The following is a 44,646-nucleotide window of genomic DNA, read 5'->3' as shown; positions in this document are numbered from 1 at the left end:
GATACAGCCACACTTAACCGCATTCAAGATATAAACAAACTTTCACCTAAAGACAAGGAACTCGTATATGAGTTCCTCGATTCTTTCATCGCTAATAGAAAAATTAAAAACGTATTGCAATAAAATTATTTCAATGTTTACCAGTCATCATATTATTTACTGACAGGAATAAAAGGATTGAAGCTGCCTCCATTCTTCGGCCTCCATCGATTCCTGTCTTATTATCGCAAACAACTTTTCTCCTATTAATAATTTTATCACTTTCGCTTCCTGTACACATCGGATTTCCTTCTTGGGCAGAGTAATGTCCTTTCGTCTAAAAAAACTATTATTCACAAAACTGAATTTCACTTCCGTTCCCTCTGTTTTCATAAGGCTTAACTCATTCCTGTTAAGATAGAACATGTACAGCATCCCCCCAAAAATCGCTACCATACTTAGGAAGTATTTATAACTCATATGAAGGTCAGATAGCAAAAAAAATAAGCAAACAAGTATCCCTGATACCACAAACAATCTTGTCATCATTCTGGTTAAAAAAACTGCTTTAAATTGAATCACCATCGTTATCATTTTTTATCTTCTCAAACATTTTATATATAGCTAACATCTCTTCTGATGTCCATCCCAGATTACGCTTTTCCCTGATCTCTGCAAGCATCTTTTTATGCTCCTTTATTCTTAACGTTAAGGGTGAAACTCCTCTGCCATATCTTATTCGGGCATACATCACCGACATATCGCTGTAATAGACCTGTTTAACAAATTTGAAAATAAGGAACTGATAAAAATGAACAAAACATTGTTTTTTATCATTGTCAAAAATGATCTTATAGACATACCTTTCTTTTTTATCGCCCATCCTTAAGCACAATAATGCTAAAACACCGGATTCACTGACTAAAACATTCTTCAGGAACCAGCCTCCAAATACGAAGATCAGTATCGCATGCAAGAAAAAGGAAAGCACCAGAACCTGGTTTAATGTAATCCAGTTAATCAATTTTTTTCTTTTCTTAATTACGTAAACAATCACTTTTCTAATAGTATTATGATAATTTTAGTAATCCACCTTCATCACGCTAACCACCATTTCACTTATCGTAAAAATCCTTTGAAAGTGGGATCAAGGAAGTTAGGTGTTTCAGGTTTCTTAGCACCAGCACTGTTTTGATCCGTTCTACCGGTATTACTACCGGTATTTACATTGGGTGCTGCTCCAGATCCTGTTCCGTTCTGAGGAATAACACTTTTTACTGTATTGCCAACTTTTGTACTAACGGATGTATTCGACCCGGTTGCCATATTATATATATCGTTAGCTGTATAAACAGCCTGCGTGGTTGTTACTACCGCATCTCTCGCGTTTGTTGGCACACCTCCTAAAGCTACTGAAACACCCAGATCGGTAACAGAACCAACATTACGTGCTACTGGCTGGTTATTTCCCATTGCAGCATCAACAGCCATACCAGAGGCTTCGAACACCCCCCCGGGTATATTACCTGCAGAATTGTTATCTTTTATCCCTGCTATTACCATACCTATTCCCAATCCTGTTGCAGGAATGCTTGTTGAAACCAGCGCGGCCCCGCCTACCTGGCCTACACCAAAAGTAGGTGATATGATTGCTGCGCCTCCTACTACTGTGCCAACTACTCCACCGACGGTAGTCGCCACTCCTTTTAATATTGCATCCCAATCTGTATATCCTTTAATATCAATTCTCCGGATTGGATTGTTTAAAACATATACATATGGGGAGGATTCATAGTAACGTTCACTCATAGAATCTATCACATGCCATCTCCCTATCTGCTGATCGTACATTCTTTTCCCATAATCATACCATTCCAACCCACTCCCATCACCGAACTCCTTACTCTGCAACTCTTTCCCATTATATTTCAACCTATTCTCCGCATAATTCGAGCCTTTGAGCGCATTGGAACTTATCCCCGTCATGGTGAGTCCAAACGGATAATAATGTGTCTCCTCTAGCAAGGGACCAGTTGTCTGTGTTACAATTATATCATCAAAGAACACATCCTGCTCACTCTCATTACTGGTGTAAACGTACAGGAAACCACTCTTTGCAATTGCCATCTTCTCCTGTGTCAGGTGCTGCAGCTGGTCAGGTACTGCTTTCACCTGCTTTACTCCGCTATTCTCATCTACTAAAATAAACTGATCGTCGAACAATACAAAATTAAGATAAGCTTTCGGCCTACCTGGCTGTTGTTGATCCAATTCCTTCTCTTTCAACCGCTGGTAATCATTGTTATAAAAATTGCTATTGAAAGGCATTGCCTGGCTTGCTGGAGCCATGCCATGGGAAGCATCAGGGGAAGCATTGCCTGAAAATGCATGTACCAGGTCTGCCAACATATTTTCCACCGATGCAGCCCCCTCATTTTTATCCTTATAATCTATGGACTTATAAAACGCTTTGGCGCCTATCTGTATCGTATCTCCTGCCATTACACGCAATACCAAGGAGGGGCCAATTTTCTTCCCCCCGTTTAGTGCAGTCAGTTTGGCTACCGATTCATTTTTACCCATGTTTTCAGCTATAGGATATCCAGCCGGTCTGGCAGCACGCGTATCATCCACGTTACTGAATAAAGCATCCTCCTTAGCTGCATTAGCTGTTTCCATGGTAGCCGCATACATCGAAAAGTCTGATTGCTCTGTTAATACCACTCGTATATTACCGAGGTGGTCCTTCTCAAAATAGTCATATACATAGTCCACCGGCTGTCCTGTTCTAAACACTGTACGGATACGCCCTTCTTCATGACTCACAAGCTGGAGGGTATCATTCTGATAAACAAAACCGCCTATATAATCTGTAATAGTGATCCTGGCCGGAGTTACAGTAAGATCTGTTACTGTTTTCTTCAACTTATTCCCTGCTGCATCGTATTGGTATTCAATATTCCCTTTACCCTGGATGATAATGACCTCCGGCTGATTCAGGTGATTATAGCTGATGGAGGTGATATGTTTATTTTGATCTTTTGTCAGGTTACCATTACCATCATAGGCATAGTCGTCGTCAGTATTGGTACCGTCGATGAAATCCCCCAATTTGGCGTCGGCAGTAACCGCCGGATCTGCTACCGTCATTAATTTGTTGCTATTGACAGCGTAACTGTAAGTAAGCTGATCTATCGTTGTAGAAAGGGCAGCGCCTATTCCCCCTTTCTGCGTCATGGTACTGATATTCCCATTTGCATCATAAGTAAGTCCGCTAACGGAAAAATCCTTTGTATTGTTTGTCCAGGCAGCATCGGGGGTGTCCTGCTGGGTAAAATCTGCCTTCGTTAACCTACTGGTCTTATCATAACTATAGCCATAAGCACGGGTAATCTCGTCCGACCGGCTTTTCCATTTAGCACCTGCAATATTGCCGTTGAATTGACTGGTGGCAAAACCATAGTCGTAACTCAGCTCCTGCCCGAACCAATTAGTGGTAGCCATAGTGGCATTCCCATTTACAAAGGCCTTATTAATCCCCCTTAGCCAACCCCGGAGATTATATTCGTAGCTTAGGGAATCCAACTGCGTAGTGGCACCAGTTACATTCAACCGTTTATGTTTCAGTTGCCCCAGTTCATCATAACTATTCTCTGCTATCGTTCTCTCAAGACTTGTATTATCATTCAACTGCTTCCCGATGGCAATCACCCTGCCTGCATGATCATATTGCATAGTTGTAAGCACTGTGGTTTGAGGGGTAACGCCACTACGGGGATCCTTATGGCGAAGATAACTACTGAGTAATTTCCCTCGAAAATTATACAGGGAGGTGGTTACATCCTTGCCACCAGTGTGGTTGTCTGCTACAGTCTGAATCACCCTTCCCTTATCATCATAATAAGTACTGGCAACCAGCCACTGTTCTGTTCCCAATATCCTGACCCTCATACCCGTTACCAATCCTCTTGTCCTAGTACTTGCAGAGGCCGGCAATGCCTCTGCATAAGGGTTAGTGCCTGCCCGAGGTTTAGCTATATCACCGGTTTCGTAGTTTAGCTTACCAGAATAATTATAATTATCATAATAGGTATAGGTCAATGGTAACAGAGCACTAACTGGTATACCCGGCAAAGGATTGGTGGCAATAACAGTATCTGTGCTGCTGGTAATGCCAGGGTTAATTTCCGCCGTGAACTGTCCTGTCTCCGAGTCAAAACTATCCTGGAAGATAATGCTATTAGATGCCTGATAAAGGGTGTTCCCCTCGTAGGTACCGAGCACCAGATCTGCCACACCTTTAAAAGTATAAAAAATAGACGCTGTATTGGAAACAGCACTGTTCATACTTGTCTGTAACACCTCCCTGGTCGTAACCGCATTATACAGTGCCGTCATGGTGGGTCGATTTAAGCCATCATAAAAAGTCGCCAACCATTGATTGGCTTCCTTCATATTGCCATCACGGCTAAATACCATCCGGTCGCGGACATCATAGACTATCTCTGTGGAGTCTGCCCCCGGGATCTTTTTAATAATCATCCGGTTATGATCATCATACCGGTAAATGAAACAAAGTTCTGCCGCAATGTCAGGGGTAACTATCCAATTATTAGTAATGGCTGCCACCGCCTTTGGCGTAATTACAAAACGCAAGCTGCCCAGATTATCATACACGTAATACGTGCACAACCAGCCCATATGCCCAGTACCGGGGGAGGCTTCCAGCTGTATTTTCCTCAGAACTACATGCTGCTCTCTGTCTTTATATTCCACTACCTGATTTCCGGTTTCATCGATAGTTACATTCTTATATAGCTCACCGGCAGCATATATGCGGCTACTGGTGGGAATAACGGAGATAGATTCCCAAACCCGCACCGAATCTGCAATAGAATTTACCAAGTACTGATATTGCACAGGGCGGTTGCCGCCACGTTCTGTCGTAACCGGATCATTTTTAGCCCAGCTGTTACCAGTTGTATACATGCGGAGAACACGGTTCAAAGGGGAGACTTCATAATCAATCCGGTTATAAAATATATTTTCCCCTGAAGCGCCGGGCATTAAAGTAGCGTTTTGGTAAAAAGCCTTCTGCTCACTAAAAGGATCATTTTTAAATTTCCCGTCACTCGTATCTCTAGTCTGCTGCACATATGGAAGATATTTAAACTGTTCCATACCAAACTGGTCATATATCACGGGGGCCACCAGATCTTTGCCGCCGGTAGCATTTATATCTGCAGTACCGCTAAGCCCTTTGGCTATCGTTTGTAATAGACGGCCCAATCCATCAAAGTATTGTGTAGTTTGCTTTACCTCCTTTACGGTACGGCCGGCAGCAGTCACAACACTGGGATTCGAAGTAGGCATATCCGGTTCCCACGTCCGGATATAATTAAGAGAGGTGTTTGTATAGGTAGCAGGCAGTGCTACGGGAGCTGCTACTACAGGTCCCGCCCCTGCTGGAACATTTTGCGCCCGGGCAAAGTTAATGCCCATTGCTAGAACAATCAGCAGACATCTGTATAAGTAGGGGGAATTAAACATATTAATTATTTCAGAGGTATAAATCATTTGAATATTTAGTCATCGTAAACCCAACCTTGCATCAGTTTGCAGGACACCCTTCTGGCTGGCCGGCATAGTTATAGCAAAAACGCTTGAGAATATAATTATATTCATCCCTGATACATTTCAACCTGTTGGATTCATCATATTCATAAAAGAATGCCTTTCCATTGGGATCGGTTTCTGTGATCATTCCCACCAAAGGCTGATAGGTATAGGTAGATATTTGTACCAGCGGATTGGTAGAAAAGTACGAACGCATAGATGTGAGCTGTGCTACTATCTGTGCTGCTGTCCCATTATTCAAAAGCGCCGTGTCCACATGCGCCAGCACAGTACTATAATCACTGCCAACAATCCGTGCAACTGGATATTGGCCTTTATATCCCCACAGATAAACAGTTTTAACTTCATTTGCCAATTGCTGTTCCAGTATATTGCCCTTGGTATCATATTGATTGTTGGAAGCCCTTAATACTAATGGGGTGTTAATGCCAGCTTGGGTAGAGATAGATTCCGGCAAGAACATACCCTGATTAAAGGAGGCGTATTGTACACGCTCCCGACTAAACTGTGTACCACTACGGATATTAAATATTTCAATCGAAGGAGAGATATAATTAGCATTCACCATATTCTGGTACACCCCTGTAAAATCAAGACCTTCAGATACCATTTTTCGCGGATGGAAATATCTGCTGGTCAGCACGTAACCCTTACTGTCATAAGTTGACTCTTCCTCCATATTCTTATCATCACTATTATACTTATAGAAAGTTGTGGTAATTAGATTCCCTGCCTGGCTATAATCAATGTTAATAGCAGTATCCAGCTTCTCCCAACTACTATAGTTCTCATAATAATTAATCATATAGTTGCCAATCTGATCCCCCCGATCCTTTGCCGGCATCGCTATTAAACATACTGAGTAATTGTGGTAGGGAGATTGTACAACAGAATGTCTCCATCGATGCTCTTTCAACACATTATAAATACCTGCAGATTTGGTTCCTATATACCTCTCTCGTTCCAGGCCGTTGTTCCAGGCGAAATCTTCCATCTCTGGATTAACTGCTGTTGCAGTAGGATATCTCTCACACCACCATGCAGCAAAGCCATTAGCATTTACTTCATAATTACTGGCAGTAAATGAAGTGGAAGCACTATCCAAGAATTCAGTTATTTGTGAATAGGCATACGGTAATCCTTTATAAACATTTATATCCGTATTACTATTGGGTAAAAGCCGGTATGTTTCATAAGCGTAAATATTGCTGATGATATGTATGGGACCAGCAGGAGAGGTCGGCAAATTAATATAATCATAACAGATATCCATCCCCGTAGCACGATATTTACCTGGAGTAGCAACAACCAAAGAACTGGAATCAGGATAAATAGTCAGCTGGCCCTTATCTACCTTAAAATGATTATAATCATATAATCTCACCAAGTCATTATTATTAGAGCGGGTGATTACCTTTTTAACGCGGTATCCCACAAATATTGAATCCACTAGCTCCTGTACCATCCCATTAGAATAATACATGGTGGCTCTTAAGGCCGTATGTTTTCCCTGCAGGTTAATGAGAAGGTTATACTCTTCGTTAGGATAAAATGTAAGATAACCATCAGGAGCGGGCACCCCATTTACATAAAAGGTAGTACTCCTGGTTGCCCCCAATCTCAAATCAATCTGATCACCCATCCTGGGAAAATCCATAGGGCCATTAGGACCAATCAGCTGTACTTGTGCATATGCTTCTGCTCCATCCGGATCGGTAGGTGAAGCGGCGCCATTATCCAGGAAACATTCAAATACCAGTGTTACTTTACTTTCCACATCCACCCCCATTGTAAAAAAATTACCGTTATAGTTCACATCCTCATCGGTGCTGTACCAATCTGATATAGACCTGATATCATCATGGGATACTATTGTTTTGAACCGGTTCTGTTCATATAAAATGGTATCGCTACCGCCAGTAGGATATTCAATTCTATTGAGTAAACCAGCACCGCCTACTATAGATGTAGACCTGTCTGCATAAGGATAGTTGATACCCAGGCCATCCAGTCCGTCTATAGCCACCTGAGGTACTGTACTTACATTCGACTTACCATTATAACAACCCAGATAATCCTTTGAGAAGGAAAAGCGGTGTGGCAATACAGTAGGCGAATTATAATTGAATTTATACGCCAGATCTTCTTCTGCATTCTTTACATGTAAAGCCTTTAAAAAATAACGTGTATTCAGTGACGTTTGCTCTGTCACTAGATCTGATTGATCCAGATTTTGCTGCAATACGGGTTCAAATGGAGCAGTAGCACTTGCTTTTTCATATTCCAACCCTATATGCTTGATAATTTTCGAACCATTAGAAAGTGTAATACCGTTCAATAAACCTTCATTTACTATATCATTACGCCCCAGGTAATCAAAAACCATTGTAAAGTTATCACCAGTCACCATACTCAGTAATTTTGTACTGGTCACTTTATGCCTTACACAGGTAGCTCTATTGTTATTATAACCATTATACATGTCACCCTCCTCATCCTGTCGGGAACATGGTAACGTTTTATTATTGTACGAAGTAAAAATATAGAATTCAGTAAAATCATAGATATAAGAGAATGATGCAGACTGATAGGCAAACGAAATAGTACTACCGGCAGGAGAAATCATGCTGCAAACAAACCATGCTGTAGCTACCTGAGAGTACATATTGGGATTATCAACATCACAGCTATTCTCGCTGCTAAATTTTGTCGTTTCTATCTCTTTGCTGAAATCATACTTAACTCCATCAGGAGTGGTAATAGTAAAAGTATATGTAGGAGAAACAGATAAGATGTCAATTTTTACATTATTCTTTTGATTGAGGATAACAGCCTTATTCTCTCTGATAATAAACTGACCGGAGGATCCTAACAGGTTATAACTAAATATATCATACTGTCCGTCGATACTGGTATTATGGGTAGCAAGCGCCTGGGCTTTAGCCAACGTAGCAGCTGAATAATCACCTCCATTGCGCTCTCCAAAAACATTTGTCTCATCAGCAGTTCTTGATAAGGCTCTTTCATCAGGAATACCTTTTACCACTCTCGTAATAATTGGCATCAGGTTTTCCTTCCATCCTATCCCTACCCTGCTGCCCCAATCATCCACCTTGATACCAGTAGAATTATAATTAATTGAAGGACTGTATATCAAATCACGCTGCCTAATTTCTAACAAAGAGATACTTTTGCTGATTCCGCCGGTATTTTTCTGAACATCCACACCTCCATAAGTTCCCAATGCGGCAACCATAGGCGAAGGCGTTAGATGCTGATTAAACTGGCCGATAGATCTTGTCTGAGCCTGTAGTAACAAGCCACATAAAAAACAACATGTAATAGAGAAATAAACTTTTAACATAATACAGTATTAAAAAGTATCGCAGTAACAGCATACATCTGCTACTACAAGGGTTAATAAAAGCCGGTGAATGTCCTTGCAGGTTATACAATTTACACTGTACAACCGGACATCTCGGATCACTGCGATGCAGTTTGCGATTGCATATCAATGTCATATTCTAGCTGGTCATGGAAAGATTCCACCTAACGGGTTACGATCAAATTTTTAATCAGTGGATTGTATTTTCATCTTGTATGCGGAACGTTTTTTCTTTACTAAATATAGACTGGAATGAACTTTCCAAGCATCTACTTTCGTAACAAAAAGCAAAAGGTTAATAAGGCATGTACTGGTACAGACTATAAAAAAAATTATAAAGGGTAAGGGCTAATAATGAACAATAATTGGGCAACTATGGTGAATGCCGATACCACAAAATACATCCCTGATTGCATAAATGTATAGGGCATATCACTAAATTAACAGTCTGATAATATTCAGCTCTTATACCAGTTAGGGAAACAGCGTAATTACATATTGCTGTTTTACTATCTCCTACGGTTAGGATGAAATTATCTCATAACTACATTATGAATAAAATTAAAGCAGGAAAGAAATAAAATTTTCATGAAAGGTTAACTGCAAGAATCACTGTATTTGTTACTATAAAAAAAGAGAGAATTATAAAACCCGCACTTAGCGCGGGTTTTATTTTGTGTCCCGGATTGGATTCGAACCAATGACCTACTGCTTAGAAGGCAGTTGCTCTATCCAGCTGAGCTACCGAGACTTACATCTTTATTTCCCTTGTGATGTGAAATAAATTCCTATATTTATCTCTCATTTTGGGAGTGCAAATTTATGTAAATTTATCTCAATAAATCAAATTTAATTTATTTTTCTTTAAATATTGATGTGAATACAATGGATGTACAAATTGAATCAAGCTGGAAGGAAGCGCTGAAAGACGAATTTAATAAACCTTATTTTGGCCAGATTGTGATGTTCCTTAAGCACGAAAAAGCCCTGGGAAAAGTAATCTATCCTCCTGGTAACCTGATTTTTAACGCCTTTGATAAAACACCTATCAACGAGGTAAAAGTAGTGATCCTCGGGCAAGACCCCTACCACGGCGCAGGTCAGGCACACGGTTTGAGCTTTTCTGTACCAGATGGCGTAAAACCTCCCCCATCCCTGGTAAATATTTATAAAGAAATGAAAACCGATCTGGGCCTCGAAATCCCTGAAAGCGGTAACCTTACCAAATGGGCGGAAAACGGCGTACTGCTGCTGAACGCATTTCTCACCGTAAGAGCCGGAGAACCTGCTTCACACAGCAAAATAGGCTGGGGAGATTTTACCGACGCCGTTATACGCAAAATCTCCGACCAGCGGAAAGATGTGGTATTCTTATTATGGGGCCGGTTTGCACAGGATAAACAATATCTGATTGATACTACTAAACATCATATCCTGCAAGCTGCCCACCCTTCTCCATTTAGCGCTGATAAAGGATTTTTTGGATGCAGGCATTTTTCAAAAACCAATGAAATACTAACAAAGGCAGGCATTGCACCTGTAGACTGGAGACTATAAAAATCACAACGATGTTTAAAAATATCTTCGGCAGACTATTCGCCCTGTACGCTTTATTGCTATTTGCAGGCACAATGCTGATTGTATTTATTCCTATCTGGATACTTTCTTTCTTTCCCGATCCTAAGAAATCAAAAGGCTTTCTGATCATTGGCCGTGTATGGATGAAAGTATATTTTCCATTGATCGGATGTCCTGTCAGCAAAAAAGGACTGGAATATTTTGCTCCCGGACAAACCTATGTAGTGGTATGCAATCATAACTCACTCATGGACGTACCCGTTACTACAGCAGGTATTCCCGGTATCAATAAAACCCTGGCTAAAGCATCAATGGGCAAAATACCACTGTTCGGGGTGATGTACAGGATAGGCGGCATCATGGTAAACCGTAGCAGTGAAGCCAGCAGGAAACAAAGTGTAGCAGAAATGAAACAGGCACTCAAAATGGGCATTCATATACTGCTATACCCCGAAGGCACCCGCAACCGTACACCAGATCCATTAAAATCATTTTACGACGGCGCCTTCACCCTCGCTATTGATACGCAATTACCATTAATACCTTCTTTACTTTTTCATACCAGGAAGATATTGCCGCCAGAAAGAAAATTCTTCGCCTGGCCACACCATATAGCATACCATTTCCTTCCCCCTGTACCTACTACAGGGCTCACACGGGATGATATCCCTGCTTTCAAAGAACAAATATTTAAGCTGATGTGGGATTATTACGTTGCCAATAACCACAAATAAAAATCCTGCACAGGGCAAACCCTGTGCAGGAAATATCCAAAACAGCCAATGCTGCGCTAAAGATCGTAAAACTGCCTCGATCGGTTGATACGTAAGTCCCGAAGGATACCGGCTTTCGGGTTAATTGTAATACTGAACTGCCGGAAGGTACCAAATGGTATCAGGTTAATAGACATCTGCCAACAATGGAGATCCCTCGAAATAAACATATTCGTATAAGCGATCTGCATATGGGTAAAATCAAAGCCACTGCTCACTCCTATCTTCCATTTAGGCGTAAGACTAAAATCACCATTAACGCTAACATATTGGGTGATGCGCCTTACCACTCCACCAGAATCAGGGATAATGAGATTGGTATAAGATAAACTATAAGACAGATCTAAACGCCAGGGAATATCAAAGTCTACATACTCTCCCGGATTATTACGCACCATTTGCAATTGCCGCTGCTGTGCCGCATAAGCAGCATCCGCATTAGGTACGTTTTCAATAGAATCTATTTTCTGTTCTTTGGCCTCCGCTTTCTTATCTTTCGACTGGAAAGAAGTACTCATAGACACACTGGCATTTGTAAGCCTGCCCAAGCTTACCTTACCCTGCTGCCATACATATTTATCAATACGACGGCCACGGGCATCCACCTGGTAAGGGTCCAGGTTACCACTGGCAGAGATATTCAGTTTGTCGAACAAATTAGTACGGGCATACAAGCTGAAAGTAGATAACTTAAAGGAATCTGCTACCAGGTTGTAACTACCATTAATACCAAAACCATCCAATAACTTCACCTTCTTTTCATGGTTGGCGGTGGTGTCTTTTTTAGAGAACACCTTCATCTCCAGATTATTATCCAGGCCAAAGTTGATACCACCAAAAGCGCCGGGAGCAGGCACCCCTATAATGGCGCCATCAAACTGGGATACTCGCTCTATATCTCCTTCCCTATTGTACTGCAGGTTATAATAATATTGACTGGAGAGATCCGGCCTGTAACTAACACTTACCGTAGGGCGCATTACGTGGCGGATAGCCTTAACCTTGGAATTTTTACCGAAAGCATACATACCATATAAAGCGGTAGACAACGACATACTGGCGCTGATATCGCGGGCAGTATAAAAGCCTGGTTGATAAGTAGTATCTATGGCACCCAAAGTATCCAAACCCGGATTGAATTTATTAGGGTCCCATTTACGGATAAATTTCTTGGCATACCAATATTCCGTGTAGTTGATCCCTGGCGACAAAGTAAAAGTTTTAAACACCGGGATAGAGAACGAAATAGGAACATTATGTTGCATACCGGTTTGCATCGCATCAAACATTTGCCTTGTACCAAACAGGGAATCCTTAAAATTCGCCTGGTTACGCAGGATATTGTTATATGATATCCCTATTTTCTCATACCACTTGGGATTTCCATTTATTTCTTTCGGCTGGAAAGGATAAATCGTGTTTACCGTAAATGTCGCGTCCGGAAAAGAAAGCGATACATCGCGGGTACTGAGGTTCTGGGAATGGTTGAGGCCCACGCTCAGGTTATAAGGTTTGCCCTGCCAGCTTTTGGAGTAGGTAATGGAAGATCCGATATTATTATTTACACGCGTATTATAATCATACACATTGTATCTGTTGTAAGAAGAAGTACCGAAATTCACAGCAGCACCAAAATTCACCCCCGGGCGGGCTTTACTGTCCATACTATGGTTCCAGGTTACCCGGAAGTCTCTGGAAGTGCTGAACTCCGATTTTACGGCCGGATCACCGAAACGCGTATTGGCGAAACTGAGGTTAAGGCCTCCGCTATATTTATACCGCTTGCGGTAGGTAGGACTGGCAGTAAGACCCCAGCTGCCATAAGAGTACACGTCGCCTCTCATAGTAAGGTCAAAATGTTCCCCCAAGCCCAGGTAGTATCCCCCGTTTTCCAGCCCGATCCCCTTTTGCTGGTTCACCACATATTGAGGAGGTAAAATACCGGAGCTCTGCCCTTGTGTAATGGGGAAAATCGCAAAAGGAATAAATAAGGGGGTCGGAATCCCCATAATTTCCAGGTTAGCAGGCCCTGAGATCACCAACTTATCAGGAATAACCTTTATTTTACGTGCACGGAATGCAAAGTGTGGGGTATCCAGATTACAGGTGGTATACCCATTTTTGAACCCAAAAATGGTATTATCTGCTTCTTTTTTCGTGAATTCACTCTGAATATAACCTTCTCCATACTGGGAACGGGTATTATAAATCTTCGCTTTCTGGGAAGTAAAATTATAGCGGAGCGTATCAGATTCAAAACTTTGTCCGCCATCGTTCATTACCGGGCGACCAAAAATTTTACCGGCAGTATCTAAAGCATTGGTTGCTTCCAGGATGCCGGTAGATTGGTCGAAATTCATTTTTTCAGACGACAGGTCAACCGTTTTGTACTTGGTACTGGCGGTACCATATAAATAAAACCGCTTGTCCGGCACCATTAAAATAATGGAATCCTTGGCTTTATAGGTAACCGGCGCATCTAATGTATCTTTCGATATCTTTGGCACAAAGAGCGTATCTACAGTTACAGGACCACTGGTATCTGCATGCTGGGCTAATATATCGCTATCGTTCTTCGAAGGGGCAACGGCCGCAGGCGCTTTAACCACTTTTACCTTACTGGTATCCTTCACAGGCCGGATTAGCGGTGCGGTATCTGCCAAACTTTTGTTAAAAAAAGAAATAGATTGTGGCTTTGAGCCTGCCACCGCATCTATAATAAAGGAAATGACCACCAACATACCAGCAAAAACCAGGTATGTCTGTCGGAAAAACTTTTTATAATTATTTTTGTAGCTAGCGTTCATGTGTTATGGCGGGCACAAACCTACAAGATTTTATACAATTTATTACAAAAGTTGAGTTGTATTATTTGGAATATGATAAGTGTGAAGGCAGTGGAAAGCCGCATGGAGTAAGCCAATTATTAATTTAACAGATAAAGTTATTTTTTTATTTTTTGTGAAAAATAGCACCCATTAAAATGAGAATCATGCGCTGGAACCGATTTTGGATTTTAGGACTGGGAACATTATTTACCTGTACCTTTTTTATTAAGGCCAAAAATAATCCCGTTACCCCTCAACAGGATAAGCCTATAAGAACTATTGTAATTGATGCCGGCCACGGCGGTGAAGACGCCGGCGCCAAAGGCAGTTACTCTTACGAAAAACAAATAACCCTGGATGTTGCACTGAAGCTGGGAAAACTCCTTGAGGAAAATATGCCCGATGTAAAGGTAGTGTATACACGAAAAACAGACCGCTTTGACGATCCACGTAAAAAAGCGCAGATCGCCAACGATAATAAAGGAGAGTTATTTGTGTCTATCCACTGTAACTCAACTGCTAAAGTGCGTAAAGTAACCGGTTATAAAACCGTTTATCATAAGAAAGGAAAAAAGAAAGTAGCGGTAAAAGAACCTATATATACCTACTCCCCCAGTACAGCAAAAGGTACCGAAACCTATATATGGGCTACAAGCAAAAACAACGCGAAAATGGAGTCCCTGAAACAGAACTCCGTAATTGTACTAGACGATAACTCAGAAGAAAACAAGCAACTCATGGGTGACGATCCGGAAACATTCATTCTGCTCAACACCCTGAGAAACGCCTATTTCGATCAAAGCCTCCGTCTTTCTACCCTCATTGAAGACGAATTTACCCGGGTAGGACGTATCAGCCGCGGCGCCAGACAAAGGAATGAGAAAGGTATCTGGGTACTCTCTGCTACTGCGATGCCCAGTGTATTGGTGGAACTGGGTTTCATCAGTAACCCGGAAGAAGAAGATTACCTGAACTCCGAAACTGGGCAACAGGAACTCGCCAACTGCATCTACCGGGCCATTAAACGTTACCGTGAAGAACTCGACAGGTTTACTAATACCCACAATGCAGCTCCTTCCACTACCAAAAATCATTCGAAAAATACATCTGCCATCGCTGTCCTCAAACCGCGTGGCGCCTCCAAAAGCGCTGCTCCGGTAGACAATAACGACAGCTATTGCGTACAATTACTGATTTCAGATAAAATCTATCAACCAGGAGCTTCCATCTTTAGGAAGCTCCATGGTGATATTAACCGGGAACAGGTTACGATGAACAAAAAAAAAATGAACCGATACACCTGGGGGCGGTTTAAAACAGACCAGCAAGCCTCCGGTGCCCTGCGCAAAGCACGCAAATTAGGCTTCAAAGACGCATTTGTAACCTCCTGTTAATGTGATAAATCTGATGCAATAACTCCACACCACACTACCCCAAAGCCTTTTTATATCTTAATTATATAATACCCCCACCTTCGCACCTTACGCCCTATTCTCTGTTCCAATTGCATTTTTTATTATAATCTCCTGATAATCTGCTTACTGAGCATTTTCGACTTCATTGATATCCTTTTCCCCCGCTTACCTTTACTTCTGCTGTAATGCCCTGCAGATCAACCTCTTTGCAGTTGCATGCTATCCTGATACGCCTTTTTATTCCTAACATTTTTACATGATCACTTCCCGTGCACGCTTTTTGTTTATTTTTGCGTGAACGTATACGAATCACATGCTCAAATTATCTAATGAAACCAAGGTAGGTATATTAACGGCGTTGGGTATAACCTTACTTGTGCTTGGCTTTAATTTATTGAAAGGAAAAAACCTGTTTTCACATAATAGAACCATTTATGCCGTATATAAGCAGGTAAACGGTTTACAAGCCGCTAATGCTGTGCAGATTAATGGATTGATAGTAGGTAGCGTAACAAACCTGGAAGTTAAGGATAACGACGCCTCCAGAATTCTGGTGACCCTTACCCTTACCAAAAAGATCAATATTCCACGCAATTCTGTGGCCCGTATCACCGGCGACCTGCTGGGTACTAAAACAGTACAACTGGATCTTGGTAACGCTACCGAATACCTGCAAAATGGCGATACCATCTACGCCTCTGTAGATGGCAGTATGGCAGATGCCCTGAAAGAGCAACTTACCCCACTGGTAAATAAATTGCAAGGCACCTTGTCTAATATTGATTCTGTACTGCTTGCTGTAAATGCGATACTGGATACCACCGCAAAAGGCAACCTACAGAACGCCATCCGCAACCTCAATGCCACCATGCATAATTTTACACAAACGTCCGCATCCCTCAACGGAATGCTAGACCCCAACAAGGGTAATATCCAACGTACTTTCAATAACCTGGCAGAAGTAACCGGTAACCTGAAAGATAATAATGCAAAAATTACCGGCATCCTCGATAATGCAGAAAAAGCTACCGGCGCCCTGGCAAACGGCAATATTGACAAAACCCTGCAGCAACTGCAGCTAACTGCCAATAACCTTAACCAAACCATCGCCAAACTCAATACCACCGATGGCACCGCAGGCATGCTGCTGAATGATAAAAAAGCGTACAATAACCTGCAGTACTCTCTGGGCAACCTGAATAAACTGCTGGAAGATCTTCGCGTAAATCCAAAACGGTACGTGCACTTCTCCCTATTCGGCAAAAAAGATAAAACCAAACCGCTTCCTTCCGATACAGCGGTGGCACAATAATAAGCATCAATGCATCGATACCTAAAACCAGCGATCTTGCTGGCTGTTATATGTTTACTGACAATAACAGCCAGCGCCCAGTTTCCTGCCAGGGCACCCCAGAAACCGGGCTCCGTTATTGAAATCATCCAGGCGGACACATTAATCATGAATGAACATGATTCTATTAATGTAACCCGCTTTGTAGGCAATGCCATCTTTAAACAGGGCACCACCCTGTTTTACTGCGATAGTGCGGTTAAAAACAATAAAACCAACATTGTAGATGCCTACGGGCATATTCATATCAATCAGGCCGACAGTATCCACATCTATGGCAACTTCCTCAACTACGACGGCAATACCCGCATTGCCATCTTACGGGAAAATGCCAAACTGACCGATGGAAAAGTAACAATTACCGGCCCGGAACTGGAATATGATATGAATGCCAAAATCGGTTCCTACCAACACGGTGGCAAACTGGTAAATGGTAAAAGTGTGCTCACCAGCGAAGAAGGATATTACTATACAGAAACCAAGGAAATGCACTTCCTACGGAATGTGTTGCTGGTAGATCCGGAATACACGTTGACAACCAACGAACTGTTGTATAATACTGCCACCAAAATAGCCACCATTGTAGCGCCTACTACTATCAACAACAACGACAAAACCGTGATGTATGCCACCAGTGGCTATTACGACACAGAAAAAGGCTATGGTAATTTTGGCAACCGGCCCACTATTGAAGATAGTACCGCCACTATTACGGCAGACAATATAGAAATGGATAAGCAAACCAATATGGCTTATGCAACCGGCAACATGGTATACCGCGATACTGCCCGGAAAATGTCGCTACTGGCCAATAGAGGCGTGGTAAATCAAACGGCTAAAACAGTGCTGGCTACTCAAAAACCACTGCTGATCATGGAACGTAACAAAGATACGATCTACATGGCGGCAGATACCCTGTTCTCTGGCGTGGTAAAACCAAACGACAGCCTCGCTATCCCTTCTGTGGCAGGGTTAAGGCGTGTTCCGGAACCACCCACTAAAAATCTCAAATCAATTAAAACCAAACGACCGCAAGAAGTATTCTCTGCTACCATTTCACCTGTTAATAAAGGCGATGTTATTGCCCAACAACAACGAGACAGTATACCTGCCAGCATCATGATGTTTGTAGCCGACAGTGCATTGAACAGAACCAGGCAACGCCTGGATACCTCCCTGGTAAAAATGGTGAAAATAGCGCCGGTACCGGATGCTAAAATACAAGACTCTTTGCCCGGCGTGAAACATTACGCCGACAGCATGGCACTGAATAAACCTAAAGACACTGCCGAACAACGCTATGTATTGGCTTATCACCATGTAAGAATGTTTTCAGATTCCCTGCAAGGCGTAGCAGACAGCGTTTACTATAGTTCCCAAGACTCTGTTTTCAGATTCTATGGCGATCCGGTGCTCTGGTCTAATAACACTACCCAGCTCAGTGGCGATACCATCCTGATGTTTACCAAAAACCAAACCGTAGATAAAATGCTGTTGAAAAACAACGGCTTCATCATCAACGAAGCAGGGCCCGGGATGTTTAACCAGATTAAAGGCGCCACCATTACTGGCTATGTAGTAGATGAAAAACTCAATTGGCTGCACGTAGAAGGAAATGCGGAAACGATCAATTACATTAAAGATAACTCCGGCGCATATATGAGTGTGAACAAAGCCCAATGTGCGATCATTAATATCTATATGCTGAACAACGAAGTCAATAAAGTAGTATTGATCAAAGATCCGGAAGGTACTGTATATCCGTTTACCCAACGCCCGGTAGACCAGCTGCAACTGGAAAACTTTAAATGGGATATTAAACGGCAACCCAAAACTAAGTATGAGTTAATGCAATAATATCCATTACCGAACTTATATGCCGATCCCTGGTTACCTGCGCTGGAAATAAGCTTTCCTCCGGTATCAGGGATCGGATTTTATATAGATACCCTTTTAAAAAATGTTTATGATCCGTAATACCGTCAACACCGTCCGGAAAACACTGCTTTCTCCCATCCATGAGTTACTGCAGGATAGCCGCGCAGTTGGTATTGTATTAATAATATGTACTATTATATCTATGGTATTGGCTAATACCGGAATACAGGAAACGTATGTTGGCTTTTGGAATAACCTGTTTGATCCTGCCGGCGGCCACCATTATCAATACCGGTCTTTATACCTGCCTAATTCATACTTACTCTGGATAAACGATGGGCTCATGGCCTGCTTCTTCTTTCTGGTAGGCATGGAAATAAAACGGGAACTAACCATTGGGGAACTTTCATCTGTACGCAAAGCAATATTACCGGTATTGGCCGCTATTGGAGGGATGTTATTTCCGGCGCTCATTTTTACCCTCTTTAATAAGGATACGCCTTACGCTGCCGGGTGGGGTATTCCTATGGCCACCGATATTGCCTTTTCCCTGGGCATTTTATCCCTGTTAGGCAAACGGGTACCGGTGGGCTTAAAAATATTTCTGATGGCGCTTGCCATTATCGACGACTTAGGCGCCATACTCACCATTGCCCTGTTTTATACCCCGCACCTGGAAATAAAATACCTGCTGGCGGGAGGAATTATTTTTCTCATTCCCCTCTTACTCAATTTCCTGAAGGTACAACGGCTCATATTATATTATATACCAGGCATCATATTATGGTACTGCTTTTTTAATTCCGGCATACACGCTACTATCGCAGGAGTGCTGCTGGCATTCTGCATTCCCCAGCGGCGGATACCAGACCTGGTGCATAGCCTGCATCATCCTGTAAATTTCGTCATTATGCCAGTATTTGCCCTCGCCAATACTGCCATACAATTACCATCGGATATAACCGGCGCCCTGCATAATAATATTAGCTATGGAATTATTGCCGGCCTGGTGCTAGGTAAGCCCCTGGGTATTTTTACCTTTTCTTTTATCGCTGCTAAATTAAAGCTGGCTGCCCTGCCTTCTAGGTCTAATTGGCTGCAATTACTTGGCATCGGGCTAATAGCCGGCATTGGCTTTACCATGTCTATCTTTATTTCCTCGCTTGCCTATGAAGAACGGGAATTGCAGATCATCGCCATTATCTCTGTGATAGCGGCTTCCATGATCGCGGGGATCACAGGATTCATTTTTCTTCGTATAATCAAGCCAGTTGGCATTGTTATTGCTAAGCAACCATAATTTTTACATTCGTTGGTGCATATACTTTAGAGAAAAGCCAATTTAAGTTTCATTCAAACTAACATCTATGAAAAAAGTCGTGTTACTTTTCAGCCTGATGGCTATCGTAGCCCTGCAGGCCAACGCGCAGAAAAAAAATCATAACCATAGCGGCGACCCTGCCAATTATAACACAGCGTTGGGTATCCGTTTAAACCCCTGGATAGTAGGATTTACTATCAAGCACTTCTTTGAAGGCCCGCATGCAATTGAAGGATTGGTAACTACCAACCATTCTCAGAACAACAACGTTACCATCACAGGTTTATATGAATACCACTGGAATATTGGTATACCGGAACTGAACCTGTATGCCGGCGGTGGCGCTCACCTGGGCTTCTACGACCGTTACGATTATGACTGGGACCGTTATATCCACAAAGGCAGAGGCACTTATGTATCTCCCGGCCTGGATGGTATTATCGGTGTAGAATATACCTTCAAAAAGATTCCTTTAAATATCAGTGCTGATCTGAAACCTTACGTACAATTTGTTGGACCTACCAACTATATCGGTGAGGAGATCGGCGGTGTGTCTGCCAGATTTACATTTTAATTGGCAACCACTTCTTTATAAACGGATCATGAGGCAAGCATGGTCCGTTTTTTTATGTTCCTGATTTTGAAGTATTTTTATTGTTCAACTATCGGATATGAAAATCTTCTCAGCTGCACAAATCAGGGAGGCAGATGCCTACACCATCGCTCATGAACCCATCAGCAGTGCAGATCTGATGGAAAGAGCCGCCAGCAAATGCGTAGCGTGGCTGGAAGACCATTATCCTCCTCTTCAACCTGTTTACATTTTTTGCGGCAAAGGCAATAATGGCGGCGATGGCTTGGTAATAGCCCGCTTACTCCTGGAACATGGCTATGCGGTAAAAACTTATATTATACAACACAGCCCGCAGGCCAGCGCCGACCAACAGCTCAAACTACAGGCCCTGCAGGCAGTAAACTCTCCTACAGCGATATATAATATTGGTGATGTCTCTGATTTTCCGGTATTACCCCCGCAGGCGATTATCATAGATGCTATTTTCGGAACAGGTATGAGCCGGCCAATAGAAGGCTGGGTAGCCGGGATTGTTCACCACATCAATGACCAACGGCAACAACATACTATTATCGCTATAGATATGCCTTCCGGATTAATGGCAGATGAAAGCTGCCTGCATACGCCCGTTATACAGGCCCATTACACCCTCAGCTTTGAATGTTATAAACTGGCTTTTCTCCTGCCGGAAAATGCCCCATTCACCGGGGACGTACATATACTCCCTATTGGGCTACATCCCGGATATATAACGCAAACGTCTACACGTTACCACCTGTCCAACCAGGAAATTATGCGTACCATCTATCAGCCCCGGGATGCTTTTGCCAACAAAGGCACCTATGGCCATGCCTTGATCATTGCCGGGAGCTATGGTAAAATGGGGGCGGCCATACTTAGCACCAAGGCCTGCTTACATGCAGGCGTTGGCTTACTCACCTGCCATGTGCCCCAATGCGGTTATCAGATCATGCAAATCAGTGAGCCCTGCGCCATGTGTATTACCGATGAAGGTGCTCATTACAGCACACATTTCCATAGCGGTATCAGCGATGCCAATTATAAAGCCATCGGCATAGGCCCCGGGCTCGATAAACAAGCCGGTACAGCCAAATCCCTGGAACTATTGCTGGACCAATGGCGCCACCCTATGGTAATAGACGCCGATGCACTCAACCTACTTTCCGTATATCCGTCACTGTTAAATAAAGTACCCTCCGGCTCTATCCTTACCCCGCACCCCAAAGAATTTGAACGGCTATTTGGGCCAACTGCCAACGATATAGCCCGCCTGGAACTGCTATCACAAAAAGCAGTGGAAAAACAGTTGTATATTTTACTGAAGGGCAGATATACTGCTATGGCCTGTCCCGATGGCGCCATCTACTTCAATAATACTGGTAATCCTGGTATGGCTACCGGCGGTAGCGGTGATGTGCTTACGGGTATATTAACCGGCTTGCTGGCCCAAGGTTATACCTCCAAAGCCGCCTTATTACTCGGCGTTTGGCTTCATGGCTATGCCGGCGACCTCGCTGCTGCACACCTGTCGCAGGAAGCGATGACCGCGGCGGATATTATCACCTGGTTAGGTAAAGCTTTTCAGGAAGGTATTTGAAATAACCCGGATTTTTTTTGTTTGAAGTACCCGCTCATGGCGCATATACACAATAATTTTGTTCCCCTGGTAGACAATTCCTAATTTATGTTTTATATTCATTTGAAATATTTTTTGGGAATCCTATAAATTTTATCTCTAAAAAACTCTTTTGTCAACCACGTATTTATAAATTTCGCTTACATGAATATAGTTTACCTCGTTCCATGTTTTGGACTATTGGCTTTGCTGTTCACAGCTGTTAAAAGCTCTTGGGTTAACCGCCAGGATGCCGGCAACGAAAAGATGAAAGAAATAGCTCAGCATATTGCTGAAGGAGCTATGGCATTTCTTAAAGCTGAATATAAGATCCTGATCTACTTCGTTATTATTGCAGTACTCTTACTGAGTTATATGGGAGTTACCCATGAAAACTCCCATTGGTCTATAGCCTTGGCCTTTGTGGTAGGCGCCATATTTTCCGCCACTGCTGGTTTCATAGGCATGAAGGTGGCTACCAAAGCAAATGTGCGTACTGCTAATGCAGCACGTACCAGCCTGGCCAAAGCATTGCAGATATCTTTCACCGGAGGTTCCGTAATGGGCATGGGAGTGGCCGGCCTGGCCGTACTCGGTCTTGGCTCCTTATTTATTATATTGAAATCTTACTTCATGGCCTCCGCTAATACTGGCGAAATGATCAAAACCATTGAAGTACTCACCGGCTTTTCCCTGGGAGCAGAAAGCATTGCCTTATTTGCCCGTGTAGGCGGCGGTATCTATACCAAAGCAGCCGACGTAGGCGCCGACCTGGTAGGGAAAGTAGAAGCAGGCATCCCGGAAGACGATCCCCGTAATCCTGCCACTATCGCAGATAATGTAGGAGATAATGTGGGTGATGTAGCCGGTATGGGCGCCGACCTGTTTGGATCTTACGTAGCCACCGTATTGGCCACGATGGTGCTGGGTTCTGAAACCTTCTCCCAAGATGCTTTTGGTGGTATTGCTCCTATCCTGTTGCCTATGATCATCGCCAGTGCGGGCATTATCTTCTCTATGATCGGAACCTTTTTTGTGAAGATCGGCGACAACGCCGGGTTAAACACCGGTGCGGTACAAAAAGCCCTCAATATGGGCAACTGGGGATCTATCATATTAACAGCCATTGCTTCCTGGTTCCTGGTTAACTGGATATTACCAGATACCCCGATGACCTTACGCGGTCATGCGTTCACCCGCGGCCAGGTCTTCGGTGCCATCATGGTAGGATTAGCAGTGGGTACGCTGATCAGCATTATCACGGAATATTATACCGCTATGGGCAAACGCCCGGTGAAATCCATTATCCGCCAATCGGCTACCGGGGCCGCCACTAATATCATTGGCGGTTTATCCGTAGGTATGGAATCTACTACCCTGCCTATCCTGGTATTGGCAGCCGGTATTGCCGGCTCCTTCTCTCTTGCAGGCCTCTACGGCGTAGCCATTGCAGCTGCCGGCATGATGGCAACCACCGCTATGCAATTGGCCATCGACGCTTTTGGACCTATTGCCGATAATGCAGGCGGTATCGCTGAAATGAGCGAGCTGCCAAAAGAAGTGAGAGAAAAAACAGATATACTGGATGCCGTAGGTAATACCACCGCCGCTACGGGTAAAGGTTTTGCCATTGCATCGGCGGCCTTAACCGCGCTGGCCCTGTTTGCCGCCTTTGTAGGAGTTGCCGGCATCCATGGTATTGATATCTATAAAGCCAATGTGCTCGCCGGATTATTTGTGGGAGGTATGATCCCTTTCCTCTTTTCCTCTCTCGCCATAGCCGCCGTGGGACGCGCCGCCATGGCCATGGTGGAAGAAGTACGCCGGCAATTCCGTGAAATACCCGGTATCATGGATGGTACCGGAAAACCGGAATATGATAAATGCGTAGCCATTTCCACGCAGGCCTCTATCCGTGAAATGATGCTGCCCGGCGCTATTGCCCTAATCTCTCCGCTACTAGTAGGCTTCCTGGCTGGCCCAGAAGTACTGGGCGGTTTCCTGGCCGGTGCTACTGTAAGCGGCGTATTAATGGGCCTCTTCCAGAACAATGCCGGCGGCGCTTGGGATAACGCCAAGAAATCGTTCGAAAAAGGCGTGGAAATTAACGGCGAAATCTATTATAAAAAATCTGAACCTCATAAAGCCTCTGTAACAGGCGATACTGTGGGCGATCCGTTTAAGGATACTTCCGGACCCTCAATGAACATTCTCATTAAATTGATGTCAATCGTATCATTGGTGATTGCTCCTACCCTTGCCCAATTATATCATACCAAAGATGCTATACCCGTAACTACCACTAAAACGGAAATAGTAAAACCTGCTGTTAAGCACGCTAACAAGAATGTGGCAGCTGTACTTAAGGAAGCACCAAAAAGATCTTAACCTACTTAATACATATACCCTTCAGGTATGGGTATTACAGCGAAAGATAAACACACTAAAAGCGCATGCCTTACATTTAAAATGTAGCGCATGCGCTTTCCAATTTCCCGAAAATTTGGCAATTAAAATATCCTGTTTATCTTTATACTGAAATATACAATATTACAGTATATCTTAACAAGAACTGTAATAATATTTATATTAATTAAAACAATCAGTCTTGGCAGGCTGTATTTATATCACCTAAAAAACAAAACCATGAAAGTAGCAATTATTGGTGCATCCGGATTTATTGGAGCAGCCATTTTAAAAGAAGCCCTCGACAGAGGCCATGAAGTAACGGCTATTGTCCGGCATCCGGAAAAGATAACTGTCACCCACTCCCACCTTATTGTGGAAAAAGGGGATGCCACCAATGAAGCCGAACTAACGTCCCTGCTGGCGGGTAGCGAAGCGGTGATCTTCTCCTATAAAGCAGATGATTCGGCTACCTTCCTGAAAGCTACACATGCCGTTATCAATGCTACCAAGAAAGCAGGGAATAAAAGGCTCCTGGTTGTAAGTGGCGCGGGCAGCCTGGAAATAGTTCCTGGTATACAACTGCTGGATACCCCCGAATTCCCGGAAGAATGGAAAGCCCTCGCTTCTGCTACCCGCGATTCATTTAATGTAATTAAAGAGGATAACGAGCTGAATTGGACCGTACTCAGCCCCGCTATGATGATCTTTCCTGGCGAACGTACTGGTAAATTCCGCCTGGGGAAAGACCAAATTGTATTTGACCATAACAAGGAAAGCAAAATTTCCAACGCCGACTACGCCGTGGCTTTAATCGATGAACTGGAACAACCTAAACATATCAAACAACGCTTCACATTGGCATATTAATAAAGTTCCAAAGCTTTCCTACCCTCTTATTTTCACCGGGCTAACTCCAAATTTCTTACGGAAAGCTGTGCTGAAATGCTGCGGGGAAGAATAACCCGCCTCATCGGCAATGATAGCCATCGGCAGCTTGCCTGCCAGGATAAGTTCCCGGGCCAGCTCCAGCCGGCAGTTGTTCAAATAGCCGAAAACAGTATTATCAAAAACAGCTTTAAAGCCAGATTTTAATTTAAATTCATTCAATCCCGCTTTCCGCGCTAACTGCCCCAGGCTCATCGGCTGCCGCAGATGTTGTACTAACAGGTCCCGCGCGAAATAAAGCTTTTCCACATCGCCAGCCGATAACTTGCCTCCCAACGTTATGGCAGCAAATTGCTCGCTTTCCATCTGTTCGCATTGCAGTGCCAGTAATTCTATCGCCTTCGACTGCAGAAATAATTTCTTTAAGCCTCCCTGGAAACGGCATTGCTTCACTTCTTCCATTACTATCCGCATACGGGGCGTGATCCGAGGATTGAATTTCGCCGCCAGGGCAGTTGTACGGTTACAGGCCACATTATTAGCCAACCCGTCTAATACCCGGCCATTATTATCGGCTAGCTCCAGGAAACGGGCCGTTGTAAAAGACATGCTAAAGAAATGTATGTCCCGCTGCTTTTTAACTGCAGCAGATTCTGAATCATTAGGACTAAATACCAGGTTGTGCTCCAGCGTAGTGAGCTTAAATTCATTGGAAATACCTTCCAAAGACGCGCTGATATCTCCCTGTTCCATGAACAACATAGACACACGCGGCTCTATATGATCCGCTTTAATATGTATATTTTCATATACGTTGGCCGTACAGCAGGCAATGCTCATCCCATCAAAATGATATTCCTGAACGCTGGCAGATCCGAAATCCTGATCTAATTGCTGGGTTTCTTCTATAATAGCCCTGGAATGAATCTTTGTATTATCGAATGGCCCCTCTTCAGCGAACAACACATGCCTGGCATCATTCGTTATTACTACACCCATAAAAAAATCCTTTTCATATAAGTGATAATCCCTTTCGTGTAACAGTTATATGGGATTACAGCAGCAAATTTGCACAAAAATATTCCGAATAATTAAAAAATTAAGCGCCCATGTTGGGAATATTCCGTACCAATATTACAACAGTTAAAGATAAAAACAACGTTATTGATGCCATTTCCACCCAATTTACCGTGAACGCCTGTAGTATAGATCTGGAAGACTGCGACAGAGTATTACGTATTGTAAGCCCACAGTCGCTCACAGAACAAACCATTATAGATTTCGTCACTAAACTGGGATTCACCTGCGTGGTATTAGAGTAGCTTTATGCTTTAGGATGGCTGTATCCCAACCCGGTACAGCGGCCCTTTTAATTTCATCATCAAAAAAAGCATACTTCTTTTGTTCGCAAAAAAAATAATTTATTCCAGTGGGGGTATGATATTTTTGCAGCGTCTTATATACATGCTATAAAATACAATAGCAATTACACTAAATTGGACCTACATGAAAACTAAGGCAACCATGTTGTTGTTGCTCCTGCTATGTATACTGGCCGGACAAACAACAACCGCACAGCAGCAACATTATACCGTTAGCGGCTATGTAAAAGATAAACAGAACGGAGAAAGCCTGGTGGGCATTTCCATCGGAAAAAGCGGCACCAGCCTGGGAACAGTAAGTAACCAATATGGCTTCTATTCCCTGACCTTACCAGCAGGAGAACATGAGTTGCAATTTTCCTATATGGGTTATGCAACCTATAAGACTACCATCAGCCTGAAAAAAAATATTACCCTAGACGTGAATATGGAAGCTACCAGCAGTCAGCTGAATGTAGTGACTATTAGCGGTCAAAAACAAGAGAAAAGCGTAAATACCCTGAATACCAGTATTAATAAACTGGATATTCAGCAAATGAAAAAGATGCCCACCTTTATGGGGGAAGTAGACGTGCTGCGGGCTATCCAAACCTTGCCGGGCGTTAATACAGTAGGTGAAGGTGCATCCGGCTTCAATGTACGTGGCGGCAACAGCGACGAAAACCTGATCCTGCTCGATGAAGCGCCAGTGTATAACTCTACCCACATGCTTGGTTTCTTCTCTGTATTCAATCCAGATGCCGTAAAAAGCCTCGACCTTATCAAAGGCGGCTTCCCGGCCGAATATGGCGGCCGTACTTCTTCTGTACTCGATATCCGTATGAAAGACGGCAATAACCAGAACTTTAATGTAAACGGCGGTATCAGTAATATTTTCAGCCGTTTGTCGGTAGAAGGGCCACTGGTAAAAGATAAATCTTCTTTTATCGTGGCTGCCAGAAGATCTTATATAGATGTGCTGATGAAACCCTTTGTAAAAGGTGATATGAAAGATACCAAACTTAATTTCTACGATATCACTGCGAAGGCTAACTATAAATTTGATAAGAATAACTCCCTGTTTGTAAGTGGTTACTTCGGTAGAGACGTATTCGGATTTGGAAAAGATGTGGACATGAACTGGGGCAACAGTACCGCTACCATCAGGTGGAACCACGTATTTACCAACCGCCTCTTCCTGAACCTCACCACCTACTACAGCAAATACGATTACCGCCTTAGCTTTAACAACGATTCTAAAAAACAGCCTGACGAAGCCAATCAAGGTTACGACTGGACCAGTAACATTATCAACTACGGGCTGAAACCTTCCTTCACTTACTATATTAATTCCGCCAATAGCCTGCACTTCGGCGTTCAAGGAATATATTATACTTTTAAACCAGGTACAGGTATAGGCACGGAAGGAGACGACCAACACGTTAAACAACTGAACGATCAACATGCACTGGAATCTGCTGTATATCTGGATCACGAATATAAACCCAGCAAAAAATTCGGCATACAATACGGAGGCCGCCTTTCTTCCTATCAATTAATCGGAAAAGGCACTGCCTATTTCTTCAATGATACCACACCTGGCATCCGTAAAACGCTGACTGGCACTAAAGAGTATGGCGCCAATGAACTGATAAAAGGCTACTACTATTTTGAACCCAGGATCAGCGCCCGTTACGCGTTCTCAGACGAACACGCAGTAAAATTGGCTTACAGCCGTACTACCCAGTTCATGCACCAACTGTCTAATACCGCTTCTCCTACACCACTGGATATCTGGACGCCCAGTACCAATAATATCAAACCAATGGTAGCAGATCAATACACAGCTGGCTATTTCTATAATTCACCCAACGACGCTTATGAATTGTCTGCCGAAGTGTTTTATAAGAAAACTGATAACCAGCTCGATTATATTGATAACGCTAACCTGCAGCTGAATCCGTTGATTGAAGCAGATCTGCTACCTTCACAAGGACGGGCTTATGGCCTGGAACTGTATGCTAAAAAAGATGTAGGCAGCACCACCGGCTGGATTAGCTATACTTTATCGCGCACCGAAAGGAAAACATCTGGCATTAGCCTGAACGAATGGTTCCTGAACCGCTACGACCGTACCCATAATCTGAACCTGGTGGTCACACACACCTTTACCAAACGCACTTCCTTATCGGCCAACTGGGTATTTGCCTCCGGCACACCAGGCACCTTTGCAGATAACCGCCTGGAATTCCAGGATTGGGACATTCCTTACAACAGTACCGATAAACGCAATAACTACCGTTTACCTGCCTATCATCGTCTCGACCTGTCCATGACACTGAAAGGCAAACAGCTCAAACGCTGGAAAGGAGAATGGGTATTTTCATTGTACAACGTATATGCGCGCAGAAATGCCTATACCATCTACTTCAAACAGGATGACGATAATCCTAACCAACGTGAAGCCATACGCCTCTCTATCATAGGCTCTATCATCCCGGGTATCACGTACAACTTTAAGTTTTAACCGTCCTAAACTCAAGATCAGATGAAAAAAATATTATTTTTCCTGTTAACCGCTGCCGTAGCCAGCTTAACAGCATGTGAAGACAAGATCAACCTGGACATTGCAAAGGGCATCTCCTATCCGGTATTGGACGCGTGGATCACTACGGAAACAGGAGTACAAAAAATAAGGTTCACCATGTCGGTGCCATATACCGACAATAGCCCGGCGCCTATTATCAACGATGCCCAGATCACATTAACAGACCTCAACACCGGCGATAATTACCCATTCTTGTTTAAAGACAATATGTATACTTACGATGCTACCAACAAGGCCATCGGTATAGTAGGACATAACTATAAACTGCATATTGAGTTTAGGGGTGAAACATTCGATGCATACGACAGCATCAAAAGAGTACCTGAAATAGACTCTATTACATATGAATATAAAACCAAAGAACAAGCTATTAGTGGTAAAGCGGGCTACTATGCCACTTTTCATGCAAAAGACCTGAAAGACGCTACCGACTACTACTGGATACGTTCTTACCGGAATGATACCCTCAAAAGACTGAAAGACAACTTCTCTATTGATGGCTCCTACGACGAAGGCGTATCTGACGGCGGTACTTTCATTTTGCCAATTGCCCAAAACATTACTGATTACAACAAGCCCTTCCAGGCCAATGAAAAAGTAATTGTCCGGCTTTCCTCCCTTTCCCACCCTAGCTACGATTTTCTTACCCAGGTAGACAACCAGGTAAATGCCGGCGGTTTGTTTGCCAAAGTATTGGAAAACGTGAAGAGCAACGTCAATAATTCTACCCCTAGCGGTAAAATAAAAATATTAGGATGGTTCGGTACCTCTGCAGTAAGCAGGGCAGAACAAAGCTTTAAGTAGTTATAATAAATACGGCCCTTCGGCCACCCAGGAAAAAGAGGTTGTCTTCGTTTAGTAGAAGACAACCTTTTTTTATCTCAGCCTGTCCCTTTGTTTCCCATGTTCTTTGCCCCATCTATACCCTCCAGTTTCACCGGAAATTCGTTAACTTCCATAATAGAAAGCTACAACGATATGCATCCCAACCTCATTCTATATGCCATTCCCGAATTTGTGTTGCTGATACTGCTGGAAATCGTTTTTACGACCCTCAACAAGCAATCCTCCTACGAGCCTAAAGATGCACTTAGCAGCATTGCTATGGGACTTGGCAATGTGATCATAGGTATCTTTACCAAAGTGGTGGTTTTCGGTTGTTATATATTCCTGTATCAGCACCAGCTTTTTACTTTTGAGGTTAGCTGGTGGGCATGGTTATTATGTTTTTTTGCAGATGATTTCAGTTATTACTGGTTCCACCGGGCAAGTCATACGGTACGCTTTTTCTGGGCCTCCCATGTAGTGCACCATTCTTCCGAAAAATATAACCTCGCTACTGCTTTACGCCAAAACTGGACCGGTAATTTAACCGGCACTTTTTTATTCTGGGGATGGATGCCTTTACTGGGATTCCACCCCGAAATGGTGATGAGCATGCAGGCCATTAGCCTGATATACCAATTCTGGATACATACAGAAGTAATCAGGCACTTGCCTGCACCGGTAGAATATATTTTCAATACGCCTTCCCACCACCGGGTGCACCACGGATCAGACATCGATTATCTGGATCGCAACCATGCAGGAGTACTGATCATCTGGGACCGGCTGTTTGGTACATTTACAGCAGAAAAACAACGGCCTGTATATGGCCTTACTAAAAATATCCATACTTATCATCCTTTTCGTATAGCCACACATGAATGGTTGGCAATATGGCAAGACATACGGCATGCCCGCTCCCTGCGGGAAGCCCTCCATTACATTTTTGATGCGCCGGGATGGAGCCCAGATGGAAGCAGGAAAACAACACAGCAGTTGAGACAGCAACAGGCAGAGCAGTTACGCAATCACTAAGTCTCTATGTATCAGCTGTAGGATATAGCATACTCAGTGTACAATAGAAAAAAAACGTTTTTTATTTTGCATTTACGAAAACTATCGTACATTTGTTTACGAAGGTATTCGTACAATAATCACCCTTTTAAATAATTGCTTTGAAACCACTCCGTCCAACCGAAAGTGAATTAGAAATTTTAAGCGTACTATGGGAAAAAGGGCCCAGCACCGTTCGTGAGGTACATGATATCTTATCCCAAACGAAAGATGCCGGCTATACTACTACACTTAAACTAATGCAGATTATGCATGAAAAAGAGCTGTTGCAGCGCGATACCAGCAGCAAAACACATGTATATACTGCAGCTATTTCACAACAGAAGACCCAGCAGCAACTGGTTAATAAGATGATAGATACCGTATTTGGCGGTTCTGCGTCTCAACTGGTGATGCAGGCCTTGGGCCATCATCAATCATCGGCAGAAGAATTGGATCAGATCAGGCAATACTTATCAGCCATAGAAAAACAACAAAAGGAAACAAGGTAAACTCAAATACCCATGTATTTATTACTTATTACAAGCGATATAGTACGCGCATTGGGATGGACTATTCTCCATTCAATGTGGCAGGCATTTCTAATTTTCGCCTGCTTACGGATAGTATTAAAATTATGGCCAGATGCGAGCGCCCGGATCAAATATAACCTGGCCCTTCTTTCCCTCTCCGGCATTTTTACGTGGTTCCTTATTACCCTGTGCGTGCACCTGCAAAGGCTTCAGGAGATAAGCGCCGCAGCCTTACAGTTAAAAGGCGCTGCAGCTCTTACCCAGCCGGTTCCCTTTATGGCGGTATATCATAACCAGGAGCCACTAGTATGGATGTTTCCTGGCCTGGAAAACTATTTCCCTATACTGGTTACCTGTTACGTGGCCGGTATGGCGGGAATGACCCTCAAATTATTATCAGATCTTTTCCAGTTACACCAGATACGTACTACGCAAACAATGGCTATGGGCTCCGAATGGGATAAGCATCTAAATAAGCTGATTGCGCAACTGCGCATTCCCCGCAAAGTGAAGTTGCTGATCTCCCGACAGGTGCAGGTACCTGTGATGCTGGGTTTTTTAAAACCAATCATCCTCTTGCCAGTAGCTATGGTAAACAACCTTACAGAAGATCAGCTGGAAGCTGTTTTACTGCACGAACTGGCACACATCAAACGCAATGATTATCTGTTGAATATCTTCCAATCCATTGTTGAAACCATACTATTCTTCAATCCCTTTGTATGGTGGATCTCCAAAACCCTTCGCATAGAAAGGGAACATTGCTGCGACGACCTGGTAATAGCCAATACAGCACAACCGCTGCAATACGCGCATGCGCTGGTGGCGCTGGAAGAATACCGGCTCACGGCTAACAGACTTACCATGGCTGCCGCAAACAGCAAACAACATCTGTTTCACCGCATTAAACGAATCATGGAAATGAAAACAAAACATCTTAACTATAGTCAGAAATTTTTAGCTGTATTAATCATTATTACTGGTTTAGCCTCCATTGCCTGGTTTAATCCGGTTAAAGGAAATGGCAATGATGCAGCGCAAATAAAATTCCAGGAGAAAAATCCTGTTACCAATGCGGCTCCTGTAAAAAACCATTCCATCAACCAGGTATTCCGGGAGCGTTTAAACGCCATCAGCGGAGATACTATTCTCCCCGTGCCAGCCGGCACACCTGCTGAACCATCCATTCCAGCTCCTCCTCCGGCACCACCTATTCCGGTTGATCCACTACCAAGTCCTCCAACACCACCTGCCCCTCCTTCTGCGCCATTAATGGATGTAAATGTGCACACACACCAGTTGATCAATCAGCCTTACAAACAAGTAACCTTAACCACTAAAAACCGGGAGCGTCAGATAGTAGCCAATGATATTGTCAACAAAGAAGAGATCAGGAAGCAGATCCGTGAAGCCCAGAAAGGTGTACAGGAAGCAATGAAGCAATTAAAAGACCTGAACATGAAAAAAATGCAGGTCGAAATCGATGAAGCTATTCAAAACATTAACTGGGAAGACGTAAAAGCAGATGCTCAAAAAAACTATGTATCTAGCGCAGAAGCCGTAAAAAATATCAATTGGGATAAGATCATCTACCAAGCCCAGGAAAATGCAGCAAATACATTAAAAAACATCAATTTTGCCGCTATCAATAATAACCTGAACATGGCACTGCAGAAAACCTACAGCAACATGGATGAGGTAAATACACTGACAGTAGAAAACATTCAAAAAAGTAAAGAAGCGGCACGTAAAGCCCGGGAAACTATTCTCGCTGTAGCCGCTCAAACCAGGGAAGCCGCTGCTAAAGCCAGAGAACCATTTAACCGGGAAGCTTTTAACGCCGACAATGCTCAAAGGGAAGCAGATAGAGCAAATAGAGAAGCAGATAGAGAGGCCAATAGAACAAGCAGAGAAGTAGAAAGAGCGAAAAGAGAGGTCATGAGAAATGATGAAAGAGCGCGTATAAAAGCGGAAAGAGAAGAGGAAAAGGCGAAAAGAGAAGAGGAAAAAGCCCATGGCGTTGCCTCCAACTACCGTGAAATGATCAACAAAATGGCTGCCGACCACTTGTTAGATCCTGACAAAGGGTACCAGATAGAAAAAAACGATAATGGGCTATACATCAATGGTGTAAAACAAAGTAATGAGGTAACTGATAAATACGGTAAATACCTACCAGCCAAACAAATGAAGCTACAAGGCTCACCCAACCGTTTCCTTATAAATACTACGAATTAAGCATCACTGCCATCCGTTTACATCATATTTACCTACCATTACCGTTCATACGGTAATGGTATTTTTATTATAAGGTTCTCTTATCTTTAGATTAATATTATAAACATATGAAAGTATTTTGTTTTACACTTGCCATGCTTACTACCTGTTGCGTATATGCACAAGAAAAAAACATGGTGATCAACAACCTGGTACAGGGAAAGATTAACGCCGCTACACCAGTAAAAAACCAGGGCTTCACTGGCACCTGCTGGTCTTTTTCATCTACCTCCATGGTAGAATCCGAATGTTTACGTAAAGGGTTGCCAGAACTAGACTTGTCTGAGATGTTCACCGTTCGTAACACGTATATTGAGAAAGCCAAAAATTACGTGCATCGCCAGGGGTTTACCCGTTTTGATGAGGGAGGCCTCGGACACGATGTAATCCGCGCCATTGCTAATTATGGTATAGAACCAGAAAGCGTGTACAGTGGTTTAAAAGACAATACTACCGTGTATAACCATAGCGCTATGGTAAGCACCATGAAAAAATACCTGGATAGCATTATTAAAGTTTCGCCTGTACCTGATAACTGGCTGACCGAATTTACCGGCATCCTGGATGAATACATGGGCAAGCCCCCTGCTACTTTTGAATATAACGGAAAAACATATACTCCGCAATCCTTCGCAAAAGAAGTGGTGAAATTCAATGCCAGCGATTATGTGTTCCTGACATCCTTTACCCATCACCCTTTTTACGAACCCTTTATTGTAGAAGTACCCGACAACTTCTCAAACGGTGCTTACTATAATGTACCCCTGAAGGAATTGACTGGCATCGCAGCAACGGCACTACAAAAAGGCTATACCGTATTATGGGATGCCGATGTTTCCAACAAAGGCTTTGCCGCAGACAAAGGATATGCTTTGCTGACTAGCGAAAACCTTCCTTTCAACCGGGATAGCATTAATCCTGAAATGGCAGAACCCACTTATACCCAGGATTCACGGCAACAACTATACGAAGAGCTGGTTACCCAGGACGATCACCTTATGCACATTACCGGTATCGAGAAAACACCTAACGGAAAAACATTCTTTCTGGTAAAAAATTCCTGGGGTAAAAAATCCGGTCCTTTTGGTGGCTATATAAACGTATCTGAATCTTACTTCGCAGTAAATACTATTACTATTGTAGTCCCTAAAGCCGCTTTAGATAAGGCCTTGCTTAAAAAATACGCCATCAACTAATTGAGATCAAGAAAACTGCCCGCTAATCACAACGCAGTGTAAAGCAAGCCAGTACTCATAGAAGGCATCTTCCCTTTACGACAACAGCGCAAAGAAATTACTATGGTTGTATTCAGTTGCAACGCACCGTAAATTTCTTTGCGCCGGTTGTCTTACCAGTCACGGATAACTTTGTCTGCGATTGATTGGCATAGGTAACCGAACACCTGCTATTACCGGACCTGTAAGGGATTTATAAATAAAGGATAGTAAACCCTTGTATGTTTTGTACTTCTCCGGAAGTTATTTCCACTTCTTTTACTGCCGCCAGTGCAGGGCCTGATTTACACCAGGCAATAAAATCTTCTATCACTTTCTCTGGCGCTTCTGCCAGAATCCATACACTGCCATCCAGCAAATTTTTTACTTGTCCTTGCACCTGCATAGAATCAGCTACCCGCTTGGCGCTAGCCCTGAATCCTATTCCCTGCACACGGCCTTTCACAATAATTTCCTTATGTACAATAGTACTGGTTGCCATAAATTAAAGACAATTAATGCGTTTATTATTCCTTTCACGGATGGCACTAATAAAGTACCGCCTCAAAAACAATTCAATTTCCCTAAAGATACAAACAACCCCAAACTTATGGCAATCAGGTAGGATATAGTTATCCTACGCACAACTACAGCAACAGCTTGTAAAGCCACTACTATACAGCTGAGATATGAAATCAAGGGATATTCACAAACACATTATATCGTCATTCGATTTAAGCATATACAACCACATGCTGTCATGATCAGTAGCACATGCCATCAATATTTATCTGAGCCAGGAATTACCGGATGGTAGATTCGCAGCACCATATGAAGCTGGTTCAACAACGAATCTAATAACTACTGCATCTACAGCTACCATCAAAAATGACGGCGGAAAACTGCAGTAGCAACAGTTGAAAGGATGGTTAACAAGGGAAACAAACACTGATGAATAGGCGAATAGGGGGATAAACAATAAGGGGATAACAAATTATTATATCCGTTCCATCTTCATCAATCCTGCGAATCTACCATCCGGTAATTCCTGCATCAGATAGTTATGTAAGTTGAAATTATGCAGCGTAATTAAATAAGGAACCTACCAGGTGTTCAATATCTCCAAACACAAAGTCTTTTACCCGTTGATATTTACCACCAATAGCAGGACGCTTTAATAAACTAAAACAATGGCAATTAAAGCTGCGTACAAAAAACTGTTGCGCCAGCAATGGCATCAGCATATTTACTTCCGCATCCTGTACCGCCCTCGCCAGTATAATATGCGGCTTAAATGCCTGCGGCTTCAATTCGAAGGCTTTCATGATACTGGTGTGCAGATCCATTAACGGCTTAGGGTTCGCTACATTAATAAAAATACTGTTATGGCCGCCCGCATGCCTGTAAGCATCCATTTTAGCAGTGTACACCGTAAAACCAGCCTGCTTAAGCGCTACCTCTTCCAGCATAGCGATAAAATCTTCCTGATAACGCTCAGGAAAGGCCGACCGGAATAACGCCACATGCACTGGGGCAGCAGACAATGTATGATCTGCTAATTCAGCTGCTACGAACTGCCGGATACGGGTTACATCCTTCGCTACAGCAGCATCTGGATTTACCACCAGCAAATAATCAAATACCTCTTCTGAAATTTCATAATTCGTATTCATAACCTGATATTTTAAACTTTCCTGTTAGAATGACAATACGAATATACAACCTTTTTTCGGAAATACTAATTTTTTTAGCATTTTATACTAAAAAAATACGCAGTTTTACTAACTACGTATTTTTCAACGGCTTATGATAATTTCTGAATAATAGATACGAAATCTGCCGCTACCAGGGAAGCACCGCCAATCAGGCCGCCATCTACGTCTGGGCAGGCAAACAATTCTGCTGCATTACCTGGTTTAGCGCTACCGCCATATAAAATAGGGGTACGCAAAGCCGCTTCTTTACCAAATTTATTAGCAATCTGGGATCTGATAAACGCATGCATATCCTGCGCTTGTGCAGAACTGGCAGTAAGTCCGGTGCCAATAGCCCAGATAGGTTCATAGGCAATTACCACATTTTTCAGTTGCTCTTCAGTAAGATGATACAAACTTTCTTCCAATTGTTTGGCTACAAATTCGTTCTGCGTTTCTGCCTGCCTTATACTCAGCGGCTCTCCGCAACAGAAAATAGGTTTCAATCCAAATGCCAGTGCCTCGTCAATTTTCTTTGCCAGCATTTCGTTGCTTTCCTGGAAATATTCCCTTCTTTCAGAGTGACCCAGAATAACGTAATCCACACCTATTGATTGCAGCATTTCTGCAGATACCTCGCCAGTGTAAGCACCTGATTTCTCACTGTAGCAATTCTGCGCAGCTACATAAAAGCCGGGATAATTTTTCAGCAACGCCTTTGCTTTTTGCAGATAAGGAAAAGGGGTGGCCACCACCACTTCCTGTCCTTCCTCCAATTTCAATCCTGCTTGCAAAATGTCGTTGATCAACTGCTCACCCTGTGCCAGCGTAAGATTCATTTTCCAGTTTCCTGCAACAATTTTCTTTCTCATACTGTGATATTAAGTTTTAAGGTCTTGCTGATTAATTAATTCATATACCGAGGTCAACATCCTCCTATCGGCTTCCGATAACTCCACTCCTTTCAGGCCCATCCAATTGCCGGCATCCCGCAAGGCTTCCAACAAACGGTAGGCACCATCTGTACCCCAACTGAAAGAGGGTACAAATTTGGGCGGGAAATGCCCTCCCAGCACATTACAGGATACCCCAATGACAGTACCGGTATTGATCATCGTATTAATACCACAACGGCTGTAATCCCCCATCAGCACCCCACATTTAAATCCTGCCGAAACGGCCTCTCCACGGGATTCCAGCCATACTTTTACGGTAGATACATTGTTTTTGAGGTTGGAACAGGAAGTATTAGCCCCCAGGTTACACCATTCTCCGATCACAGCATCCCCCAGGTAACCATCGTGTCCTTTATTGGAATAACCGAACATCACACTGTTCTTGATCTCTCCGCCACCAGTGCAATAAGGCCCCAGTGTGGTAGCCCCATATATCCGGGTACCCATCTTTAATACCGCCCCTTCCCCCATCGCAAAAGGCCCTCTTATCAGCGAACCTTCCATCACCTGCGCGTTTCTCCCAATATAAATAGGGCCTGTGGCTGCGTTCAGCACGCTGAATTCCACTGTAGCACCCGGCTCCAGGAAAATGTCCGCAGCATTGATGAATTGATTGGTAGATGATAAAGGAGCAGATGTTCTACCCTCTGTTAACAACTTAAAATCCGCCCGCAAGGCTTTGTCGTTGAGCGCAAAGATATCCCAAGGCTTATAAATTCCTAGTACTTCCCCAGGATAATTTTTACGGTCGCCCGGCTTTAATAAAGGTACTTCCTGTGCAAATACTGCTTTGGCAAGCAACTGATGATTGTAGTATAGCTCCTGATCTGGCTCTAATGCAACAACCGCCGCTACTAACCCGGCATCTGGCAATATATTGCCATTAATTAATATGTTAACAGTATGGCTGTTTACTTCACGGAAGGGATATTTTTCCTGAAGATGCGGTACGGTGAAATGACTAACGCCTGTTCCTAACCAATGCTCCCATTTCTCCTGTATGGTAAGTATACCTACCCTACAAGCTGCAATAGGTCTTGTATGTGTAAAGGGGTACAACAATTCACGTACGGGCGTGTCAATAAGTATGTAATTACGCTCCATAAGGGGCTAAAATAAAAAATCCCATCGATAAGCCGATGGGATTTCTCCAAAATATTTTAAAAAGCAATTATGCTTTCTTAGCGTAACGTTTGTTAAATTTATCAATACGTCCTGCAGTATCCACCAATACATTCTTACCAGTATAGAATGGATGAGAAGTATTGGAAATTTCCAACTTAATCAACGGATACTCATTACCATCTTCCCACTTTGCAGTTTCTTTGGAAGGAGCAGTAGAGCGGCTTAAAAAGCTCACACCGTTTGACATATCTTTAAATATCACAAATCTGTAACTTTCTGGATGGATTCCCTGTTTCATATCAAAATTTTGTAAATACAGGGTGCAAAGTTAACTAAATTTCTTTAACACCCAAAGATAATTCTTAAAAAATCAAGATTTCATATTAATATACTGTAAAGGTATACCTAAATTGGCTTCCTTGCACTTTTGTATTACTTCCTGCAAGTCATCTATTTTTTTACCGGTTACCCTTACAATATCGTCCATAATAGCTACTTGCACCTTTAAACCAGCATCCTTGATCAATTTCACTATTTTCTTAGCATCTTCCTGCTTAATACCATTTCTAACCGGTATATCTTTTTTAAACACCTTTCCGCTCTGATAAGGCTCTTTGCTCAGGTCATAAATAGTGGCGTCCAGCCCCTGACGCATACTGCGACTTACCAATACGTCCAATACCTGGCCTAGTTTCATGTCGCTCTCTACGGCTACGTTCAGTTCCAACTCCTTTTTATTGAGTTCAATTTCTACCGGCGACCCCTTGAAATCAAACCTGTTGGTAATCTCTTTCTTTACCGTATTAACGGCGTTATCCAATGTCTGTAAATCTACTTTGCTAACAATATCAAAGGACGGCATAACAATTAAATTTATATTAGAGGGACAAATATAAAAAAGAAAAAGCAGGTAGAGAACTACCTGCGCTCGCATACTCTAAATCTAACTTGTTATTTATTGCTTATATCTTCATTAACTTTCCCATACCCGCTACCGCTTTGGTAATGGCCGGCTCACCTTTGTACTTCACCTGCCCCATCCCGGAAATGCTTACGTTCAGCTTCTTCTGCGCATAAACGTCGACCGTACCCGTACCGGAAATACCTATCTTCACCTCATCTGTGCTCAGGTCTAAAGCAGCAATGTCTGCTGCGCCGGAAATACCATAATCTGCTGCTATGGCACTCCCTTTCAATTTAATATTGCTGGCCCCGGAAACGGCTACCTTTAATTGCTGTGCCTGAATATCCAAATTGGCGTCTGCTGCCCCGCTGAAACGGAGTTGTATACGGTTGCTGGTAAGCTTACCCTTGCTGGTAAAACCACCGGCGCCACTGGCCGACAAGAGGTCTACCTCTTTCATGGTAACATACACTGTAATAGGTTTAGTGTTCTGAACCTGATACCCCTTTTTGGTATGTAACTCCAGCTCATCTCCGGAAATATCTGCTAATAGGTAAGGTAACAGGTTTTCTTCTGCTTCGATCCGGATGCTATGCGCGCTGCCTTGCTCAATGATCACTTTAAATACCCCGGAAGTAGCGATATTCTTAAAGGCACCGGTAACAGGTCTGGCTTCTTCTTTTATCATACCATTTCCTTTTATTCTCTCTTCCCATTTAAATACCTTGAAAGAACACAAGATCCCTATTGCCAATAACAGCACCGGTAATAAAAGGACAGCATTTTTGTTTGTTTTCATAGTATATCTTTTTATAAAAGCTTTATTGAAAAGGTTATAGAATAGCGTCATTAATGTTTGGTGTATATTAATCCGTCAATAAGTATCCAGTTTAACATCACTATTGGTACCACGGATTTTTATATAAGGAGCAGATTCACTCCCTCCCCCTGCCAATGCACTGTAATTAAGTATTGAATTCTTTTTGTTAGAGATGATATTCCGCAACTCCAACCCTCCTGTACCCAGGCTTCCATACACCAGATCGGCGGAAATGGATAAAGGCTGCCGGTGCGAAAAATTCATTCTAAGATCAGAGTAGGTCATTTGGAAATCGGCCTGTTTAAAACCGCTGCCTGTCTTATCGATCCTAATGTCGCCGTAAGTGATGCTGATACTCGCACTTTGCAGCAGCTCCCCCAAGCGTATATCCGAATATGCGCTTCGCCCATTTACCAGGTCGGCCTGGTCTATTCTATAATCATCATAATTGGAAACGATCTTTAAACTACCCACTTTGCCAATCACATATTCGCTATAATTGGAAGACACGTCCAGTCCGCCCAACTGTTCGCCGCGGAGGGTGGAATAATTGCCATTCACGGTTACCTGCTTGGCTTTGCCGATCTTTCCCTTATCACAATAATTGATCTTTAAGCTGAGGTCTGCCGCCTCCCGGATATCGAACGTGCAATAATTCAGCTGCAACGTGGCAGGGAAAGAGAACTTGTCTGCGATCACATCTCCAAACTGATTATCTACCAATATTTTCTGCAAGCTTTGCGGGAGATAAATATCATAATCAATGTTCACATAATCCTTTGAATCTATTTTGTCACCCCAAGAAAACCAACCGGAACCTGCTTTAGATGGGTTGTAGATACTACGCAGTACTACGGAAGTATTGCTGTTCTGTTCTGTAATAATATCCACCAGGTCGGCAACCGATTGTGCCTGTGCGTCACTTTTTCCGAAACCGGTAATCGTGATAGTAGCTTTGATCAGGTTCTTATTCCAGGCATGGAAAATGACCTTACCGTATTTATTAAACAGGCTGAACGTCGCGTTATCATTTACTGTGAATTCTTTAATAATCGTTTTCTTAACTGTTGCAGCTCCATTATGCGCCTGTGCCAATAACGGCAGGAATAGCAACAACAAACATTTAAATCTCCGCTTCATATTGTTTTTTTGTGTGACCGGGTGTAACATGTTTATCTTGCAATTCTTCCAAAATTTTATCCAGCAAGTCCAGTTTTAATTGGTAATAACGAATCATGGCAGCCCGTATCCTTTCGTTGCCCGGGTTACTTTTCAATTCTTTTTCCAGGGATTTGTAGGTATCGTTGCGAAGTGCCAATTCCTTTCTCGCTGCGCTGTCGAGTCCTAATTCACTGGTAGAATAAGCATTAATCAACTGCAGTTTTTCGTTTATACGGGAAGTATAGTATACGCCAGCCTCTTGTATATCTGGTGCTATTACGCTCAGCCCCTGCTGGTGATGCCGGCGCTGCGACAAATAATATAAACCACCTGCATTGATTAGTAATGCTGCTATTATCGCTACTTTAAACCAATTTTTCTGTACCAGTTGTACAACCCTTCCTTTCCGGTTACTTGTCAGCTCTCTCTCCATCGCCTCCCACACCTTTGTTGAAGGCCCAGGAATCTCAAATTCATCCCGGTGCTGATGGATAAACCTTTCAAAATTGTCTGGCATCAACGAATTACATTTTGTTGTTTTACAATCTGTCTTACTTTTTCTTTTGCCCGCATATACTGCGTTTTCACGGTAGATTCGGTAATGCCCAGCATTTCGGCTATTTCCCGGTGAGAATACTCTTCAAAAAGATAGAGATTCAATACCGTACGATAACCATTTGGCAAAACTGCAATGGCAGATTTCACAGCACTAACCGTCCAGCTAAACTGGGCTTCATCAATGCTGTCTTCTACAGCCACTTCTACTTCCTCTACATCTTCAAAATACACTTTCTTTTTTCGCAGCGTATCAAGGCAATGATTCACTACAATCCGCTTAATCCAGGCACTCAGACTGCTATCACGCTCTAATTTGTGAATATTCCGGTGTACCTGGATAAAGGCTTCCTGTAAAGTGTCTTCTGCATCACTCACATTATTAGTCATCCGCAAACAAATATTATACATGGCAGCAGCATAGGCATCATACAATTCACGGAATGCACGAACATCCCCCTTCTTGCAGCGGTCTACTACATATTCTGCTATTTGCGTCTGATTCAAGTTAGTTGCTGATGCTTTCATTATAAAGACAGTAATTGTAAAAAAGGTTGCACGTTCGTTGTCAGTATTTTCCAGCTTAATGTCACTATAGCCAATGAGCGAAAATTCGATTCTATATTATCTAATTAATTATTAATATTTTATATAGATATATTACATCAATATAATAGGGAGTTTTTTTCAAAATTATGATCAACAGGGGGCCCTACGACTTAAAATTTGACCAAAAGACGGTTTTATGTGATAAAACCATTGCTTTTTTATTCAGCCGTTACTATTGGGTTAGCTCTCCTAATTGCCACTCTTCACACGATTCTGTTCGTCTTCTAATCCACTGGTACGTTTACGAGCGGCTTTTATATCGGCGTTACCGAAGCGGTAGTTAAACGTAAGGCGTATCTGCTGCGCATCCCATTTACTGGATACGGAGCTATATCTGTCGCCGTTTTCGAAAGTACCACGGAAGTAATTGGTTTTAAATACATCGCTGATATTAAGTTTCACGGCACCTTTCCCTTTCAGTACCTTCTGCTGTACGCCCAGATCCAGGCTGCACATAGATTTCATTTTCCATAACCCTTCTTCTGTTACCTGCGGAGAGCTATAGAAGAAAGTAGCTTCTGCACTCAAGTCTTTGGTGAGTGTAAAAGTTTGTTGTGTACGGCCAAAGAAAGCAGCAGAAGAAAGGTCCATCGGATTATTGTTTACAACAGTGCTGTACTTTCCGTATGCAACCGTTAGCGTGCTAAAGCTCATCCACCATTTGGTGATAGGCACAGGAGCAGAAATGCTCAGGTTGAAATTATCTGCACTGGCCACATTCAGGTATTTATGGCGAACAATGGAAGTATCCCCGGTAGAAGGGTCCACATCTGCCTCCAATATTTTGGTCATCATATCTTTGGTATGGGCATATCCGAAAGAGGTAACCAGAAATTCTTTAAAGGTATTTGTGATCTCAAAATTGTTGGAATACTGCGGACGGAGGTAAGGATTACCGGCTGCCTTTGTATACCTGTCCAGGTAAAACTCGAAAGGATTCAGGTCCTCATAGCTCGGACGCTGGATGCGATGGCTGTAAGTGAATCCCAGGGTATTGTTTTTATTCAGCTTGTAAGTAAGTGCAGCGCTAGGGAACAGGTTAAAATAAGTAGAATCATTATTGCTCTTTTGCTGTTGCTGATCTTTGGTAAAAGTAGAATTACCGGAGATATGGGTTTGTTCTCCGCGTAAACCTACCTGTACAAACAGTTGTTTGTATTGTTTATTAAAATTGATATAGGCTGCATTGATGTTTTCTTTATAAATGAAGTGGTTGGAACGATTTTCATCGGCCAGCCAGCTACCACCGCGGAGCGAGTCGAAACGGGCGTTGTTATCTGTAGTCACAAAGCTTACTTTAGC

33 protein-coding genes and 1 tRNA gene (1 of these 34 running past the window's edge) are annotated in these 44,646 nt (G+C 42.9%); 17 read left to right on the top strand and 17 right to left on the bottom strand.

What is annotated here, in order from left to right; translation table 11 throughout:
- Nucleotides 1-547: 547 nt before the first annotated feature.
- The 4 genes from ACDQ55_RS10270 to ACDQ55_RS10255 form a co-directional block, all read right to left on the bottom strand.
- Complete coding sequence (locus ACDQ55_RS10270) at nt 548-1,036, bottom strand: hypothetical protein (RefSeq protein WP_420981292.1); 489 nt, start codon at nt 1,034-1,036, stop codon at nt 548-550.
- A 62-nt stretch (nt 1,037-1,098) separates the two neighbouring features.
- Nucleotides 1,099-5,481, bottom strand: coding sequence for a DUF6443 domain-containing protein (locus ACDQ55_RS10265; RefSeq protein WP_420981291.1), 4,383 nt, complete (start codon nt 5,479-5,481; stop codon nt 1,099-1,101).
- Between the two features lie 109 nt (nt 5,482-5,590).
- Nucleotides 5,591-8,980, bottom strand: coding sequence for a hypothetical protein (locus ACDQ55_RS10260; protein ID WP_420981290.1), 3,390 nt, complete (start codon nt 8,978-8,980; stop codon nt 5,591-5,593).
- A 698-nt stretch (nt 8,981-9,678) separates the two neighbouring features.
- Nucleotides 9,679-9,752: transfer RNA gene (locus ACDQ55_RS10255), tRNA-Arg, on the bottom strand.
- Between the two features lie 134 nt (nt 9,753-9,886).
- On the opposite strand from ACDQ55_RS10255, the gene ung reads away from it, so the two are divergent.
- Together ung and ACDQ55_RS10245 are read left to right on the top strand one after the other, a co-directional pair.
- Nucleotides 9,887-10,558 (top strand): uracil-DNA glycosylase, encoded by a 672-nt coding sequence (gene ung / locus ACDQ55_RS10250; protein WP_420981289.1) that lies wholly within the window; start codon nt 9,887-9,889, stop codon nt 10,556-10,558.
- Between the two features lie 11 nt (nt 10,559-10,569).
- Nucleotides 10,570-11,313, top strand: coding sequence for a lysophospholipid acyltransferase family protein (locus tag ACDQ55_RS10245; RefSeq protein WP_420981288.1), 744 nt, complete (start codon nt 10,570-10,572; stop codon nt 11,311-11,313).
- Nucleotides 11,314-11,369: 56 nt separating this feature from the next.
- Here the strand turns inward: ACDQ55_RS10245 and ACDQ55_RS10240 are convergent, their stop codons facing one another.
- Entirely contained in the window at nt 11,370-14,159 is a 2,790-nt protein-coding gene (locus ACDQ55_RS10240; RefSeq protein WP_420981287.1) for a putative LPS assembly protein LptD, read from the bottom strand.
- 185 nt (nt 14,160-14,344) lie between these two features.
- On the opposite strand from ACDQ55_RS10240, the gene ACDQ55_RS10235 reads away from it, so the two are divergent.
- The 8 genes from ACDQ55_RS10235 (at nt 14,345) to ACDQ55_RS10200 (ending at nt 25,631) form a co-directional block, all read left to right on the top strand.
- Nucleotides 14,345-15,574, top strand: a complete 1,230-nt coding sequence (locus ACDQ55_RS10235; protein WP_420981286.1) for an N-acetylmuramoyl-L-alanine amidase family protein — start codon at nt 14,345-14,347, stop codon at nt 15,572-15,574.
- A 334-nt stretch (nt 15,575-15,908) separates the two neighbouring features.
- The gene (locus tag ACDQ55_RS10230; RefSeq protein WP_420981285.1) at nt 15,909-16,907 is read left to right on the top strand and encodes an MlaD family protein; all 999 of its coding nucleotides are present in this window, start codon (nt 15,909-15,911) and stop codon (nt 16,905-16,907) included.
- A gap of 9 nt (nt 16,908-16,916) precedes the next feature.
- On the top strand, nt 16,917-18,803 hold the full coding sequence (locus ACDQ55_RS10225; protein WP_420981284.1) for an OstA-like protein: 1,887 nt from the start codon (nt 16,917-16,919) through the stop codon (nt 18,801-18,803).
- Between the two features lie 109 nt (nt 18,804-18,912).
- On the top strand, nt 18,913-20,124 hold the full coding sequence (gene nhaA, locus ACDQ55_RS10220) for a Na+/H+ antiporter NhaA (RefSeq protein WP_420981283.1): 1,212 nt from the start codon (nt 18,913-18,915) through the stop codon (nt 20,122-20,124).
- Between the two features lie 67 nt (nt 20,125-20,191).
- Nucleotides 20,192-20,719 carry a hypothetical protein gene (locus ACDQ55_RS10215; RefSeq protein ID WP_420981282.1) on the top strand — a complete coding sequence of 176 codons (528 nt, stop codon included), beginning with the start codon at nt 20,192-20,194 and terminating at the stop codon, nt 20,717-20,719.
- A gap of 97 nt (nt 20,720-20,816) precedes the next feature.
- Nucleotides 20,817-22,337 carry an NAD(P)H-hydrate dehydratase gene (locus ACDQ55_RS10210; RefSeq protein ID WP_420981281.1) on the top strand — a complete coding sequence of 507 codons (1,521 nt, stop codon included), beginning with the start codon at nt 20,817-20,819 and terminating at the stop codon, nt 22,335-22,337.
- Nucleotides 22,338-22,520: 183 nt separating this feature from the next.
- The gene (locus ACDQ55_RS10205; RefSeq protein ID WP_420981280.1) at nt 22,521-24,743 is read left to right on the top strand and encodes a sodium-translocating pyrophosphatase; all 2,223 of its coding nucleotides are present in this window, start codon (nt 22,521-22,523) and stop codon (nt 24,741-24,743) included.
- A 258-nt stretch (nt 24,744-25,001) separates the two neighbouring features.
- The gene (locus ACDQ55_RS10200; protein WP_420981279.1) at nt 25,002-25,631 is read left to right on the top strand and encodes an NAD(P)-dependent oxidoreductase; all 630 of its coding nucleotides are present in this window, start codon (nt 25,002-25,004) and stop codon (nt 25,629-25,631) included.
- An 18-nt stretch (nt 25,632-25,649) separates the two neighbouring features.
- Here the strand turns inward: ACDQ55_RS10200 and ACDQ55_RS10195 are convergent, their stop codons facing one another.
- The gene (locus ACDQ55_RS10195) at nt 25,650-26,648 is read right to left on the bottom strand and encodes a helix-turn-helix transcriptional regulator (protein WP_420981278.1); all 999 of its coding nucleotides are present in this window, start codon (nt 26,646-26,648) and stop codon (nt 25,650-25,652) included.
- A gap of 110 nt (nt 26,649-26,758) precedes the next feature.
- Here ACDQ55_RS10195 and ACDQ55_RS10190 point away from each other — a divergent pair, with 110 nt between their 5' ends.
- The 7 genes from ACDQ55_RS10190 (at nt 26,759) to ACDQ55_RS10160 (ending at nt 35,502) form a co-directional block, all read left to right on the top strand.
- Nucleotides 26,759-26,971 carry a hypothetical protein gene (locus ACDQ55_RS10190; protein WP_420981277.1) on the top strand — a complete coding sequence of 71 codons (213 nt, stop codon included), beginning with the start codon at nt 26,759-26,761 and terminating at the stop codon, nt 26,969-26,971.
- Nucleotides 26,972-27,155: 184 nt separating this feature from the next.
- Nucleotides 27,156-29,537 (top strand): TonB-dependent receptor, encoded by a 2,382-nt coding sequence (locus ACDQ55_RS10185; protein ID WP_420981276.1) that lies wholly within the window; start codon nt 27,156-27,158, stop codon nt 29,535-29,537.
- 21 nt (nt 29,538-29,558) lie between these two features.
- A complete protein-coding gene (locus ACDQ55_RS10180; RefSeq protein ID WP_420981275.1) occupies nt 29,559-30,422 on the top strand; it encodes a DUF4249 domain-containing protein in 864 nt (287 codons plus the stop codon).
- A 174-nt stretch (nt 30,423-30,596) separates the two neighbouring features.
- The gene (locus tag ACDQ55_RS10175) at nt 30,597-31,478 is read left to right on the top strand and encodes a sterol desaturase family protein (protein ID WP_420981274.1); all 882 of its coding nucleotides are present in this window, start codon (nt 30,597-30,599) and stop codon (nt 31,476-31,478) included.
- Nucleotides 31,479-31,618: 140 nt separating this feature from the next.
- Nucleotides 31,619-32,008 (top strand): BlaI/MecI/CopY family transcriptional regulator, encoded by a 390-nt coding sequence (locus ACDQ55_RS10170; protein WP_420981273.1) that lies wholly within the window; start codon nt 31,619-31,621, stop codon nt 32,006-32,008.
- A 12-nt stretch (nt 32,009-32,020) separates the two neighbouring features.
- Complete coding sequence (locus ACDQ55_RS10165; protein ID WP_420981272.1) at nt 32,021-34,267, top strand: M56 family metallopeptidase; 2,247 nt, start codon at nt 32,021-32,023, stop codon at nt 34,265-34,267.
- Nucleotides 34,268-34,374: 107 nt separating this feature from the next.
- Nucleotides 34,375-35,502: a C1 family peptidase gene (locus ACDQ55_RS10160; protein WP_420981271.1), complete on the top strand. Its 1,128-nt coding sequence runs from the start codon at nt 34,375-34,377 to the stop codon at nt 35,500-35,502.
- Nucleotides 35,503-35,734: 232 nt separating this feature from the next.
- Here ACDQ55_RS10160 and ACDQ55_RS10155 read toward each other — a convergent pair whose 3' ends face one another.
- The 11 genes from ACDQ55_RS10155 to ACDQ55_RS10105 all read right to left on the bottom strand — a co-directional run.
- A complete protein-coding gene (locus ACDQ55_RS10155) occupies nt 35,735-36,022 on the bottom strand; it encodes an acylphosphatase (protein WP_420981270.1) in 288 nt (95 codons plus the stop codon).
- A 574-nt stretch (nt 36,023-36,596) separates the two neighbouring features.
- Complete coding sequence (locus ACDQ55_RS10150; protein ID WP_420981269.1) at nt 36,597-37,193, bottom strand: 2'-5' RNA ligase family protein; 597 nt, start codon at nt 37,191-37,193, stop codon at nt 36,597-36,599.
- A gap of 131 nt (nt 37,194-37,324) precedes the next feature.
- Nucleotides 37,325-38,086, bottom strand: coding sequence for a triose-phosphate isomerase (gene tpiA, locus ACDQ55_RS10145; protein WP_420981268.1), 762 nt, complete (start codon nt 38,084-38,086; stop codon nt 37,325-37,327).
- 9 nt (nt 38,087-38,095) lie between these two features.
- Entirely contained in the window at nt 38,096-39,274 is a 1,179-nt protein-coding gene (locus ACDQ55_RS10140) for a putative sugar nucleotidyl transferase (protein WP_420981267.1), read from the bottom strand.
- A 67-nt stretch (nt 39,275-39,341) separates the two neighbouring features.
- Nucleotides 39,342-39,593: a type B 50S ribosomal protein L31 gene (locus ACDQ55_RS10135; protein ID WP_420981266.1), complete on the bottom strand. Its 252-nt coding sequence runs from the start codon at nt 39,591-39,593 to the stop codon at nt 39,342-39,344.
- Between the two features lie 72 nt (nt 39,594-39,665).
- Nucleotides 39,666-40,157 (bottom strand): YajQ family cyclic di-GMP-binding protein, encoded by a 492-nt coding sequence (locus ACDQ55_RS10130; protein ID WP_420981265.1) that lies wholly within the window; start codon nt 40,155-40,157, stop codon nt 39,666-39,668.
- A 100-nt stretch (nt 40,158-40,257) separates the two neighbouring features.
- Nucleotides 40,258-40,998, bottom strand: a complete 741-nt coding sequence (locus ACDQ55_RS10125) for a head GIN domain-containing protein (protein ID WP_420981264.1) — start codon at nt 40,996-40,998, stop codon at nt 40,258-40,260.
- Between the two features lie 75 nt (nt 40,999-41,073).
- Nucleotides 41,074-42,159, bottom strand: a complete 1,086-nt coding sequence (locus ACDQ55_RS10120; protein ID WP_420981263.1) for a hypothetical protein — start codon at nt 42,157-42,159, stop codon at nt 41,074-41,076.
- Nucleotides 42,143-42,697, bottom strand: coding sequence for a hypothetical protein (locus ACDQ55_RS10115; RefSeq protein ID WP_420981262.1), 555 nt, complete (start codon nt 42,695-42,697; stop codon nt 42,143-42,145). Before ACDQ55_RS10115 ends, ACDQ55_RS10120 begins: the two co-directional genes overlap by 17 nt.
- Entirely contained in the window at nt 42,697-43,263 is a 567-nt protein-coding gene (locus ACDQ55_RS10110; RefSeq protein ID WP_420981261.1) for an RNA polymerase sigma factor, read from the bottom strand. The genes ACDQ55_RS10115 and ACDQ55_RS10110 overlap by 1 nt, the downstream gene beginning before the upstream one ends.
- Nucleotides 43,264-43,533: 270 nt before the next feature.
- Nucleotides 43,534-44,646 carry the 3' portion of a TonB-dependent receptor domain-containing protein gene (locus ACDQ55_RS10105; protein ID WP_420981260.1) on the bottom strand. The gene runs 1,371 nt beyond the window's last position, so 1,113 of the gene's 2,484 nt are visible here — the last part of the coding sequence; its start codon lies beyond the right edge, outside the window; its stop codon occupies nt 43,534-43,536.

It is taken from the genome of Chitinophaga sp. 30R24 (assembly GCF_049056765.1).
GTDB lineage: Bacteria > Bacteroidota > Bacteroidia > Chitinophagales > Chitinophagaceae > Chitinophaga.
This window is presented reverse-complemented; position numbering and strand designations above follow the sequence as displayed.

Coding starts and splice junctions, on each gene's coding strand:
- ACDQ55_RS10265 (WP_420981291.1), bottom strand. CDS start 5,481: ATGGGCATTAACTTTGCCCGGGCGCAAAATGTTCCAGCAGGGGCGGGA.
- ACDQ55_RS10260 (WP_420981290.1), bottom strand. CDS start 8,980: ATGTTAAAAGTTTATTTCTCTATTACATGTTGTTTTTTATGTGGCTTG.
- ung (WP_420981289.1), top strand. CDS start 9,887: ATGGATGTACAAATTGAATCAAGCTGGAAGGAAGCGCTGAAAGACGAA.
- ACDQ55_RS10245 (WP_420981288.1), top strand. CDS start 10,570: ATGTTTAAAAATATCTTCGGCAGACTATTCGCCCTGTACGCTTTATTG.
- ACDQ55_RS10240 (WP_420981287.1), bottom strand. CDS start 14,159: ATGAACGCTAGCTACAAAAATAATTATAAAAAGTTTTTCCGACAGACA.
- ACDQ55_RS10235 (WP_420981286.1), top strand. CDS start 14,345: ATGCGCTGGAACCGATTTTGGATTTTAGGACTGGGAACATTATTTACC.
- ACDQ55_RS10230 (WP_420981285.1), top strand. CDS start 15,909: ATGCTCAAATTATCTAATGAAACCAAGGTAGGTATATTAACGGCGTTG.
- ACDQ55_RS10225 (WP_420981284.1), top strand. CDS start 16,917: ATGCATCGATACCTAAAACCAGCGATCTTGCTGGCTGTTATATGTTTA.
- nhaA (WP_420981283.1), top strand. CDS start 18,913: ATGATCCGTAATACCGTCAACACCGTCCGGAAAACACTGCTTTCTCCC.
- ACDQ55_RS10215 (WP_420981282.1), top strand. CDS start 20,192: ATGAAAAAAGTCGTGTTACTTTTCAGCCTGATGGCTATCGTAGCCCTG.
- ACDQ55_RS10210 (WP_420981281.1), top strand. CDS start 20,817: ATGAAAATCTTCTCAGCTGCACAAATCAGGGAGGCAGATGCCTACACC.
- ACDQ55_RS10205 (WP_420981280.1), top strand. CDS start 22,521: ATGAATATAGTTTACCTCGTTCCATGTTTTGGACTATTGGCTTTGCTG.
- ACDQ55_RS10200 (WP_420981279.1), top strand. CDS start 25,002: ATGAAAGTAGCAATTATTGGTGCATCCGGATTTATTGGAGCAGCCATT.
- ACDQ55_RS10195 (WP_420981278.1), bottom strand. CDS start 26,648: ATGGGTGTAGTAATAACGAATGATGCCAGGCATGTGTTGTTCGCTGAA.
- ACDQ55_RS10190 (WP_420981277.1), top strand. CDS start 26,759: ATGTTGGGAATATTCCGTACCAATATTACAACAGTTAAAGATAAAAAC.
- ACDQ55_RS10185 (WP_420981276.1), top strand. CDS start 27,156: ATGAAAACTAAGGCAACCATGTTGTTGTTGCTCCTGCTATGTATACTG.
- ACDQ55_RS10180 (WP_420981275.1), top strand. CDS start 29,559: ATGAAAAAAATATTATTTTTCCTGTTAACCGCTGCCGTAGCCAGCTTA.
- ACDQ55_RS10175 (WP_420981274.1), top strand. CDS start 30,597: ATGCATCCCAACCTCATTCTATATGCCATTCCCGAATTTGTGTTGCTG.
- ACDQ55_RS10165 (WP_420981272.1), top strand. CDS start 32,021: ATGTATTTATTACTTATTACAAGCGATATAGTACGCGCATTGGGATGG.
- ACDQ55_RS10160 (WP_420981271.1), top strand. CDS start 34,375: ATGAAAGTATTTTGTTTTACACTTGCCATGCTTACTACCTGTTGCGTA.
- ACDQ55_RS10155 (WP_420981270.1), bottom strand. CDS start 36,022: ATGGCAACCAGTACTATTGTACATAAGGAAATTATTGTGAAAGGCCGT.
- ACDQ55_RS10150 (WP_420981269.1), bottom strand. CDS start 37,193: ATGAATACGAATTATGAAATTTCAGAAGAGGTATTTGATTATTTGCTG.
- tpiA (WP_420981268.1), bottom strand. CDS start 38,086: ATGAGAAAGAAAATTGTTGCAGGAAACTGGAAAATGAATCTTACGCTG.
- ACDQ55_RS10140 (WP_420981267.1), bottom strand. CDS start 39,274: ATGGAGCGTAATTACATACTTATTGACACGCCCGTACGTGAATTGTTG.
- ACDQ55_RS10135 (WP_420981266.1), bottom strand. CDS start 39,593: ATGAAACAGGGAATCCATCCAGAAAGTTACAGATTTGTGATATTTAAA.
- ACDQ55_RS10130 (WP_420981265.1), bottom strand. CDS start 40,157: ATGCCGTCCTTTGATATTGTTAGCAAAGTAGATTTACAGACATTGGAT.
- ACDQ55_RS10125 (WP_420981264.1), bottom strand. CDS start 40,998: ATGAAAACAAACAAAAATGCTGTCCTTTTATTACCGGTGCTGTTATTG.
- ACDQ55_RS10120 (WP_420981263.1), bottom strand. CDS start 42,159: ATGAAGCGGAGATTTAAATGTTTGTTGTTGCTATTCCTGCCGTTATTG.
- ACDQ55_RS10115 (WP_420981262.1), bottom strand. CDS start 42,697: ATGCCAGACAATTTTGAAAGGTTTATCCATCAGCACCGGGATGAATTT.
- ACDQ55_RS10110 (WP_420981261.1), bottom strand. CDS start 43,263: ATGAAAGCATCAGCAACTAACTTGAATCAGACGCAAATAGCAGAATAT.